General features: G+C 64.8%; 53 protein-coding genes and 3 pseudogenes (1 of these 56 running past the window's edge). 8 read left to right on the plus strand and 48 right to left on the minus strand.

The window, feature by feature from the left end; translation table 11 throughout:
* A partial coding sequence (locus tag JF66_RS24145) for a hypothetical protein (RefSeq protein WP_035875045.1) occupies positions 1–207 on the plus strand: 207 nt, incomplete at its 5' end.
* Positions 208–214: 7 nt separating this feature from the next.
* On the opposite strand, the gene pyk is transcribed toward JF66_RS24145, so the two are convergent.
* From pyk to JF66_RS03100, 16 genes and pseudogenes are all read right to left on the minus strand, one after another.
* Entirely contained in the window at positions 215–1,660 is a 1,446-nt protein-coding gene (gene pyk, locus JF66_RS03025) for a pyruvate kinase (protein WP_035875049.1), read from the minus strand.
* A gap of 73 nt (positions 1,661–1,733) precedes the next feature.
* Positions 1,734–3,191, minus strand: a complete 1,458-nt coding sequence (locus JF66_RS03030; protein ID WP_035875051.1) for a glutamate synthase subunit beta — start codon at positions 3,189–3,191, stop codon at positions 1,734–1,736.
* Positions 3,184–7,761 (minus strand): glutamate synthase large subunit, encoded by a 4,578-nt coding sequence (gene gltB / locus JF66_RS03035; RefSeq protein WP_051973053.1) that lies wholly within the window; start codon positions 7,759–7,761, stop codon positions 3,184–3,186. The genes JF66_RS03030 and gltB overlap by 8 nt, the downstream gene beginning before the upstream one ends.
* 139 nt (positions 7,762–7,900) lie before the next feature.
* Positions 7,901–8,851, minus strand: coding sequence for a prolipoprotein diacylglyceryl transferase (gene lgt / locus JF66_RS03040; RefSeq protein ID WP_081882106.1), 951 nt, complete (start codon positions 8,849–8,851; stop codon positions 7,901–7,903).
* A 76-nt stretch (positions 8,852–8,927) separates the two neighbouring features.
* Positions 8,928–9,758: a tryptophan synthase subunit alpha gene (gene trpA, locus JF66_RS03045; protein ID WP_035875055.1), complete on the minus strand. Its 831-nt coding sequence runs from the start codon at positions 9,756–9,758 to the stop codon at positions 8,928–8,930.
* Positions 9,755–10,966, minus strand: coding sequence for a tryptophan synthase subunit beta (gene trpB, locus JF66_RS03050; protein WP_035875058.1), 1,212 nt, complete (start codon positions 10,964–10,966; stop codon positions 9,755–9,757). Before trpB ends, trpA begins: the two co-directional genes overlap by 4 nt.
* Entirely contained in the window at positions 10,967–11,737 is a 771-nt protein-coding gene (gene trpC, locus JF66_RS03055; RefSeq protein ID WP_035875061.1) for an indole-3-glycerol phosphate synthase TrpC, read from the minus strand.
* 4 nt (positions 11,738–11,741) lie between these two features.
* On the minus strand, positions 11,742–11,972 hold the full coding sequence (locus JF66_RS03060; protein ID WP_035875064.1) for a DUF6704 family protein: 231 nt from the start codon (positions 11,970–11,972) through the stop codon (positions 11,742–11,744).
* A gap of 29 nt (positions 11,973–12,001) precedes the next feature.
* Positions 12,002–12,637 (minus strand): Trp biosynthesis-associated membrane protein, encoded by a 636-nt coding sequence (locus JF66_RS03065; RefSeq protein WP_035875181.1) that lies wholly within the window; start codon positions 12,635–12,637, stop codon positions 12,002–12,004.
* Positions 12,638–12,667: 30 nt separating this feature from the next.
* Entirely contained in the window at positions 12,668–14,206 is a 1,539-nt protein-coding gene (locus JF66_RS03070) for an anthranilate synthase component I (protein WP_035875067.1), read from the minus strand.
* A complete protein-coding gene (hisI, locus tag JF66_RS03075; protein WP_035875070.1) occupies positions 14,203–14,562 on the minus strand; it encodes a phosphoribosyl-AMP cyclohydrolase in 360 nt (119 codons plus the stop codon). The genes JF66_RS03070 and hisI overlap by 4 nt, the downstream gene beginning before the upstream one ends.
* Positions 14,559–15,323: an imidazole glycerol phosphate synthase subunit HisF gene (hisF, locus tag JF66_RS03080; protein WP_035875072.1), complete on the minus strand. Its 765-nt coding sequence runs from the start codon at positions 15,321–15,323 to the stop codon at positions 14,559–14,561. The genes hisI and hisF overlap by 4 nt, the downstream gene beginning before the upstream one ends.
* 15 nt (positions 15,324–15,338) lie before the next feature.
* Positions 15,339–16,177, minus strand: a pseudogene (hisG, locus tag JF66_RS03085) (ATP phosphoribosyltransferase).
* A 76-nt stretch (positions 16,178–16,253) separates the two neighbouring features.
* On the minus strand, positions 16,254–16,517 hold the full coding sequence (locus JF66_RS03090; protein ID WP_035836482.1) for a phosphoribosyl-ATP diphosphatase: 264 nt from the start codon (positions 16,515–16,517) through the stop codon (positions 16,254–16,256).
* Positions 16,518–16,526: 9 nt separating this feature from the next.
* Positions 16,527–17,198, minus strand: a complete 672-nt coding sequence (rpe, locus tag JF66_RS03095; protein WP_035875075.1) for a ribulose-phosphate 3-epimerase — start codon at positions 17,196–17,198, stop codon at positions 16,527–16,529.
* A 57-nt stretch (positions 17,199–17,255) separates the two neighbouring features.
* The gene (locus JF66_RS03100; RefSeq protein WP_156109628.1) at positions 17,256–17,702 is read right to left on the minus strand and encodes a hypothetical protein; all 447 of its coding nucleotides are present in this window, start codon (positions 17,700–17,702) and stop codon (positions 17,256–17,258) included.
* 359 nt (positions 17,703–18,061) lie between these two features.
* On the opposite strand from JF66_RS03100, the gene JF66_RS03105 reads away from it, so the two are divergent.
* On the plus strand, positions 18,062–18,472 hold the full coding sequence (locus tag JF66_RS03105) for a hypothetical protein (RefSeq protein WP_051973056.1): 411 nt from the start codon (positions 18,062–18,064) through the stop codon (positions 18,470–18,472).
* Positions 18,473–18,557: 85 nt separating this feature from the next.
* Here JF66_RS03105 and JF66_RS03110 read toward each other — a convergent pair whose 3' ends face one another.
* The 20 genes and pseudogenes from JF66_RS03110 to JF66_RS21550 form a co-directional block, all read right to left on the minus strand.
* The gene (locus JF66_RS03110) at positions 18,558–19,274 is read right to left on the minus strand and encodes a cyclopropane-fatty-acyl-phospholipid synthase family protein (RefSeq protein WP_081882108.1); all 717 of its coding nucleotides are present in this window, start codon (positions 19,272–19,274) and stop codon (positions 18,558–18,560) included.
* A gap of 114 nt (positions 19,275–19,388) precedes the next feature.
* Complete coding sequence (locus JF66_RS03115) at positions 19,389–20,813, minus strand: RsmB/NOP family class I SAM-dependent RNA methyltransferase (protein ID WP_051973057.1); 1,425 nt, start codon at positions 20,811–20,813, stop codon at positions 19,389–19,391.
* Complete coding sequence (gene fmt / locus JF66_RS03120) at positions 20,810–21,724, minus strand: methionyl-tRNA formyltransferase (protein WP_035875083.1); 915 nt, start codon at positions 21,722–21,724, stop codon at positions 20,810–20,812. The genes JF66_RS03115 and fmt overlap by 4 nt, the downstream gene beginning before the upstream one ends.
* Positions 21,725–23,785: a hypothetical protein gene (locus JF66_RS03125; RefSeq protein ID WP_035875086.1), complete on the minus strand. Its 2,061-nt coding sequence runs from the start codon at positions 23,783–23,785 to the stop codon at positions 21,725–21,727.
* Between the two features lie 114 nt (positions 23,786–23,899).
* A pseudogene (gene metK, locus JF66_RS03130) lies at positions 23,900–25,092 on the minus strand (methionine adenosyltransferase).
* A 51-nt stretch (positions 25,093–25,143) separates the two neighbouring features.
* Entirely contained in the window at positions 25,144–26,355 is a 1,212-nt protein-coding gene (coaBC, locus tag JF66_RS03135; protein ID WP_035875192.1) for a bifunctional phosphopantothenoylcysteine decarboxylase/phosphopantothenate--cysteine ligase CoaBC, read from the minus strand.
* 25 nt (positions 26,356–26,380) lie between these two features.
* Entirely contained in the window at positions 26,381–26,638 is a 258-nt protein-coding gene (gene rpoZ / locus JF66_RS03140; RefSeq protein ID WP_035835750.1) for a DNA-directed RNA polymerase subunit omega, read from the minus strand.
* A gap of 53 nt (positions 26,639–26,691) precedes the next feature.
* Positions 26,692–27,612: a guanylate kinase gene (gene gmk, locus JF66_RS03145; protein WP_035875089.1), complete on the minus strand. Its 921-nt coding sequence runs from the start codon at positions 27,610–27,612 to the stop codon at positions 26,692–26,694.
* Entirely contained in the window at positions 27,605–28,459 is an 855-nt protein-coding gene (gene pyrF, locus JF66_RS03150; protein WP_051973068.1) for an orotidine-5'-phosphate decarboxylase, read from the minus strand. Before pyrF ends, gmk begins: the two co-directional genes overlap by 8 nt.
* Positions 28,460–28,482: 23 nt before the next feature.
* The gene (gene carB, locus JF66_RS03155; RefSeq protein ID WP_035875092.1) at positions 28,483–31,770 is read right to left on the minus strand and encodes a carbamoyl-phosphate synthase large subunit; all 3,288 of its coding nucleotides are present in this window, start codon (positions 31,768–31,770) and stop codon (positions 28,483–28,485) included.
* A complete protein-coding gene (carA, locus tag JF66_RS03160) occupies positions 31,770–32,957 on the minus strand; it encodes a glutamine-hydrolyzing carbamoyl-phosphate synthase small subunit (protein WP_051973058.1) in 1,188 nt (395 codons plus the stop codon). Before carA ends, carB begins: the two co-directional genes overlap by 1 nt.
* A 1-nt stretch (position 32,958) precedes the next feature.
* Entirely contained in the window at positions 32,959–33,519 is a 561-nt protein-coding gene (locus JF66_RS03165) for a hypothetical protein (RefSeq protein ID WP_051973059.1), read from the minus strand.
* Positions 33,512–34,876 (minus strand): dihydroorotase, encoded by a 1,365-nt coding sequence (locus JF66_RS03170; RefSeq protein ID WP_035875096.1) that lies wholly within the window; start codon positions 34,874–34,876, stop codon positions 33,512–33,514. Before JF66_RS03170 ends, JF66_RS03165 begins: the two co-directional genes overlap by 8 nt.
* Positions 34,876–35,826, minus strand: coding sequence for an aspartate carbamoyltransferase catalytic subunit (locus tag JF66_RS03175; RefSeq protein ID WP_035875099.1), 951 nt, complete (start codon positions 35,824–35,826; stop codon positions 34,876–34,878). Before JF66_RS03175 ends, JF66_RS03170 begins: the two co-directional genes overlap by 1 nt.
* Positions 35,823–36,368, minus strand: coding sequence for a bifunctional pyr operon transcriptional regulator/uracil phosphoribosyltransferase PyrR (pyrR, locus tag JF66_RS03180; RefSeq protein ID WP_035875102.1), 546 nt, complete (start codon positions 36,366–36,368; stop codon positions 35,823–35,825). Before pyrR ends, JF66_RS03175 begins: the two co-directional genes overlap by 4 nt.
* Positions 36,369–36,540: 172 nt before the next feature.
* The gene (locus JF66_RS03185) at positions 36,541–37,482 is read right to left on the minus strand and encodes a DUF4190 domain-containing protein (protein WP_197059302.1); all 942 of its coding nucleotides are present in this window, start codon (positions 37,480–37,482) and stop codon (positions 36,541–36,543) included.
* A 21-nt stretch (positions 37,483–37,503) separates the two neighbouring features.
* Positions 37,504–37,923: a transcription antitermination factor NusB gene (nusB, locus tag JF66_RS03190; protein ID WP_035875104.1), complete on the minus strand. Its 420-nt coding sequence runs from the start codon at positions 37,921–37,923 to the stop codon at positions 37,504–37,506.
* A complete protein-coding gene (efp, locus tag JF66_RS03195; protein WP_035875108.1) occupies positions 37,923–38,483 on the minus strand; it encodes an elongation factor P in 561 nt (186 codons plus the stop codon). The genes nusB and efp overlap by 1 nt, the downstream gene beginning before the upstream one ends.
* 96 nt (positions 38,484–38,579) lie before the next feature.
* On the minus strand, positions 38,580–39,017 hold the full coding sequence (locus JF66_RS03200) for a type II 3-dehydroquinate dehydratase (RefSeq protein WP_035875112.1): 438 nt from the start codon (positions 39,015–39,017) through the stop codon (positions 38,580–38,582).
* Positions 39,018–39,046: 29 nt separating this feature from the next.
* Positions 39,047–39,463 carry a hypothetical protein gene (locus JF66_RS21550; protein WP_051973061.1) on the minus strand — a complete coding sequence of 139 codons (417 nt, stop codon included), beginning with the start codon at positions 39,461–39,463 and terminating at the stop codon, positions 39,047–39,049.
* 171 nt (positions 39,464–39,634) lie between these two features.
* On the opposite strand from JF66_RS21550, the gene JF66_RS03210 reads away from it, so the two are divergent.
* The 3 genes from JF66_RS03210 (at position 39,635) to JF66_RS03220 (ending at position 43,158) form a co-directional block, all read left to right on the plus strand.
* Entirely contained in the window at positions 39,635–40,984 is a 1,350-nt protein-coding gene (locus JF66_RS03210) for a GAF domain-containing protein (protein ID WP_081882109.1), read from the plus strand.
* A gap of 106 nt (positions 40,985–41,090) precedes the next feature.
* The gene (locus JF66_RS03215) at positions 41,091–42,614 is read left to right on the plus strand and encodes an aldehyde dehydrogenase family protein (protein WP_035875114.1); all 1,524 of its coding nucleotides are present in this window, start codon (positions 41,091–41,093) and stop codon (positions 42,612–42,614) included.
* A gap of 112 nt (positions 42,615–42,726) precedes the next feature.
* A complete protein-coding gene (locus JF66_RS03220; RefSeq protein ID WP_035875117.1) occupies positions 42,727–43,158 on the plus strand; it encodes a DUF779 domain-containing protein in 432 nt (143 codons plus the stop codon).
* Between the two features lie 71 nt (positions 43,159–43,229).
* Here the strand turns inward: JF66_RS03220 and aroB are convergent, their stop codons facing one another.
* From aroB to JF66_RS03275, 11 genes are all read right to left on the minus strand, one after another.
* The gene (gene aroB / locus JF66_RS03225) at positions 43,230–44,387 is read right to left on the minus strand and encodes a 3-dehydroquinate synthase (protein ID WP_081882110.1); all 1,158 of its coding nucleotides are present in this window, start codon (positions 44,385–44,387) and stop codon (positions 43,230–43,232) included.
* Positions 44,384–44,914, minus strand: coding sequence for a shikimate kinase (locus JF66_RS03230; RefSeq protein ID WP_051973063.1), 531 nt, complete (start codon positions 44,912–44,914; stop codon positions 44,384–44,386). Before JF66_RS03230 ends, aroB begins: the two co-directional genes overlap by 4 nt.
* Before the next feature lie 2 nt (positions 44,915–44,916).
* Entirely contained in the window at positions 44,917–46,134 is a 1,218-nt protein-coding gene (aroC, locus tag JF66_RS03235) for a chorismate synthase (RefSeq protein ID WP_035875119.1), read from the minus strand.
* Positions 46,135–46,139: 5 nt separating this feature from the next.
* Positions 46,140–47,015 carry a shikimate dehydrogenase gene (locus JF66_RS03240; RefSeq protein WP_035875122.1) on the minus strand — a complete coding sequence of 292 codons (876 nt, stop codon included), beginning with the start codon at positions 47,013–47,015 and terminating at the stop codon, positions 46,140–46,142.
* Positions 47,008–48,429: an endolytic transglycosylase MltG gene (gene mltG, locus JF66_RS03245; RefSeq protein ID WP_156109629.1), complete on the minus strand. Its 1,422-nt coding sequence runs from the start codon at positions 48,427–48,429 to the stop codon at positions 47,008–47,010. The genes JF66_RS03240 and mltG overlap by 8 nt, the downstream gene beginning before the upstream one ends.
* Before the next feature lie 2 nt (positions 48,430–48,431).
* Positions 48,432–48,902, minus strand: a complete 471-nt coding sequence (ruvX, locus tag JF66_RS03250) for a Holliday junction resolvase RuvX (protein ID WP_197059303.1) — start codon at positions 48,900–48,902, stop codon at positions 48,432–48,434.
* Positions 48,903–48,905: 3 nt separating this feature from the next.
* The gene (alaS, locus tag JF66_RS03255) at positions 48,906–51,560 is read right to left on the minus strand and encodes an alanine--tRNA ligase (protein WP_035875128.1); all 2,655 of its coding nucleotides are present in this window, start codon (positions 51,558–51,560) and stop codon (positions 48,906–48,908) included.
* Positions 51,561–51,627: 67 nt separating this feature from the next.
* Positions 51,628–51,849 carry a hypothetical protein gene (locus JF66_RS03260; protein ID WP_035875130.1) on the minus strand — a complete coding sequence of 74 codons (222 nt, stop codon included), beginning with the start codon at positions 51,847–51,849 and terminating at the stop codon, positions 51,628–51,630.
* A gap of 45 nt (positions 51,850–51,894) precedes the next feature.
* Positions 51,895–52,269 carry a DUF948 domain-containing protein gene (locus tag JF66_RS03265; RefSeq protein ID WP_035875134.1) on the minus strand — a complete coding sequence of 125 codons (375 nt, stop codon included), beginning with the start codon at positions 52,267–52,269 and terminating at the stop codon, positions 51,895–51,897.
* A gap of 109 nt (positions 52,270–52,378) precedes the next feature.
* On the minus strand, positions 52,379–53,008 hold the full coding sequence (gene rpsD / locus JF66_RS03270) for a 30S ribosomal protein S4 (RefSeq protein WP_035835773.1): 630 nt from the start codon (positions 53,006–53,008) through the stop codon (positions 52,379–52,381).
* A 223-nt stretch (positions 53,009–53,231) separates the two neighbouring features.
* The gene (locus JF66_RS03275; RefSeq protein WP_081882111.1) at positions 53,232–54,572 is read right to left on the minus strand and encodes a replication-associated recombination protein A; all 1,341 of its coding nucleotides are present in this window, start codon (positions 54,570–54,572) and stop codon (positions 53,232–53,234) included.
* Positions 54,573–54,658: 86 nt separating this feature from the next.
* Here JF66_RS03275 and JF66_RS03280 point away from each other — a divergent pair, with 86 nt between their 5' ends.
* From JF66_RS03280 to JF66_RS03290, 3 genes and pseudogenes are all read left to right on the plus strand, one after another.
* On the plus strand, positions 54,659–55,462 hold the full coding sequence (locus JF66_RS03280) for a peptidylprolyl isomerase (RefSeq protein ID WP_035875137.1): 804 nt from the start codon (positions 54,659–54,661) through the stop codon (positions 55,460–55,462).
* 94 nt (positions 55,463–55,556) lie between these two features.
* Positions 55,557–56,788, plus strand: a pseudogene (locus tag JF66_RS03285) (DUF349 domain-containing protein).
* 134 nt (positions 56,789–56,922) lie between these two features.
* Entirely contained in the window at positions 56,923–57,471 is a 549-nt protein-coding gene (locus JF66_RS03290) for a hypothetical protein (protein WP_051973064.1), read from the plus strand.
* On the opposite strand, the gene JF66_RS03295 is transcribed toward JF66_RS03290, so the two are convergent.
* Positions 57,468–57,671: the 3' end of a bifunctional (p)ppGpp synthetase/guanosine-3',5'-bis(diphosphate) 3'-pyrophosphohydrolase gene (locus tag JF66_RS03295; protein ID WP_035875143.1), read on the minus strand. It continues 2,049 nt past the right edge of the window; 204 of the gene's 2,253 nt are visible here — the last part of the coding sequence; its start codon lies off the right edge, out of view — the gene reads right to left on this strand; it ends in the stop codon at positions 57,468–57,470. The genes JF66_RS03290 and JF66_RS03295 overlap by 4 nt on opposite strands.

Below are 57,671 nucleotides of genomic sequence, written 5' to 3' on the forward strand. Positions count from 1 at the left end.
GATCAGCGGGAGAGCACAGCAGCATTCCTCGATCAGCGGGAGAGCACAGCAGCGTTCCACGATCAGCGGGGCAGCACAGCGGCGTTCCTCGATCAGCGGGAGAGCACAGCAGCGTTCCTCGAACCGCGGGACACGAGAGTACTGGCGCACGAGAAACGCCCCGCCCGCGTCGAATCGACACGGGGCGGGGCGTTCAGCCGTCGGTGACCGGCGGTTAGCTCTTCACGTAGGCCGGTGCGACCTCATTATGAGCGTCTCCCACGCGGTGCACGCGGATGTCGTTGGTGGAACCCACGATTCCGGGAGGGGAACCGGAGATGACGACGACCTTGTCACCGATTTCGGCGAGCCCCTGACCCAGCAGAAGGTCGTCGACCTGGCCGAACATGGCGTCCGTGTGTGTCACCGGGTCAACAAGGTACGTTTGCACGCCCCAGGTCAGGGCCAGGCGACGACGGATGCCCGGGTCGGGCGTGAAGGCGAGCATCGGAATCTTGGAACGCAGCCGCGACATGCGCCGGGCCGAATCGCCGGACTCGGTGAAGATACAGAGGAATTTCGCTTCGACGAACTCGGCGACCTCGATTGCGGCGAGCGTAATGGCCCCACCCTGCGTGCGGGGGCGGTTGGTGAGCTTGCCAATGCGTTCGAGCCCGTGGACCTCAGTCGATTCGACGATGCGAGCCATGGTCTGGACCGTGACGACGGGGTATTCCCCGACGCTCGTTTCACCGCTGAGCATCACGGCATCGGCCCCGTCAAGGACCGCGTTGGCGACGTCAGAGGTCTCGGCGCGCGTCGGCACCGGACTGAGGATCATCGATTCCAGCATCTGGGTGGCGACGATGACCGGCTTCGCCATGCGGCGAGCGATCTCGACGGCCTGCTTCTGCACGATCGGAACGGCCTCGAGCGGCAGCTCGACACCGAGGTCTCCGCGGGCCACCATGATGGCGTCGAACGCATCGACGATTCCTTCAAGGTTCTCGACGGCCTGCGGCTTCTCGATCTTGGCGATGACGGGCACGCGGCGCCCTTCCTCTGCCATGATCTCGTGAACGCGCACGATGTCCTCTGCGCTGCGCACGAAGGAGAGGGCGATGAGGTCCGTGCCGAGACGGAGGCCCCAACGCAGGTCTGCTTCGTCTTTTTCCGACAGGGCCGGCACGTTGACCGCGACACCCGGCAGGTTGATGCCCTTGTTGTTGGACACCGGGCCGGCGACGATCACCTTGGTGGTGACCACGACGCCATCCGACTCGACGACCTGAACCTTGACCTTGCCATCATCGATGAGCAGGAAGTCCCCGGGGCTCACGTCGTTCGGAAGGCCCTTGAACGTCGTTCCGGACAGTTCCTTCGTGCCGAGCACGTCTTCGGTGGTGATCTTGAAGATGTCACCGACGGCCAGGTCATACGGCCCGCCCTCAAACTTGCCGAGACGGATCTTCGGTCCCTGGAGGTCGACCATCACCGCGATGGCGCGCCCCGAGTCATTGGCTGCCTTGCGCACGTTGGCATACACGCTTTCGTGTACCTGATAGTTTCCGTGGCTCAGGTTCATACGACAGACGTCAACGCCCGCGTCGATGAGCGCCCTGATCTGCTCATAGCTGGCTGCTGCCGGCCCGAGGGTTGCGACGATTTTGGCGCGTCTCATGCTGGTGGATCTCCGGTTTCCGCGCCGTGTGAGCGCATTGTGAAGCGGTAGTGAAGTGCGGGATGAAAGGGTTTTAGAGCGAGAAGGATGTGTCGGTCGGCCTGACCGGTGAGGGGAGGTGGGTTTCGCCTTCGAGGAACGTGTCGACGGCTGCTGCCGCAGCGCGGCCCTCAGCTATTGCCCAGACGATGAGCGACTGCCCACGGCCTGCGTCTCCGGCCACGAAGACACCCTCCCGGCTGGTCTGGTAATCCCCGCCACGTTCGACAGTACCCCGGTCATTGAACGGAAGCTGCAGTTGGTGGCCAAGATCATCCGATTCCGGCCCGGTGAAGCCGAGGGCGAGCAACACGAGGTCCGCTGGTATCTCGCGTTCGGTACCCGCCTTGGGCACCCTCCGGCCGTCGATGTACTCGGTCTCCGCGATGCGAATAGCCCGTACCTCGCCCACGTCGTTGGCGAGAAACTCGACCGTCGACGCCAAATATTCGCGCGTGCCGCCCTCTTCGTGTGCGCTCGACACCTCGAACAGGGTGGGCGTGAGCGGCCACGGCTGGCTGTCCGTGCGGCTTGTGCCGGGCTGCTTACCGATGGCGAGGTTGGTGACGGATGCGGCGAGCTGGCGGTGCGCTGTGCCGATGCAGTCTGCGCCGGTGTCACCGCCGCCGAGAACGACGACATGCTTGCCCTCGGCCGTGATCTGGTCGGCCATGCTTCCGCCGGCCCCGACCTTGTTCTGCTGCACGAGGTACTCCATGGCGAAGTGCACACCGGGAAGGTCCCGGCCGGGGATGGGAAGATCGCGCGGCACCATGGCTCCCGTGGCGACCACGACGGCGTCGTACCGAGCGCGCAGGTCGTCCCAGGTGATGTCCACGCCGATATTCACGCCGGCACGGAACCGAGTGCCCTCCGCCGTCATCTGCCCGAGTCGGAGTTCAAGGTGCTTCTTCTCCATTTTGAAATCCGGAATGCCATAGCGCAGCAAGCCGCCGATACGGTCATCGCGCTCGAACACGGCCACGGTGTGCCCGGCTCGCGTGAGCTGCTGCGCCGCGGCGAGACCGGCCGGCCCGGAACCGACCACGGCAACGGTCTTGCCGGTGAGTCGGCCGGGGGGCTGAGGCTGCACCCAGCCCTTGGCAAAGGCCTGGTCGATGATAGAGACTTCGACCTGCTTGATCGTGACGGCAGGCTGGTTGATGGACAGCACACACGAGGACTCGCACGGTGCCGGGCACAAACGGCCGGTGAACTCGGGGAAGTTGTTCGTGGCGTGCAGACGTTCGATCGCCTGACGTCCCTCGTCGCGCCAGACCAGATCGTTCCACTCCGGGATGATATTGCCGAGAGGGCATCCCTGGGTGCAGAACGGCACTCCGCAGTCCATGCAGCGGCCGGCCTGACGCTTGAGCACGGCCGCATCACCCTGTTCGTAGACCTCTTTCCAGTCCATCAAGCGCAGCGCAACGGGCCGACGGGCCGGAAGCTCGCGTTCGGTCGTCTTCAGAAATCCCTTCGGATCAGCCATTGGTTACCTCCAAAATACGGTTCCAGACAACGTCGCCGTCGGGGTCGAGCCCCTCGTCGACGGCCGATTGCCGGGTTGCCAGCACGGCCGCGTAGTCACGCGGCAGCACCTTGACAAAAGTGTTCATTGTTTCTTCCAGGTTGGCAAGCATCCGCTCGGCCAGGGCCGACTGCGTCTGGGCGTAGTGCTGAGCCAGCAGATCACGGACGATCTCGCGGTCGGCACCTCCCAACGGAGACAGGGTGAGCTCGCCCGATTCGAGCGAGGACAGATTAACCTGCTCCCGGTTCAGGCCGTACACGTACGCGGTGCCACCGGACATGCCCGCCCCAAGGTTTCGACCCGTGCTGCCGAGGATCACGGCAAGGCCGCCGGTCATGTACTCCAGGGCGTGGTCTCCCACACCCTCGACCACGGCGGTCGCACCCGAGTTGCGCACCAGGAAACGTTCGCCGACCATTCCGCGGATGAACATGCTGCCCTGTGTGGCGCCGTAGCCGATGACGTTTCCGGCGATGACGTTCTCTTCGGCGGGGAAGACACTGTTTCGATCGGGGAGCACAACGATCTGGCCGCCGGAGAGTCCCTTTCCGACGTAGTCGTTGGAGTCGCCTTCGAGCCTGAGCGTGATGCCGCTGGGCAGGAACGCCCCGAAAGACTGCCCGGCGGAACCACGCAGTGTCACCTCGATCGATCCGTTCGGCAAACCGTTCTGACCGTGCCGCAGCGTGACCTCGTGGCCGAGCATGGTTCCCACCGCGCGCTCCGTGTTGCGGATCGGAAGCTCGATGGTCACCTTTCCGCCGTGCTCAAGCACGCTCGCGCTCCGGCGGATGAGTTCGTTGTCGAAGTGCAGGTCGAGTTCGTGTTCCTGGCCGCGCTGATGCTGCCGCGGCTCAGACTCGGAGAAGTCCGGGCCCACCAGGATCGGAGCCAGGTCGAGACCGGAGGCCTTCCAATGCTTCATCGCCCGGTTGACGTCGAGCAGTTCGCGGTGTCCGATGACCTCGTCGAGGCTGCGGTAGCCGAATTCCGCGAGGTACTCGCGCACCTCTTGCGCAATGAATTCGAAGAAGTTGATGACGTGCTCGGCCTTGCCCGTGAAGCGCTTGCGCAATTCCGGATTCTGCGTCGCCACGCCCACCGGGCAGGTGTCCAGGTGACAGACCCGCATCATGATGCAGCCTTCGACGACCAGCGGAGCGGATGCGAAACCGAACTCCTCTGCTCCCAGAAGCGCACCGATGATGACATCCCGGCCGGTTTTGAGCTGACCGTCAACCTGCACGACGACTCGGCTGCGCATTCCGTTGAGCATCAGCGTCTGCTGGGTCTCGGCGAGGCCGAGCTCCCACGGGGTCCCGGCGTGCTTGAGAGAGTTGAGCGGACTCGCGCCGGTGCCCCCATCGTGTCCGCTGATCAGGATCACGTCGGACAGGGCCTTCGCGACTCCGGCAGCGACCGCGCCGATACCGGACTGGCTCACCAGCTTGGTATGGATACGGGCCTTGGGGTTCGCGCGTTTGAGGTCGAAGATGAGCTGCTTGAGATCTTCGATCGAATAGATATCGTGGTGCGGGGGCGGTGAAATGAGCCCCACTCCCGCGGTCGCATTTCGGGTGCGCGCGATCCAGGGGTACACCTTGGTCGGGGGCAGCTGCCCGCCCTCGCCGGGCTTCGCACCCTGCGCAAGCTTGATCTGGATGTCGTCGGCGTGCGTCAGGTACATGCTCGTGACGCCGAAGCGCCCGGACGCGACCTGCTTCACGGCGCTGCGGCGTTCCGGATCGAGCAGGCGATCAAGGTCTTCGCCACCCTCTCCAGTGTTGGAGCGCCCACCGAGCTTGTTCATGGCGATCGCCAGCGTCTCGTGCGCTTCCTGGGAGATCGAACCGTAGCTCATGGCGCCGGTGGAGAAGCGCTTCACGATGGACGCGACCGACTCAACCTCGTCGAGCGGCACGGGACGACGCGAGCCCGTGTTGAACGTGAACATGCCACGCAGTGTCATCAGCGATTCGGACTGATCGTCGACGAGCTTGGTGTACTCGCGGAAGATGTCGTAGCGCCGTGTGCGGGTGGAGTGCTGCAGACGGAAGATCGTCTCCGGGTTGAAGAGATGGGGGGCTCCGTCGCGGCGCCACTGGTACTCGCCGCCGGTCAGGAGGCGTTCGTGCGCGGTGACAGCGGCATCCATCGGATATGCCACAGAATGGCGCTGCAGGTTCTCGGCAGCGATCACATCGATGCCCACACCGCCGAGCTTGCTCGTCGTGCCGGTGAAGTACTGGTCGACGAATGCCTGGCCGAGCCCGACCGCCTCAAAGGCCTGTGCGCCGGCGTACGAGGACACGGTGGAGATGCCCATCTTGGACATAATCTTCAGAACGCCCTTGCCGAGCGCCTTGATGACGTTACTCACGGCCTTTTCCGGCGTGACGTTGGTGATCATGCCGCTGCGCACGAGGTTCTCACACGTTTCCATCGCGAGGTACGGGTTCACAGCGGATGCTCCGTACCCGATGAGCGTCGCCACGTGATGCACCTCGCGAACGTCCCCCGCCTCAACGACGATGCCAACCTTCATGCGGTTTTCCGTGCGGATCAGGTGATGGTGCACGGCCGCGATCATCAGCAGCGACGGGATGGGCGCGAGGTCCTTGTTGGAGTCGCGATCTGAGAGCACGATGAACAGCGCGCCATCTTCGATGGCAGCATCCACTTCCAGGCACAGGGCGTCCAGGCGGTTTGCGAGGGCGTCGGGGCCCTCCTCGAAGCGGTACAGGCCGCGAATGGTGGTGGTCGTGCGGCTGCCGACGGCGGGATCAATGTGCTGGATCTTGGCCAGCTCGTCGTTGTCGATCACCGGAAAATCAAGAACGACCTGACGGGCGTGTTCGGGGCCGGCGAGCAGAAGATTGCGCTCCGGGCCGAGCCCGAGCTTCAGCGAGGTGACGACCTCTTCCCGGATCGAGTCGAGGGGCGGGTTCGTGACCTGCGCGAACTGCTGCGCAAAATAGTCGAACATGAGGCGCGGACGGTCGCTCAGCACGGCGATCGGAGTGTCCGATCCCATCGCTCCGAGAGGTTCTGCGCCCGTCCGTGCCATGGGCGCGAGCAGGATGCGCACTTCCTCCTCGGTGTACCCGAAGGTGCGCTGACGCCGCACGACGGACGCCGGCGGGTGCACGATGTGCTCTCGCTCTGGCAGGTCCTTGAGGTTGATGCGGCCGGCGTCGAGCCATTCGCCCCAGGGCTTGCTCGCGGACAGTTCGTCCTTAATCTCGTCGTCTTCGATGAGGCGCCCGGCGACAGTGTCGACGAGGAACATCTTGCCGGGACGCAGGCGTCCCTTACGCACCACACGTGCGGGATCGATGTCGAGAACACCGATCTCGCTGGCCAGCACAACGAGGCCGTCATCGGTGATGAGGTAGCGGCCGGGGCGGAGACCGTTTCTGTCAAGAGTCGCACCAACGAGGGCCCCGTCCGTGAAGACGATGGCGGCGGGGCCGTCCCACGGTTCCATCATCATGGAGTGGTACTCGTAGAAGTCCCGACGCTCGGGGTTGAGCTCCGGCTGATTTTCCCAAGCCTCCGGCATCATCATCATGACCGCGTGCGGGAGCGATCGTCCGGAGAGGCTGAGCAGCTCCACGACCTCGTCGAAGGAGGCGGAGTCGCTCGCCCCGGGAGTGACGATCGGCAGCAGGGGCGCGAGGTCACCGAGTTCCAGGGATTCGAGCTGCGACTGGCGTGCGCTCATCCAGTTTCGGTTGCCCTGCACCGTGTTGATCTCGCCGTTGTGCGCGATCATCCGGAACGGCTGAGCGAGCGGCCAGGACGGGAACGTGTTGGTGGAGTAGCGCGAGTGAACGAGCGCCAGGGTCGACGTGAAGCGCTCGTCGGAGAGATCGGGGTAGAACGGCTCAAGCTGCAGAGACGTGACCATGCCCTTGTAGACGAGAGTGCGGCACGACAACGACGGAAAATAGAGGTCCAATTCGCGCTCGGCACGTTTCCGCAGCCGGAAGGTCTGGCGGTCCAGTGCAATGCCGCCGAAATTCTCTCCCAGCTCAGTCATCAGGGAGCTCTTCACGAACAGCTGCTGGATAGCCGGCATGGCCACGCGCGCCAGATTACCGAGTTCATCCGGGCGGACGGGAACTTCACGCCATCCGATGACCTCGAGGTTCTCCTCCCCGGCCTTGAGGTTCAGCGCCCGCTTAATGCTTGTGCGCGCCGTCGGGTCGGTCGGCAGAAAGACATTTCCAACCGCATACTGCCCGGCGGGCGGCAGGTCAAAGTCCGTGACGGCGCGCAGAAAAGCGTCGGGAATCTGCGTGATGATGCCCGCACCGTCGCCCGTACCGGCATCGGACCCGACGGCGCCTCGGTGTTCGAGGTTACGAAGCGCATCGAGCGCCAACGTGATGATGTCATGGCCGGCGGTACCGCGAAGAGTCGCGACCATGGCCAAACCGCACGCATCGTGTTCCGCAGCAGGGTCGTACAGACCCTGCTTTTCGGGCACCATGCTGAACTTGGAAGAGAGAGCTTTCTGCGTCATTGAGACCGTCCTCACGAAATGACTTGCAGGGAGGGACGACGCTGGCCCGCTGGAGGGAAAAGACACGGTAACCCGGTCCGGGAACATACCGTGTACCGTCTGAGGCGGTTGCCTGGCTGGGTTACGTGGTAAAGAGGCGCTACCCGCGGGTGCTTGTGGCTGTGGGCGCGTTCAGAGCATCGGTCCCGTCGGCTTCAGCGCCGTGATCCTCGAGGTCCGAATCATTGTCCTGTGATTCTACCTCAGCGTGAGGAGCTTTCCATTCCCGACCAGGAACGTAGACGCTCAGTTCGAGTCCGGGATGGGCGCGTCGCTGCACGAGGAAGATGATGATCCCGAGGAGGATTGCGGCATAGGCTGCCCAAATGTTCGTACGAATTCCGAAGAGGTATTCGCTCGGGTCCACGCGGATGGCCTCGAAGAAGCTGCGGCCGACGCCGTACCAGATGAGGTAGATGGCGAATGCCTTGCCCCAGCGGAGGTTGATGCGGCGTTCGATCAGAATGATCACGATCACACCGATGACGTTCCAGATCATTTCGTACAGGAATGTGGGGTGGAAGAGCGTGCCAACGGGGAGCCCCACCGGGTAGGCGGGGTTGGTGGCGTCGATCTCAAGCCCCCACGGCAGCGTTGTCGGCAGGCCGAACAGTTCGTGATTGAACCAGTTTCCGAGGCGGCCCGTCGCCTGCGCGATGAGCATCGCGGGCGCTAGCGCGTCGGCGAATGACCAGAAGCGAACTCCCGACAGCCGGCAACCGATCCAGGCGCCCACGGCGCCACCGATCAGCGATCCGAAGATGGCGTTGCCGCCGTTCCAAATCGCGAATACCTCCCACGGGTTGGCACCGTCGTAGAAGTAGTCCCCGGGGTGAGTGAGCACGTGGTAGACGCGGGCTCCCACGATGCCGAGTGGAACGGCCCACAGGATGATGTCGAGAACGACGCCCGGCTCACCTCCGCGCTTGGTGAGACGGCGCGAGGTGATCGCCGTGGCAAGAATGATTCCAGCGAGGATGCAGAGGGCGTATGCGTGGATGCGGAGCGGTCCCAGATCGAAGAAACTCCACTCGGGACTTGGGATGCTCATAGGCATAGACAACTCAGTATTACCTTCCAGAAGGTGCGTCGATAGAGGAGCAGAGGCTGCTCTGCGTCAACTTATCTTAGATCGAGCGGATGTTTTGTGCGCCCTCGGAAAGGGCAAGGGCGAGTGCCCCTACGGCGGCGACGCCACCGTCCGCGAGAGCTTTAACGAGTGCGGAACCCACGATGGCACCATCGGCATACGCGAGGATCTCGCGAACGTGTTCAGGGGTGGAGATCCCCAGGCCCACGCAGGCGCTCGTGGATCCAGCAGCACGCAGCCGCTCGATGAGAATCTGCGCGGCAGAGTCCACACCGGCGCGGGCGCCGGTCGTACCCATTGTCGACACAGCGTAGACGAAACCACGGCTCGCTTCGATGGCCTGCACGAGTCGTGCATCGGAGGACGAGGGGGCCGCGAGAAAGACGCGATCCAGTCCCGTGCTCTCACTCGCGGCCATCCAGCTGTCAGCCTCATCGGGGATGAGGTCGGGCGTGATGAGTCCGGCGCCACCGGCGGCGATCAAGTCGTCGGCGAAGCGATCGACTCCGTACTGCACAACAGGGTTCCAGTAGGTCATCACGAGCACAGGGGCCGTCACCTGCGCAGTGATGGCCGCGACGGCTTCAAACCCGTTACGCAGCCGGAAGCCGCCGGCAAGGGCACGCTGGGTCGCAGCCTGAATGACAGGACCGTCCATGACGGGGTCAGAGTAAGGAAGACCAAGTTCGATGATGTCGACGCCGTTGGCCGCGAGGGCCACCGCAGCGTCGATGCTTTCGCTCAGGGTCGGAAATCCGACGGGCAGGTAGCCGATCAAGGCGCCGCTTCCCGCTTCACGGCGGAGGGCAATCGTCTTCTCGACGGCGCTCGTGATGCTGTTCGCGGCGGGGCTGGACGCGTTGCTCATGATTGCACCGCTCCTTCGTCGAATAGCTGAAAGTATTGGGCGGCAGTCTGCATGTCTTTGTCCCCGCGGCCGCTGAGATTGACGAGAATGGTTGCGTCCGGGCCCAGTTCGCGCCCGAGCGCGAGCGTGCCGGCGAGGGCGTGCGCGGACTCGATGGCCGGGATGATTCCCTCGGTTTGGCTGAGCAGGCGCAGGGCCTGCATGGCTTCGTCATCCGTGATCGGGAGGTAGCTGGCCCGCCCTATGGTGGAGAGCCAGGCATGTTCCGGACCGACGCCCGGGTAGTCGAGGCCTGCTGAGATGGAATACGACTCCACGGTCTGGCCGTCATCGTCCTGGAGCAGAAAACTCCGGGCGCCGTGCAGCACACCCGGACGTCCCTTGGTGATGGTGGCCGCATGACGCGGCGTCTCCGCGCCGTCACCGGCAGCTTCATAGCCGTACAGTGCCACGTCCGGGTCGTCGAGGAAGGCGTGGAAGATACCCATGGCGTTCGAGCCGCCGCCCACGCACGCCGTGACGGCATCGGGGAGCTTACCCGTGAGATCGAGGACCTGCTGGCGCGCCTCTTCACCGATGATCTTCTGGAAGTCCCGCACCATAGTGGGGAACGGGTGCGGGCCCGCGACGGTACCGAAGATGTAGTTGGTGTCTTCCACGTTGGTGACCCAGTCGCGCATGGCGTCATTGATCGCGTCTTTGAGCGTGCGGGAGCCGGTCTTGACCGGCACGACCTCGGCACCGAGCAAACGCATGCGGGCCACGTTCAGGGCCTGGCGTTCCGTGTCGACCTCGCCCATGTACACGACGCACTCGAGCCCGAAGAGGGCGGCAACTGTCGCGGTGGCCACACCGTGCTGACCGGCACCGGTTTCGGCAATGACGCGGTTCTTGCCAATGCGCTTGGTCAGGAGCGCCTGCCCGAGGGCATTGTTGATCTTGTGCGAACCGGTGTGGTTGAGGTCTTCCCGCTTCAGAATGATGCGCGCACCCCCGGCGTGCCGGGCGAAGCGAGGCACCTCGGTGATCACGGACGGCCGTCCGGTGTAGCTGCGATGCAGCTCCATCAGCTCGGCGGCGAACGCCGGATCCTTCTTGGCGACCTCGTACTCAGCGGTCAGCTCGTCGAGGGCCGCCACGAGTGATTCGGGAACGAATCGTCCTCCGAATTCACCGAAATACGGGCCGTTCTGCGTACTCAAAGACATTTAAACCGCCAAAAACTCAGAGAGGGTGCGGATGGGGTCGCTCGTGACGAGCGCTTCGCCGACAAGAACAACGTCGGCACCCGCGGCGCGGTAGTGCGCCACGTCGGTTGCTGTTTTGACCGCGGACTCGGCGACGCGCACGACGCCGGAGGGGATGCGGTCGGCCAGAGCCCCGAAGAGATTCTGGTCAAGGGTGAAGTCGGACAGGTTGCGCGCATTCACGCCCACCAGGCTCGCGCCGATATCCAGGGCGCGACCGACCTCGTCTGCGCTGTGCGTTTCGACCAGTGCGGTCATACCGAGGGCGCGGATCAGTTCCTGCAGCGAGAGCAGGGTCTTCTGATCGAGTGCGGCCACGATCAGCAGAACCATATCGGCGCCGGCGGCTCGCGCCTCCAGCACCTGGTAATCGGTACCAATGAAGTCTTTACGCAGCACCGGAATTGTCGCCGCCGCCCGTACCTGTTCGAGGTCGGCAAGGGTGCCCAGAAAACGTCGGCCTTCGGTGAGCACGCTGATAGCGCTGGCTCCGCCGGCTTCATAGGAGGCCGCCAGCGCGGCGGGGTCGACAATGTCGGCCAGCGCCCCGCGGGACGGGCTGGCACGCTTGATTTCGGCGATGATCTTGACACGATCGGCCGGCGCCAGCGCCGAGAGCGCATCGAGGGAAGCGGGACGGGCCAGAGCATCCGCTTCGACCGCGGCGAATGGACGACTGAGACGGCGTTGTTCGGCGTCGGAAACGGCGCCTGCCATAAGCTCGGAGAGCACTCGGCTAGTGACCGTGGGGAGCTGCGGTCATGTCTCCCACACCGTAGCCGGCCTTGGCCATGACCCAGCCGACAATGACTCCAACAATGAGCAACCCAAGCGAGGCCCAGACGAGCCATGCCATCGCGAAGAAGAACGCGGTTGTACCAACGATGAAGGCGACAAGCATGATGATCACTGCGGTCCACGCCGCCGGTGAGTGGCCGTGGCCGGGGTCTGACACGTCGATGCTCATGAATCTCCTTTGTGCGGTGACGAACATATCTACTCTAGCGGGCGGCCGCGCTTATTGCCTGCGGTGGGGTCCTCGCCGCGGCTGAGATCGTCCCAATCGACGACCGGGTCCGGAGCGTGGTCACGGTTACCCATTTCGCCGCCGGCCGGCGCCAGCCGAGTGGTCTGGTAGCGGCTTGTCGGGCCGGGCCATCGCCCGGCCGTGATGATGATGCCGACACCGGCGAGCAGCATGAGAAACGACGCGACGAGGGCCAGATAGGGCCACGGGGTGGCGGATGCGTCGGCAACGACCGCGAGAATCGACTCGGTACCGGCAATGCCCGTGGCCTTGGTCACGGCGGAGGAACTGGCCAGGGCGGGGGCGTTGATGACCTGGTACGTGGCAAGGAAGACGGACACCCCGATGAGGATCTCCAGCGCCCCCAAAACGAGGCGAATAATCCGACCGGCGATGGTGAGAGCACCGGCGAGGGCGAATCCCGCCAGGGCCAGGGCGGTGATCGCCGGAGAGGCCTCCGACCCGTCGACTGCCAGGGCAAGCGAATCGGTGCCGGATGTGCTGACGGTGGCGTTCACCCACACCTGGGTCCAGGCCAGGAGTGCGAGCATGCTCGCCCCGAGAACCGCGAGGATCAATGTCAGTTTGACTCGGCGTGGGGACATCCGGCTGCCGGAGGTTGTGGACGACACGGGCTAGAACACCCGCTTCATGGCGTTTGCCACGGCCACTGCACGCAGCGGCGCCGCCGCCTTGTTCTGGGATTCCTGGTACTCGGATGCGGGATCCGAATCCAGCACAAGCCCTCCCCCGGCCTGGACGTGCGCGACGCCGTCCTTGATGGTCGCGGTGCGGATGGCGATGGCGAGGTCGGCGTCCCCAGCGAAGCCGAAGTAACCGACAACTCCCCCATAGACGCCACGCTGAGCAGGCTCCAGGGCATCGATGATCTGCAGGGCACGCGGCTTCGGCGCGCCGGAGAGCGTCCCGGCGGGGAAGGCCGCCTTGAAGACATCGATTGCGGTCTTATCCGGGAGCAGATCGCCTTCAACCGACGACACGAGGTGCATGATGTGGCTGAACCGTTCGATGCGCTTGAATTCGGTCACCTCGACGGACCCGGCACGGCACACCTTCAAGAGGTCGTTGCGCGCGAGGTCGACCAACATCAAGTGCTCGGCGCCCTCCTTCGCATCCGCTGCCAGCTCGGCCGCGAAGTCGGCGTCGGCCTCCGGCGTTGTCCCTCGCGGCTTCGACCCCGCGATGGGGTGGGTGAAGACGCGGCCGTTTTGCACCTTGACAAGGGCCTCCGGCGAGGAGCCCACGATCGAGTACGGTTCACCGGTCGAGGACTCAAGGCTGAGCAAGTACATGTACGGACTCGGGTTCAGGCTGCGCAACACCCGGTACACGTCGATCGGGTCGGCGGTGCACTCCTGATCGAAACGCTGGGAAATGACAACCTGGAAGACGTCACCGGCCACGATGTGTTCCTTAGCCGTGCCCACGGAGGCCAGAAAGTCATCGCGGGTGGTGCGGGTCGTCGCATAAGACGGCGTCGTGAGGTCGACCTCGGCGAGCCAGGCTTCGCTCGGTGCTGCCAGACGAGTTTGCAGGGCGTCAAGTCGGGTGTGCGCCGCAGCCCAGAGCTCGTCGGGAGAATCCGTGCCGTCATTGAGGACGTTCGCGATGAGTTGAACGGTGCCGTACTTGTGATCGAGCACGACGAGGTCGGCGACGAAGCTGAACGATTGACCGGGAACATCGTAATCGGCCGGCGGCTGATGCGGCAGATTCTCGATCTGGCGGATTGCTTCCCACCCGATGAATCCGACAAGACCGCCGGTAAGCGGCGGGTGTTCGGGCAAGCGCGGCGTCTGCCAGCGTTCGAACAGGAAGTCCAGCGCGGCGAGGGGCTGAAGATTCAGGGCCGCGCCAAGTGCGCGCTCCGCCGATACGCCGTAGTCGATCCATCGGGTGTCGTCGCCCTCCTGGGTCAGCACTCCGAAAGACGACACACCGACAAAGGAGAACCGCGACCAGATCCCGCCCTGCTCGGCCGATTCCAGCAGGAAGCTGCCGGGCTGGCCCGCTGCGAGTTTGCGGTAGATGCCCACGGGCGTCTCACCGTCCGCGAACAGCTCACGGATGACCGGGATCACCCGGTGTGCGCCGATCAAAGCGCCGAACTGCTCGGGGGAGGTGGATCCGGCCGTGGGACGCTGTCCGCTCATCCCTCGGACCTCTCCATGGTCACGACGTCAAGTTCGCGTCCGTCGAAGCACGTACGGGTTCCCGTGTGGCAGGCGACTCCGACCTGATCGACCTTCACCAGGAGCGTGTCATTGTCGCAGTCCAGCGCCGCTGAGCGCACGTACTGCGCGTGGCCGGACGTATCGCCCTTGCGCCAGTACTCCTGACGGCTGCGGGACCAGAAGGTGACGCGCCCCTCGGTGAGGGTGCGCCGCAGGGCCTCTTTGTTCATCCAGGCGAGCATGAGTACCTCGCCGGTGTCCCACTGCTGGATCACAGCGGGGAGCAGGCCCTCGGAGTTGTACACCGCGGCGTCGAATCGGGGTTCCTCGGTCATGATCGCACCAGCATTCCGGCACTCGCCAGCTCGCGCTTGACGTCGCCTATCGTGAGTATCTCGTCGTGGAAAACGGATGCAGCCAGCACCGCGTCGGCTCCCGCGCGCACCGCAGGAGGGAAGTCTTCGACCCGGCCCGCACCGCCGGAGGCGATCACCGGAACGCGGCTGTTCGAACGCATCAGGGAAATCAGGTCAATGTCGAAGCCCTGCTTCGTGCCGTCGGCGTCGATGGAATTGATCAGCAACTCCCCCGCGCCAAGCTCGATGGCCTCACGGGCCCAGGCGACGGCGTCGATATCGGTTTCGGTGCGTCCTCCGTGCGTGGTCACGATGAAACCCGACTCGGTGCGATTGCTGCGCTTGACATCGAGTGAGAGCACGATGACCTGGGCGCCGAATCGATCGGCGATCTCGGCAATGAGCTCCGGGCGCGCGATGGCGGCGCTGTTGATGCTCACTTTGTCTGCTCCGCTTGCCTGCAGCCGGGACACGTCTTCGACGCCACGGATGCCCCCGCCGACCGTGAGTGGGATGAAGACCTGCTCGGCCGTGGCCCGCACCACATCGTAGGTCGTGGCGCGGTTGTCGACGGTTGCTGTCACGTCCAGAAAGCACAGCTCGTCGGCGCCCTGCTCGTAGTACAGTCGGGCGAGTTCGACCGGGTCACCCGCGTCGCGCAGGTTCTTGAAGTTGACACCCTTGACGACGCGGCCGTTGGCCACGTCGAGGCACGGGATGACACGAACGGAGAGGCTCATGCTGACTCCTCCGGGTTACAAGCGGGCGTTGTGAATGGTGGTGACGAGGATAGCGCGTGCCCCCAGGGCATAGAGCGAATCCATCACGTTGTTCATGTCGAGACGAGCGATCATCACCCGAACCGCGACCCACTCCGGGTCGTGCAGTGACGAGACCGTCGGCGACTCGATGCCCGGTGCCATCGCGCAGGCGGCGTCGAGCAGCGCCGACGGGATGTCGTAGTCGAGCAGCACGTACTGCCGGGCCACGAGTACGCCCTGCAGGCGGCGCAAGAGCGTCGCGATACCAGGCTTGTCGTTCTCAGAGCTGATCAGCACAGCCGTTGACTGCAGGATGACCGGTCCGAAGATCTCGAGGCCGGCCTTCTTCAGCGTGGTGCCGGTGGACACGACATCCGCTACGGCATCCGCTACGCCGAGCTGCACGGCGGATTCGACGGCTCCGTCGAGGGGCACGAGGGTGACCTTCACGTCGTAGCCGGCGAGGAAAGTCTCGACGAGTCCCGGGTAGCTCGTGGCGACACGGAGTCCGGTGAGGTCGGACAGGTCACGGAAACGACCGGCCGGCCCGGCGAAGCGGAACGTGGAGTCTCCGAAGTCGAGGCTTGCGATTTCGAGGGCACTCGAACCGGAATCGAGGAGCAGGTCACGTCCGGTGATGCCCACGTCGAGGGCTCCGGAGCCCACGTACGTGGCGATGTCACGGGGACGCAGGTAGAAGAACTCGACGCCGTTGTTCGGGTCGGCGGCCACGAGGTCGCGCGGGTCACGGCGACCCCGGTAGCCGGCCTCGGACAGCATCTGGGCGGCGGTTTCGGACAATGAGCCTTATTGGGCACGGCAATTCTCAGCATGGGGACACTCTCTGGTGGTCTGGCGACGGATACGGTTACTGGGCGGTGAACGGGCGGCTCACCGGGAGGAATCGGATCAGAGATGTCGGTAGACGTCGGCCGGGGTCAGGCCCTTCGCGATCAGGAGCACCTGAAGGTGGTACAGGAGCTGGGAGATCTCAGCCGCCGTTTCTTCGTCACTCTGGAATTCGGCGGCCATCCAAACCTCGGCGGCCTCTTCGACAATTTTCTTGCCGATGGCGTGCACGCCGGCATCGAGCTCGCGCACGGTACCGGACCCTTCCGGGCGGGTCAGGGCCTTGTCGCTCAGCTCAGCAAAAAGGTCATCAAAAGTCTTCACTGTTCTAGGTTACTCGTGCCCGTGGTCGTGGCGGGCCGCGGCGGCGCGCAGGAGTGCGATCTGTTCGGTCGGATCGTCGGCGCCGAAGACGCTCGACCCGGCCACGAAGGTGTCAGCTCCAGCGGCGGCGGCGATCTCAATGGTCTGCGCGGTGATGCCACCGTCGACCTGCAGCCACACGTCGAGCCCGCTCGATTTCACTGCGGCGGACAGGGCTTCGAGCTTGGGCATCGTCGATGCCATGAAGCTCTGGCCCCCAAATCCGGGCTCAACGGTCATCACGAGCACCTGATCGAATTCCGGAAGCAGGTCGAGATACTGCTTCACCGGGGTACCGGGATTCAGGGCAAGGCCCGCGCGCGCGCCGATCGAACGCAGCCTGCGGGCGAGCGCCACGGCATCCGTGGCCGCCTCCGCGTGAAAGGTAACCGAGTATGCGCCGACCTCGGCATAGCCGGGGGCCCACCGGTCGGGGTCATCGATCATCAGGTGAATATCGAGGGGCAGCGGCGACACCTGCTGCAGCCGGTCCACCATGGCGAGCCCGAAGGTGAGGTTGGGCACGAAGTGGTTGTCCATGATGTCGACGTGCACGAGATCAGCGGTGCGAATCCGCCCGAGCTCATGTTCGAAATTGGCGAAGTCGGCGGCCAGGATGCTCGGATTGATGCGTATGGGCATGCTGAAAGCCTAGACGAGCGGATGCGACAGGCACGCGTGCCCTATTCGTTACGGGAGCTAGGTGGCGGCCGGGTTCACGATGAGGAAGTCGCCGACCTTCTCCCAGCCCTTCGGGATCTCGTCGGTGGATTGGTAGACCATGGCATGCCCCGTGAGCGAAGTTCCGCCCGCCAGAGTGTTCGGGTTGTCGCCGCAGGACGAGCCAACCATGCCGGAACCGGTCACCATGACGATGCATGCGCCGGTGGTGTGATAGGCGGCGACGAAATACTCGACTCCGTCTACTGCACCCACGAGGCGGCTGGATTCCATGTCGAGGCCGTCCGTCGCTGCGCTGTCCGGGAGCGAGTCACCCGAGTCCCGCTCGGTGGCCAGGAAAGCGCGAATCTGCGTCACGGGCTCGTCGGCCACGCATCCGGTCAGCGCAAGTCCTGCCACGCACAGCAGCGCTCCGGCAGCCCAGGCTGAGCTGCGACGTGCGGCAGACCTGGTCAAGCGCGTCATCACGGATCCCCCCGTTCGCCGTTGATGGTCCCACCTTAGCGCCGAGTCCGTACCGCCCACAACGTGCTGGAAGCACCGCCCTAGGTCGCGGCGATGTGCGTAGCTCCGGTGAGCCGATCCGAGGAACAATGCCCCACCCAGCAACCACGCTCTCGGCGCCTCAGTTTCGCTACGGGTGAAAACCTTCAGGTCATCCATGCTTCATCAGTGTGCTCAGCGCCGGCACAAGTCCCGGTCACGGTCGAGTTTCGTGCGGACGAGGGGTAGCAGCAGAAACGATGTGGTAGTACTATGCGTCACTGCCCGGCTGAGCCACACCCGGATTCGGCCCGAGGGCGTGAGAAGCAAGGAGTGGTGAGATGACGACAACGCAGATGACACAGACAGACACCATGCGAGGTGTAGGCGGAGCGCTGTTCGCCGGAACTCTCATGATCATCGGCGGCTTTTTTTGGGCTCTCGAGGGTCTGGCCGGCATATTCAACGGCAACTTCTTCCGGCCGGTTGCCGACTACTACGACATCAGCGGGACGACGTGGGGCTGGGTGCACCTCTCGCTCGGCATTCTCGTTCTCCTTGCCGGCTTCGCGGTGATGGTCGGTCAGACCTGGGCCCGCGTCACCGGGATCATCCTCGTGTCCATCTCGGCGATCGTGAACTTCATGTTCATACCCTGGGCCCCGTTCTGGGCGATCACGATCATCGCAATCGACATTTGGATCATCCACGCGCTGGCGGTGTACCGGCCCTTGAGCCGGGTCACGGATTAGCGACCGGGCATTCGCGGTGCCACCCGCACCACGAATGCCCGGTGAGCCGCTCGACGGCGCCGGCTCTGGATTGATCACACCGCTCCTAGGCGGGTCGATTTCGGCGAACCCTCAGGATGCTGTCGGTGAGCGTGTCCGTCGTGCCATCGGGACCGGTGGCCTCGCGTTCGAACAGTTCCTTCGTGATCACCGTCCACTCGTCCGCCGATAGCGCGAGCGACGCCAGAACATGCTCGGGGCTGGGGGTGTCCTCGGGCTGAGCACGGTGGGTGGACCACTTCGGGAAGGCCGCATGTCCGACGATGAGCAGCTGACCACCCGGCGCGACGGCGGAGGCAGCCCGGCGCAGAATCTGCTCGCGCGGCAACTCGACCGGAGACTGGAGGAATTGAGCCGACACGAGGTCGAAGGTCGACTCGGGCTGCCACACAGCGAGGTCTGCCTGCACCCAGCGAATGCGATCGGCCAGGCCGGCCGACTCGGCTCGACCCTCCCCGCGTGACAGCGCTGTGGTGGAGATGTCGACCGCCGTGACCTGCCAGCCGCCGTGGGCCAGCCACAGGGCGTCGCCGCCTTCCCCGCTGCCCAAGTCGAGTGCCGTGCCCGGCTCCAATCCGGCCGCTTCACGTTCGAGGGCGGCGTTTGCGTGTCCGCTCCACATCTGCCCCTTGTCGCCGCCGCGTTCGATGTAACGGCGCTCCCAAAATGTCGTCGGGTCTTCCGCCTGGTCGACCTCGGGCTCGTGCACGGAGGAGTGGCTGTGTGGTTCGGTCTGGTTCGAACTGGTGGGTTCCGTAGTCATCTTCTTACACTGATGCCGACGCGGCCGAAGAGCAAGTTCTTCGGCCGGATTTGGTGCGAAGCAAACCGGGAATAGTGCACAGGCCTTGTCCCGCTGGCCATCGCGCGCCGCGATCTACTCGAGGTTGCGCTCCAAAAGCGTGATGAACATGGCATCGGTTCCGTGGCGGTGCGGCCAGAGCTGCACGCTGGACGGATCCCCGGCCAGGTCGAGTTCGGTGTTGCTCAGTGACTGCACGACCGCTGCGGTATCCAGGGCGCTCACCTTGCCCGCCCACTTCTTCAGCGCGGTAGCGACGATGCCGCGCGTCTCTGCGGTGTGTGGTGAGCACGTGACATAGGCAAGAATTCCGCCCGGCTTGAGCGCGCCGAGGGCCGCGTCGATCAGGCCGGACTGCAGTCCGGCGAGCTCGGCAACGTCCTTGGGTTGTTTGCGCCACCGCGCCTCAGGACGGCGGCGCAGGGCGCCGAGCCCGGTGCACGGGGCGTCGAGCAGAATCCGGTCGAACTCTTCGGGGTGCTTGTCAGCGATGCGGGTACCGTCGAGTTCCCACACCGTGATCGTCTCGGGGATGGCGGCGAGGGCGTTGCGCACGAGCGTGGCTCGGGCGGGCACCAGTTCGTTGGCAACCAGTTCCGCGCCGTGGCTCCGCGCCTCTGCGGCAAGCAGGGCGGCCTTGCCGCCCGGCCCGGCACACAGGTCGAGCCACCGTTCGCCCGGCTTCACGGCGCGAGCGCGGCTGAGGCTGAGGGCAGCGAGCTGGGAGCCCTCGTCCTGCACTCGCACTCGACCGCCGGCGGCGCTCATCAGGTGGTATGGGTCTCCCCCGGCAAGAACGTAGCCGGTGGGCGAGAAAGCGTCTGCTTCGCCGAGCTTGTCGGTGTCCTCCGTCGACGTGAGACCGGGCAGGGCAACCATGTTGACCTTGGCCGGCACGTTGTCGGCCGCGAGCAGGTCCACGAGTTCGCTTTCACGGCCCTCGGAGCGCAGGGACTGGCGAAAGGCACGCACGACCCAGGACGGATGTGAGTGCTCGGCCGCGAGGCGGTCGTCGTCGTTCACCGCATCAGCGAGAACACGTTCGAGCCATTCCTCGGAGCTCGAACGCGAGATCGTGCGGAGCACACCATTGGTGAAGCCGGTGGCCGAACGCGATCCGACCTGCTTCGCCAGGGACACGGACTCGTTCACCGCGGCATGGGTGGCCACGCGGGTGGCGAGCAGCTGGTGGGTGCCGAGCCGCAGTACATCGAGTATGGCCGGATCGATCGCGGTCACGGGGCGACCTGCCGCGAGGGCGATAACCCGGTCGTAGAGCCCCTGCATGCGGAGCGTGCCGTAGGTGAGTTCGGTCGCGAGGGCGGCATCGGCGGTGTTGAGTGCGGCGCGCTGGATCCGGGTCGGCAGGAGGAGGTTGGCGTACGCGTCGGATTCCCGTACGGCGGCGATGACCTCATAGGCCACCCGCCGAGCGGGCTGCACGAAGTCGGTCGGGGTACCGCGCGGCGCGCGCGGTTCTCGGCTCTGGGTGTCACTCATGAGGCGACCACCTCCGTCGCTGCAAGGCCACGCCACCAGTCAAGTGCATTCATTGCTTTCTTTCCAGCCGGTTGAACGGAGACGAGCTCAAGGGCATCGGTCTGCGTGCCAATCAGCACATGCTTGTCGCGCTGCAGGATCACGCCTGCGGGAATCTGTACACCGTAGGCCGGTGTCACCTCAAGAAGCTTAAGTCTCGCATCATCCACAACGGTGTATGCGCCGGGTTCGGGCGTCACCCCGCGTATCTGGTTGTAGATTTCGGCGGCCGGCCTGTTCCAGCCGACCCGGGCATCGTCGATCGTCAACTTCGGGGCCAGTGTCACCTCACCGCTTTGCTCCAGGCCCCGCGCGGTGCCGTTCGCGAGCTCGTTGACCACTCGAACCAGCAGGTCCGCCCCGCTGTGGCTGAGCGATTCGAGAAGCATTCCCGATGTGGCATGTGCTCCGAGGGGCTCCGAGAAGCTGCCGAAGACGGCCCCAGCATCGAGTTCCTTCACGAGCTGGAACACGGCGGCGCCCGTTTCGGCGTCGCCCGCCATGACAGCCCGCTGCACGGGTGAGGCTCCGCGCCAGCGCGGCAGCAGTGAGAAGTGCAGGTTGATCCAGCCCAGCCGAGGCACCGACAACAGGGGTTCACGCACGATTCCGCCGTACGCCACAATGACGCCAAGGTCCGGCTGCAGGGCTGATATTTCCGCGGTCACGTCCACGTCGAGCCGGTTCGTCCTGATCAGCGGAAGGCCCAGCTCCACGGCGGCCCGGGCCACCGGCGACGGCGTGAGCACGCGCTTGCGACCGAGTGGAGCATCCGCTCGGGTGATCACGGCGGCGATCGTGTGCTCGGTGTCCGCCAAAGCGGTAAGGCTCGGGATGGCTACGTCGGGTGTGCCCGCGAAGACAAGTTTCATTTACAGGAGCTCCGGGTCATCGAATCGAACTCTCAGTGTAGGCGCCGGCTGGAACGACCTGGACTTCGCCGGCCGCCGGCGCTTGGCCGCGTTGCGCACGACCGATGCTTTGAGCGCGTGCGAGACCTCTTCACCCGTGGCATACGCGAACCGGACTATCGCCCGAACCAAGGGCGCCTCGGTGCTCACCGGACCCAGTACGTCCAGACCGGCAGACTCCGCCAAATCCGCGAGGGCAGCCTCGACATCGGCAGCGGTGCCCGTCACCGAGGCCACCCGAACGGCCGGCGGAAAGCGAAGCTGGCGCCGGTCGGCGAGCTCCGAACTCGCGAATGCCTCGGGCTGCCACGCGTTCAAGGCCCGGGCCAGCGCACCGCCCACTCCCACGAGAACGACCGGAGCGCCCGGAGCCGCCAGCGCGGCCGCATTCGACCACCAGCGCAGGCAGTCTTCCCCTACCCGCAGCGATTCGCGGGCCAGCATGCGTTCCCCGTCGAGAATGAGAATGGCGCGGTATCCGCCAGCCGGAATCGGCTCCGCGCCGCGGGTGGCGATGACAAGTGCAGCGTCGCCACCGAGCGTCTGGATGGAGTGTTCGCCGTCCGCGATGATGATGCGCGCTCCGGGGAAAGCGCGGCCAAGCTCTTCCGCCGTGCGTCCCGTGCCCATCGTGACCACCCGGAGCTTGTGACCCTCACAGTGCGTGCAGGTCCACGCGGCGGCCAGCGCCCCGCACCAGCGGCAGGCGGGTACAGCGCGGGCCGAGGTCAGGCCGAGCGGCCCCTGGCAGGTGGTGCAGCGAGCGGCCTTCTTACAGGTCTGACAGGCGAGCATGGGCGCATAGCCGGGACTCGCGACCTGCACGAGCACGGGCCCGTCTCGCAGGGCTTCCCTGGCTGCGTTCCATGCCGCCGTCGGAATGCGCGCCGCGCGGGCCTGCTGGTCCGATTCGGACTGGAAGTCGGTGGGAATGATGCGCGGGTGCCGGTTGGTGGCGGGGTGAACCTCGCCCAGCCAACCGAGCTCGACAAGCCGCTGGGTTTCCACGCTGCGCGAGTGGCTGAGCAGCACGAGACTGCAGCCTGCTTCCTCCCGGCGGATGAGAGCGGCATCCCGCGCGTGCACATAGGGACTCAGGGGTTCCGCGTACAGGGGATCGCCGTCGTCCCACAGTGCGATCAGGCCGAGGGACGTTGCGGGGGCGTAGATCGCGGAGCGATTGCCGAGAATGATACGCGGCTCGGCTCCGAGACAGGCGAGGAATGCACGGTAGCGATCCGGGTTGCTTTGCCGAGCGTCGACTCGACTCACGGACCCCGCTGGCGCCAGCTGGTCGAGCGCTGCCTGCACCTGGTCCTGGTCACGGTAGTCGGGCACGCAGAGTATGGCGGACGTGCCGGTCGCGAGCGTAGCGATGCCGAGTTCGGCGAGCGTCTGCGCCCAACGACCGATTGTCGTGCCGTCGGCCAGCGCCACGAGCTCGGGGATGGCCGCGACCGCGACCCGCTGGCGTTCCATGATCACGGTGTCGAGGCGCCCCGTGGGGTAACCGACGAATGCGGGGGTGGTGAGAGACTGAAGCCGACTTGTCTCGACCGGGGTCTCGACAAGCTCGACCAGCGGGTTCGGCTCGACCAGCGGGTTCGGCTCGACCAGCGGATCGGGGTGAACCGGTTGCGCCGCCAGCCAGGCCTTCTCGACGCGCACCTGGCGGGGCGGCACTGCGAGGCGGAGGATGTCGCTTGCGTTGCCGGCGGCCCTGTCGGCCGCTCGCCGTGCAAGCATCCAGACCTCGGGAGTGAGCACGCGCGCCGCGGACACAACGGCGTCCAGAGGACTGAGCGTTCCCGTGAACTGATCACTCGGAGCGGTCGACGGGTCGATCACCTCGATGAGGTACCCGTCGATGATTCGCCCTCCCGAGCGAAACGGAACGCGAACCCGCACCCCGGGGAGAGCCACAGCGACGAGTTCCTCGGGGATGCGGTAATCGAACAGGTGGTCGAGCTGCGGGAGAGGTGAGTCAATCAGAACGCGGGCGACGAGGCCGGAACGCGTCACGATGCCTGCCTCACTCTTTCGGTTGCCACGTCCGACGATCGGCTCGCGGGGTCTCGATCGCTCCGTCGTCGCGCCTCGACCAGCGGAACTGGTCGCACCTTGCCCAGCGGGATTTTACAGTCCGGCGGCGCTGCGCAGGTCGTCGACGCGGTCAAGACGTTCCCAGGTGAAGTCCGGAAGCTCGCGACCGAAGTGACCGTATGTCGCCGTCTGCTGGTAGATCGGGCGCAGCAGGTCGAGGGAATTGATGATTGCGGCCGGACGCAGGTCAAAGACCGCACGGATGGCGGCGGTGATGTCATTGTCGGGCAGCACGCCGGTCCCGAAGGTCTCGACGTAGAGCCCAACCGGTGACGCCTTGCCGATCGCGTAGGCAACCTGCACCTCGAGGCGTTCGGCCAGTCCGGCGGCTACGGCGTTCTTGGCCACCCAGCGCATGGCATACGCGGCGGAACGGTCCACCTTCGACGGGTCTTTCCCGCTGAACGCGCCGCCGCCGTGGCGGCTCGATCCACCGTAGGTGTCGATGATGATCTTGCGTCCGGTCAGCCCCGCGTCGCCCTGCGGCCCGCCGATCTCGAAGCGACCGGTCGGGTTGATCAGGGTGTTCAGGCTCGAAGAATCAAGATCGATCAAATCGAGAACCGGTCGAATGACAAGTTCGTCGACCTCCACACGCAGTTGTTCCGTGGACACGGACGGTGCGTGCTGGGTGGACAACACGACTGTTTCGACGGTGCGCGGCACGATTCCGTCATAGCCGATAGTGACCTGGGTCTTGCCGTCCGGACGGAGGTAGTCGAGTTCACCGGATTTGCGCACGAGCGCGAGACGCTCGGCGAGGCGGTGGGCGATCCAGATCGGAATCGGCATCAGTTCGGGCGTCTCGCGGGTGGCGTACCCGAACATGATGCCCTGGTCACCGGCGCCTGGCGATCGTAATCGTCGAGGCTCGACTGCTCGCGGCTCTCGAAGGCGTTGTCGACGCCCTGGGCAATGTCGGGAGACTGCCCGCCGATAGAGATTTCAACGCCGCAGGAGCGACCATCGAACCACACGTCGGACGAGTCGTAGCCGATGTCGGTGATGCATTTTCGAACGATGGACGGGATTTCCACGTACGCTTCGGTGGTCACCTCGCCGGCCACGTGCACGAGGCCCGTGGTGACGAGGGTCTCGACGGCAACGCGGCTGTGGGGGTCTTCCGTGAGGAGCGCGTCGAGAATGCTGTCCGAGATCTGGTCACAGATCTTGTCGGGGTGCCCCTCGGTGACGGACTCGGAGGTGAAGAGGCGAAGATCGCTCATCTGGCCTGTCTCTGTAGGTATACGTGCATGGTGAGAAGTGTGGGTGGTGATCTACACGATCACGTCAAGAATGCTCTGGGCCACCGACATTTTGCTGCCCGAGGCCTCGTTCACTATAACTCCGAGGCGGTCCAGCATCAGAATTGCATTGCTGTCTGTTGCGAAACCCTGGGTCCATCCCACGCGGTTCACGACGAGGTAATCGCAGCCCTTACGCGCAACCTTTTCGCGTCCGAGGTCCAGCAGCCGACTGTCATCCGCTTCGGTTTCGGCGGCGAATCCCACGATGACCTGTCCGGGCGTCCGACCCAGCGCAAGCGCGGCGAGGATGTCGGGGTTTTTGATGAGCTCAAGAATCAGCGTGTCGCCCGTGTCCTGCTTCTTGATCTTGCCCTCGCGCACGGTCTGCGGCCGATAGTCCGCCACGGCCGCGGCCATGATGATCACGTCGGCGGTGGGAGCGGCAGCCTGCATGGCCTCGTTCAGTTCCACGGCACTTCCCACTCGACTCACCGAGATGCCCGACGGTTCGGCCACCTCGAGGTTCGCCGCAACGAGCGTCACGGTGGCGCCCCGGTCCCGGGCAGCCTCGGCGAGGGCCACGCCCTGCTTGCCGCTGGAACGATTGCCAAGAAAGCGCACCGGGTCGAGCGGTTCGCGAGTGCCGCCGGCGCTGATGAGAATTCGCCGACCCGTCAGGTCTTGGGCGGGTTTCTCAACGTATGTGCCGTCGAGCACGGCGAGTGCCGCGGCCACGATCGTGCCGGGTTCCTCCATGCGTCCGGCACCGACGTCCTGCCCGGTGAGCCGACCCACGCCCGGCCCGACCACGATGACGCCACGCTCGCGCAGGGTCTTCACGTTGGCGACCGTCGCAGGATTATTCCACATCTCGGTGTGCATCGCCGGGGCGATCACGAGCGGGGCCGTGCTCGCGAGGATCGTGTTTCCGAGCAGGTCATCGGCGAGGCCGGCGGCGAGCTTGGCAATGGTGTTCGCGGTTGCGGGTGCCACCACGATGAGGTCGGCGGACTGGCCGATCGCCACGTGCCGAACCTCAGCAACACCTTCGTAGAGCTCCGAGTGCACCGGATGGCGCGAGATGGCTTCGAGCGTGGGCTTGCCGATGAAACGCAGGGCGGCTGTCGTGGCCACGACATGCACAGAGTCCCCGTTCAACACAAAAGCGCGCACGATGTTGACGGCCTTATACGCCGCGATGCCGCCGGTGATACCGACGACAACGGTGCGGGCTGTCTTCATCGTGCGCGCTTCCGCGGGCACGCGACTACTCGACGATGGGACGAGAGGTGAGCTTGTCCTCGTTGATTTCGCGCAGGGCAACCGAGAGGGGCTTGTCATCGACCGTGGAGTCGACGAGCGGGCCGACGTTGTCGAACAGGCTGCCTTCGTGCAGGTCTGCGTAGTAGTCGTTGATCTGACGAGCGCGCTTGGAAGCGAAGATCACCAGTGCGTACTTGGAATCGACCTTGGACAGCAGGTCGTCGATGGGCGGGTCAATGATGCCAGTGGGCTTGTTGGCCATTGATGTCACACTCCTTTGAGAGCAATTTCAGCAGGGAAATAAGAAAACGGGCGCTACGAGATTGGAGTCGCAGGGCGAACCTTCATCAAGTCTACGACCTCGCGGGCCGCTTCGGATGCGTCGGCGTTGATGATGCGGTAATCAAACTCGCCCTGGGCGGCCAATTCCAGCTTCGCCGTTTCCAATCGGCGGGCCTGTTCTGCCGAATCCTCGGTACCCCGGCCGATGAGCCTGCGCACCAATTCCTCCCAGGTCGGAGGCAGCAGAAAGACCAGCCGAGCCTCCGGCATGGCCCGGCGAACGGCTCTGGCTCCCTGGATGTCGATTTCCAGCAACACGCTGTTGCCGGCCGCAATGGCGTCGTCGACGGGCCTGCGCGGCGTTCCATAGCGGTAAGCGTTGTGCACGGTCGCCCACTCAAGCAGATCCTGGGCTTCGATCATTCGGTCAAATTCGTCATCCGTCACGAAGAAGTAGCTGACGCCCTCCACCTCACCGGGTCGTGGCGCTCGCGTCGTGGCCGACACCGATAGGTGCACATCGGGGTAGTTATCGCGAATGTAGCCGGCGACGGTCCCTTTGCCTACGGCTGTCGGCCCCGCGAGCACAACGAGTTTGGAGTCCGGTTGACCGTGCCTCGCCGTGGGGCGTTCGGACAGAAAGTCACGCAGCCGGTCGCGCTGATGCCGACCGAGGCCGCCGAGCCGCTTGGACGGTGAGATCTCCAGGCGGTGAATGATGCGCTGCATCTTCGTGACGCCGATCGCCGGGATGCTCACGAGAAGTTCCGTGACGCGCAGGCGACCTTCGACTCCGACCGGATCTTTGATGGCCGCACCGAGCACCTCAAGCGCGGTGCGCTCCCCCGAGGCGACCTGCGCCTTCACCTTGGCACGGGCACGGCGCGCGGCTACGGCGGCGCGCGAGGCGGCGACCCGGTCGACTTCGGGCGGGGTGGGACGGTTTTCAGCCACGGACGGCTCCTACTTCAGTGACGCGGCGCTCAATTGCCTCCGCGAGCCGGACGGGACCGGCCGAAAGAACACTACGGGATTCACTCACGATAACGCCTCCGGCGTATTCACCATATATCGAGATCAGATCCATAATATCCCCTCCCTGGTGTCCAAAACCGGGTGCGAGCACGGGTGTCAGTGCCCGCTGTGGCGCGGTCGCTGTATCGATGCCGAAATCGGACAGGTCGAGGGTCGCTCCGAGCACGACGCCGATCGCCCCCAGCGCAGCTGTGGTCGACCTCGCGTTGCGCTCGGCCACATCGTCGAGAATCGCCCGGGTCACACTGCGTCCGGCGTATTCTCCGCGGGCGACCACCGCCTGCTGGATGACCGCGGCCTCCGGATTCGAGGTCGCCGCCAGCAGGAAAAGTCCTTTTCCATGCGCCGCTGCGACCGCGAACGACAGGTCGAGGGAGCCGACCCCCATAAAGGGGTTCACCGTGATCGCGTCAACTTCGAGGCTCGAGCCCGGCGTCAGCCAGGCATCCGCGTATGCCTCGACACTCGTGCCGAGGTCGCCCCGTTTGACGTCGGCGATCACGAGCAGGCCGGCGGCGCGGGCGTCCGCCAGGACGCGCTCGAGCGCGACGTACCCGGCGGACCCAAAACGCTCATAGAAGGCGATCTGGGGCTTGAGGATGCCCACGCGCCCGGCGGCGGCGGCGACGACCGTGCGGCCGAAAGACTCGGCACCCGCCGCAGAATCGGGCAGGCCCCACTCCGACAGCAACCAGGTGTGCGGGTCGATTCCCACACACAGCTGCCCTCGTGCGGTGAACGCCCGGTGCAGGCGTTCACCGAACATCGATGATTCGCCGGACTCCGGTGTCACAGCAGGGCCGACCGCTGATCGGCGTATTCCTGCAGCGACGTCACCTCGAACCCGCCGCGAATCGCGTCAATCGACGCGACGGCGGCGCTCAACTCGGCGATGGTCGTGAACAGTGGCAGGTCTCCCGCAACGGCGGCGGCACGGATCTCGTAACCGTCGGCGCGGGCGGTGCGGCCGCCCGGAGTGTTGATGACGATCTGCACCTCTTCACGGCGGATGAGCTCGACGATCGACACGTCTTCCTCACCCGACTTCTCGCTGAACTTGGTGACGACACGCGCGCGGATACCGTTACGCTGCAAGACCTCCGCCGTACCCTCGGTTGCGGCAATCTCGTAGCCCAGTTGTTGCAGACGCAGCATCGGCAGGATGATCGCGCGCTTGTCCCGGTCGGAGACCGACACGAAGACCGTTCCGCTGAGCGGGATTCCACCGTAGGCCGCAAGCTGGCTCTTGGCGAAGGCGCGGGGGAAGTCGCGGTCGATTCCCATCACCTCACCGGTGGAGCGCATCTCCGGGCCGAGGATCGAGTCGACGACGTTTCCCTCGGGTGTGCGGAACCGATTGAAGGGGAGCACGGCTTCCTTCACGGCGACCGGGGCCTCCATCGGGACGCGTGAGCCGTCGATCTCGGGCAGCTGCCCCGAGGCCTTGAGCTCAGCGATCGTCGTGCCCACCATGATGAGCGCGGCGGCCTTGGCGAGAGTGATACCGAGAGCCTTCGCCACGAAAGGAACCGTGCGGGAGGCGCGCGGGTTGGCCTCAAGCACGTAGAGCACTCCGGCACCGATGGCGAACTGCACGTTGAGTAGACCGCGAACACCGATGCCCTCCGCGATTCCACGAGTGGCCTCTCGTACCCGGTCGATTTCGGCGCGGCCAAGGGTGACCGGGGGCAGAGTGCAGCTGGAGTCACCGGAGTGGATTCCGGCCTCCTCAATGTGCTCCATCACGCCGCCGATGTAGAGTTCGTGTCCGTCGTAGATCGCGTCGACGTCGATTTCGATCGCATCGTCGAGAAAACGGTCGACGAGAAGCGGATGCGACGGGCCGATGATGCCCTGTCCTTCCATACGGGCGAAGTAGTCGGCAAGGGACGCGGAGTCGTAGACGATTTCCATGCCTCGTCCGCCCAGCACGTAGCTCGGGCGGACCAGAACGGGGTAACCGATTTCCTCGGCGGCTTTCACCGCTCCCGCGTAGTCAATCGCCACGCCGTTGCGCGGGGCCAGGAGACCGGCCGCGTCGAGGATTCCGGAGAAGAGTCCGCGTTCCTCAGCGAGGTCGATGGCATCCGGCGTCGTGCCGAGGATGGGGATTCCCTCGGCCTCCAGGCCCTTGGCAAGGCCCAGCGCCGTCTGTCCGCCGAGCTGAACGACGACACCGACCAGTTCACCGCTCTGGCTCTCCGCATGGATGACCTCAAGCACGTCTTCGAGCGTCAACGGCTCGAAGTACAGACGATCGGAGGTGTCATAGTCGGTCGAGACCGTCTCCGGATTGCAGTTGATCATGATGGTTTCGTACCCGGCATCGGACAGCGCGAAGGAGGCGTGCACGCACGAGTAGTCGAATTCGACGCCCTGACCGATGCGGTTCGGTCCGGAACCGAGGATGACGACCTTCTTACGGTCACTCGGAACGACCTCGGTCTCCTGGTCGTAACTCGAGTAGTGATAGGGCGTGAGCGCGGGGAACTCCCCCGCGCACGTGTCGACGGTCTTGAAGACCGGGCGCAGGCCGAGGATATGACGCACCTTACGGACATCCGCTTCACCGAAGCCACGGAGCTCACCGATCTGGGCATCGGAGAAACCGTGGTCCTTGGCGTGCAGCAGCACGTCCCGGTCGAGGCGCTCGGCACCGGCCACCTCGTCGGCGACCTCGTTGATGAGCACGATCTGGTCGAGGAACCACGGGTCGATCTTGGTGGCCTCAAAGACCTGCACAATCGTTGCGCCCTTGCGGAGCGCCTGCTGCACCGTGACGATGCGGCCGTCCGTCGGAATCTCGGCCTCGATCAGCAGCTCGTCCACACTGCGGGTCTCTGCGCCCCAGTGGAACGACGATCCACGCTTCTCCAGAGACCGCAGAGCCTTCTGCAGAGCGGAGGAGAAATTACGACCGATCGCCATGGCCTCACCGACGGACTTCATGGTGGTGGTCAGGCGCGGGTCGGCGGCCGGGAACTTCTCGAAGGCGAAGCGCGGAACCTTGACGACGACGTAGTCGAGCGTCGGTTCGAAGCTCGCCGGGGTTACGCCGGTGATGTCGTTCGGGATCTCGTCGAGGCGATAGCCGAGGGCGAGCTTTGCGGCAATCTTGGCGATCGGGAACCCGGTCGCCTTGCTGGCGAGGGCCGAAGATCGGGAGACGCGCGGGTTCATCTCGATCACGATGATTCGGCCGTCGGCCGGGTTGATCGCGAACTGGATGTTACAGCCGCCGGTGTCGACGCCGACCGCACGGATGATATCGATGCTGATGTCGCGGAGGTTCTGGTACTCGCGGTCGGTCAAGGTGAGCGCCGGAGCGACCGTGATCGAGTCGCCAGTGTGCACGCCGACCGGGTCGACGTTCTCGATGGAGCAGACGACGACCGTGTTGTCGGCCGTGTCGCGCATCATCTCGAGCTCGTATTCCTTCCAGCCCAGAATGGACTCTTCGAGGAGAACTTCGCTCGTGGGGCTGTGGTGCAGTCCGTCGCCGACGATACGGCGCAGTTCCACCTCCGTGTAGGCGAATCCACTCCCCAGCCCGCCCATGGTGAATGACGGACGAACGACGAGTGGGTACCCGAGGTCATCGGCGAAGCCGACGGCCTCGTCAACGGTGCGGGCGATGTGCGAGCGGGCCACGTCGGCGCCGGCATCGAGCACGAGCTGCTTGAAGATCTGGCGGTCTTCGCCCTTCTGGATGGCCTCGAAGCTCGCGCCGATGAGTTCGACGTTGTACTTCTCAAGGATGCCGCGCTCGTGCAGCTGAATGGCCGCGTTGAGTGCCGTCTGTCCGCCGAGGGTGGGCAGGATCGCGTCGGGACGTTCCTTGGCGATGATGGTTTCGAGGATCTCCGGAGTGATCGGCTCGATGTACGTTGCGTCGGCAAAGTCCGGATCGGTCATGATCGTCGCGGGGTTGGAGTTGACCAGGATCACCCGCACGCCTTCGGCACGCAGCACACGGCAGGCCTGCGTTCCGGAGTAGTCGAACTCGCACGCCTGGCCGATCACAATCGGGCCTGACCCGATGACGAGAACGCTGTTGATATCGTCGCGCTTGGGCATTACTTGCCGTCTCCTGCTCCGGCGGCCGCGTTTCGTTCGACCACCACATCCCTGAACCGATCAAAAAGATAGTTTGCGTCGTGCGGGCCGGCGGCGGCCTCCGGGTGGTACTGAACGGAGAATGCGGCGATGTCGAGGCAGCGGATGCCTTCGACCACCTGATCATTCAGGCTGTAGTGGCTCACCTCTACTCGCCCGAACCCGGTGCGGGACTCGCTCACGCCCTCAATCGGCATGTCCACGGCGAAGCCATGGTTCTGCGAGGTGATTTCCACCCGACCGGTGGCTTTATCCAGCACCGGCTGATTGATCCCGCGGTGACCGAACGGAAGCTTGTAGGTGCGGAACCCGAGGGCGCGGCCGAGGAGCTGGTTGCCGAAGCAGATGCCGAAGTACGGCACCCCCGCGCGCAGCACCTCCTGCAGCAGCGTGACATGCGCGTCCGACGCAGCCGGGTCGCCGGGCCCGTTGGAAAAGAAGACGGCTGAGGGCTTCAGGGACAGCACATGTTCGGCCGTCACGGACTGTGGGAGCACGAGAACCTCGAACCCGCGCCGGGCCAAGTGTTCCAGCGTGGATTTCTTCACACCGAGGTCGAGCACGGCAACGGAGCCAATGCGCTCCCCGACTGCAGGAACGGAGAACGGCTCGACGGTCGAGACCTCGTCCGAGAGGTTGCGGCCGGTCATCTGCGCACCGGAGCGCACGCGGTCCAGCTGCTCACCGTCGGAGAGCTCCAGCGTGTCCCCGGAGAAGATGCCCGAGCGCATGGCGCCGGCGGAGCGGATGTGCCGGGTGATCGCCCGGGTGTCGATGCCGGAGATGCCCACAATCCCTCCGCCTTCAAGGTCCTCGTCAAGCGTGCGCGTGGCGCGATGATTAGAGCTGATGCGGGCGGGGTCGCGCACAACGAATCCTGCGACCCAGATTCGGCGGGACTCCATGTCCTCGTCGTTGACTCCCGTGTTGCCGATGTGCGGTGCCGTCATGAGCACGATCTGCCCGGCGTACGACGGGTCGGTCAGCGTCTCCTGGTATCCGGTCATCCCCGTCGCAAAGACGATCTCGCCGAGCGTCTGACCCTCGCTGCCATAGGCGCGGCCTTCGAATCGCGTGCCGTCTTCGAGTACGAGAACGGCCGGGGCCGTTCGTTTGCTTGCCTTGTAGTCGACATCTGAGAACGCCAAGCTACACCTCACTTTCGTCGCGGTCAGCGGAGCCGATGGCCCCTGCTGCAATGGATCGGATCGCGTCGACCAGGCGGACGCGTTCACTGGGGTCAATAATTCTGAAGTAGCTGTCCACGGACCGCCCCGGTTCGGCCGGCGACGTCAGAGTCGCTGCTGCCGGCGGCAACTGCCAGCCGAGAAGCATGAGTCCGTCCGTTTCCACGACACGGTCGATGGCCCAGGTGGCTGGGGTCAAAATATCAATGGCTGCGTACGGCACGAAGACCGAATTCGAGCCGGTCAGGTCGAGGGTGACACCGGCATCCGTCGCCGTGATCTCGGCTCGCGCCCGAAAGCCGAGGCCGGGGATGAACAGTCGTTCGAGCGGGGTGTCCCGCGGCGTCGTCGCCACGTAGTACCCGCGGGCAACGGCCACCACCTTGTCCGAGCCGCTCGGCACGGGGTAGCCCGCCACGATCCCGGAATCCCGCTTGCTTCGTTTACGCCAGCTGCGGTACATGAGCGTGAAGATGCCCAGCAGAACCACGATGACGATGACGGTCGGAAGAAGCCTATCCATGGTTGTGCTCCAACTTCGAGGAATGGGCGTGCTCCGCGACCTCGGCGGCGTCCCGAAGAACCCCGTCCAGGAGCGTGGCATACCCGCGGTGGAAGGTCGTCCGAACCAGACCGGGAAGGGTCATCGACAGGTATGGCGAGTTCACGCTCATGCCCGACAGGTCGGCCCGGTCGAAAACTCGGCTCGCGGCGGGATCGTAGAGCGTCAGCTCGGCGCTCGCGCCTTCGACGATGCCCTGCCCCTGATTCGTGACCCGTCCGATGCGGGCGGGCGTGTGGGAGAGCACCCGTGCGATGTCGGTCCAGCCGAGCAGCCCGTTCGACACGACGGATGCGTGCACGACCGACAGCGCGGACTCAAGTCCGACCATGCCGTTAGCGGCCGCGTCCCACTCGCAGTCCTTGGACTCGATCGGGTGGGGGGCGTGGTCGGTGGCCACGATGTCGATTGTTCCGTCAGCGAGTCCGGCACGCAGTGCCTCCACGTCTTCGCGGCGACGCAGCGGCGGATTCACCTTGAAACGGGCGTCGTAGCCCACGACAAGATCCTCGGTGAGCAGGAGGTGGTGGGGGGTGACTTCGGCCGTCACGTTGATGCCACGGGCCTTGGCCCAGCGGATGACGTCCACCGAGCCTGCCGTGGACACGTGGCACACGTGCAGGCGTGAACCCACGTGCTCGGCGAGCAGCACGTCGCGGGCGATGATGGATTCCTCGGCGACCGCTGGCCAGCCGACCAGGCCGAGCTGGCCGGACAGCGCGCCCTCGTTCATCTGCGCTTTCTCGGTCAGTCGCGGCTCCTGCGAATGCTGGGCGACCACCCCGTCGAAGGCCTTGACGTATTCCAGCGCGCGCCGCATGAGCAGCGGATCCGACACGCAGAAGCCGTCATCGGAGAAGACACGCACCCGGGCGCGGCTCGTGGCCATCGCTCCGATCTCGGCGAGCTGCTGGCCCGCGAGGCCGACAGTGACGGCGCCGATGGGCTGTACGTCAACGTATCCGGCACGCTCGCCGAGGGCGAGAACCTGCTCGACGACACCAGCGGTGTCCTGGGCCGGAGAAGTATTGGCCATGGCGAACACGCTTGTGAACCCGCCACGAGCGGCCGCCTGGCTGCCCGTGAGCACGGTTTCGCTGTGCTCGGAGCCGGGCTCACGCAGGTGCGCGTGCAGGTCGACGAGGCCGGGGAGGACCAAGAGCCCGTCGGCATCGATCGTTGTCGCGCCGGCACTGGAGAGGCCGGTTCCGAGTTGTTGGATACGCCCCTTCGCCAGCACAATGTCGGTGCGCGCGCCGTCGGGCAGCGAAGCACCCCGAATCAGGTAGGTCTGGGTCGTCTGAGACTCAGCGGGCATTATGCATCCTCTCGGTCACCGGACAACAGCAGGTAGAGCGCGGCCATCCGGACAGAAACGCCATTGGCGACCTGTTCCAACACGGTCGAGTTGATCGAGTCGGCTGCCGCTGACGATATTTCCAGCCCGCGATTCATCGGCCCGGGGTGCATAACAATGCTATCCGGGCGAAGACGATTAAATCTCGCGTCGTCAAGCCCCCATGCGCGGGAATACTCCCGGCTATTGGGGAAGAACGCGGCGCTCATGCGCTCAGCCTGAATCCTGAGCATCATCACCACATCCGGGCCGGCATCGATCGCGTCGTCGAGGTCGAACCCGAAGCTCGCCGGCCAGCCGGTCGTATCGACCGGCAGCAGGGTCGGCGGCGCTACGAACGTCACGTCGGCGCCCAACGTCGGCAGAAGCCAGAGGTTTGACCGCGCCACGCGCGAGTGCAGCACATCGCCCACGATCGTCACGCGCACCCCGTCGAGCCCTTTACCTCGGGACGCGGCCCCGTGGATCCGGCGCCGAATGGTGAAGGCATCGAGCAGGGCCTGGGTGGGGTGCTCGTGGGTGCCGTCCCCGGCGTTGATGATTCCCGCGTCAATCCAGCCGCTCGCGGCCAACACCTGCGGAGCTCCCGACGCAGGATGCCGGATGACGACACCGTCGGCCCCAATGGCGGCCAGGGTCTGCGCGGTGTCCTTGAGGCTCTCCCCCTTGGACACGCTTGACCCTTTCGCGCTGAAGTTGATCACATCAGCGCTCAGGCGCTTCGCCGCCGCTTCAAAGGAGATGCGCGTTCTGGTCGAGTCTTCGAAGAAAAGGTTGACCACGGTCTTGCCGCGCAGGGTCGGGAGCTTCTTCACCTCGCGCTGCGAGACATCGGCCATGTCTTCAGCGATGTCGAGCAGCTCGATGGTGCGGTCACGGCTGAGCTCCCGGGTGGACAGCAGATGCCTCACTGGTCGCGCCCTCCGTCGATCGACACGAATTCGTCACCGTCGGTCTCCTCGAGGTGAACGTTGATGCGCTCCTCGGTCGAACTCGGCAGGTTTCGTCCCACGAAGTCGGCCCGGATAGGCAGCTCGCGGTGCCCGCGATCCACGAGAACCGCCAGACGAACGATTGTGGGGCGGCCGTGATCTCCGAGCGCATCGAGTGCCGAGCGGATCGTGCGCCCCGAGTACAGCACGTCGTCAACGAGCACCACCGTGGCGCCGTCGATGCTGCCGGGAATCTGGGTGCGCGAAGGCGTTCGGGTGCGCGTGTGCGCAAGGTCGTCGCGGTACAGGGTCACATCGAGGGAGCCCACCCGCACGGCCGACGCCGTCGGTTCGATGCGGGCGATCGTTTGTGCGATGCGACGAGCAAGCACGACGCCCCTCGTGGGGATGCCGAGAATGACCAGGTTGTCCGGGCCTCGATTGGACTCCAGGATCTCGTGGGAGATTCGAGTCAACGCGCGGGTGATGTCAGCCTGAGTGAGCACAATGTGTTCCAACAGCCGACCTCCTTCCCCGTCTCACAGGACGGCTGTTAAAGGATGTCTAGTGAGTTCAGCGTAGCGGAACCGCCGGGTGCCAACCGACCGCGGCACGCCACGCGAGGGCGGTGGACCGTGGCTCCTCGGAGAAACACGGCGCGCGCTGTGGATCCGCAGACCCGGAGCTTCCGATCTACTGACCGAAGGCGGCCGAGACGAACTGGGCGAACTCCACCGGATCGGTGAGGCTGCCCTGGTACTGCGCGCCATCCACGAGCACGGTGGGAGTTCCCGGTATCGACGGAAGTTCCGAGCCCGGAATCGGCCCGGCCAATGCCCGCTCCGTGTTTGCCTGAGACCAGGCGGCATACTCGGCGCCGGCAACGCAGTCGGCGATACTGGCGGTTCCCGGTGCCAACGACACCAGTTCGTCATCGGAGAGACCCGCGGTGTTTTCGGCGGGCTGGTTGGCAAACAAAACGGCCACGTAGTCCAGGGTGGATTTCGGGTTGAGCGTGGCCTCACAGGTCAATGCAGACGATGCCCGGGTGGAGTAGTCGGTTCCCGCTGAGACGCGGTCCAGGAAGGTGAGGGAGTGCAGGCGAAGGGTAATCGCGTCGTTCGTCGCGGCAAGCGCGAGGCTCGCTCCGTTAGCTTCCTCAAACTGCGCGCAGTACGGGCACATGGGATCGAAATAGACGTCGATCGTGACCGGGCCGCTGCCGACGATCAGGTATCCGGAATCGAAGTCGGCTGCCCCGATCTGACCGGTCGGCATGGGGTCCGCCGTCTGCACGTCCGTGGCCGTTCCGTTCTGAGTCACGAAAGCGGCTCCCGTGGCCGCGAGGAGCACCACCAGCCCGACTGCCAGCGCGACCACGGCGCTTTGCACCCAACCGATGATGACTCCGGCCAGTGCCATACCCCGGCCGGTCTCGCCGGTCTTCTTGATCTGTCCCAGCGCGATATAGCCGGTGATGATTCCGACGACACCGATGAAGAACGACGACGCGAAGGCGACGATGGCCAGGCTGTTCGTCTTCGGCGCCTGAGCGAACGCCGTGCCCACTCCCGGCTCCGCCGACGATGCAGGTACCACGGGCTGATCGGGCTGTTCTGGTCCGGTACTGGTCATGAGCATCCCCTGCGTGAGTGGTTAGGCGGACGGCGCCGTCTGCGCGATCTTGCCGAGCAGTCCGTTGACAAAGCCCGCGGAGTCATCCGTTGACAGAATCTTGGCCGCTTCGACGGCCTCATCGATTGCCACGGCGTGCGGCACGGCGTCGTTGTAGAGAATCTCCCAGATGCCGATGCGCAGGATCGCGCGGTCGATGTTCGGCATGCGTGCCAGTGACCACCCCTGGGAGTAGGTCTCGATCAGTTCATCGATCTCTTCGCGGTGGTCGACGACACCATCCACCAGCTCACGAGCGTAGAGCCAGGACGCTACGCGGGCAGGCTCGCTCGCCGCACGTTGGGCCTCGGTCGCGAGCGACTCAGGGATGCTGATCTGACGCACATCGGCGGCATAGAGGATGTCGATGGCGCGCTTGCGGGCCTTCGTACGAGCGCTCACTAGTTGACGCGACTCAGGTAGTCGCCGGTGCGGGTGTCAACCTTGACCTTGGTGCCGATGTCAAGGAACAGGGGAACCTGAATCTGGAAGCCGGTTTCGACAGTGGCCGGCTTGGTACCGCCGGTGGAGCGGTCGCCCTGGAGCCCGGGCTCCGTGTACGTGATCTCGAGCACAACCGACGCCGGAAGCTCGACGTAGAGCGGGTTTCCGTTGTGCAGGGCCACCGTGACGGCCTGGCTCTCAAGCATGAAGTTGCGCGCGTCACCGACGACGGCCGCGGAGACGTGCAGCTGGTCGAAATCGGCCACGTCCATAAAGACATAGGAATCGCCGTCGGCGTAGAGGTACGTGAAGTCGCGGCGGTCGACGTTTTCGGTCTCGATCCGCGCGCCGGCGTTGAACGTGCGGTCGACGGTCTTGCCCGACACGACGTTCTTCAACTTGGTACGAACGAACGCACCGCCCTTGCCCGGCTTCACGTGCTGGAACTCGATGACTGCCCAGAGCTGGCCGTCGATGTTGAGGACAACGCCGTTCTTGATATCAGCGGTAGATGCCATGGGGGTTTCAATCCGTTCAATTGTTAAAGTGCACGGCCGATTCGGCCTCAGGAGAGTCTACGCGACCTGGACTCAGGCGCCAAAGCAGTCGTGGATTCAGCCCTGCCGGGTGACGTAATCGAGCGCAAGGCGGTAGGAATCAAAACCCAGACCGGCGATGACACCGGTGGCGATGGCACTGACGACGCTGGTGTGCCGGAACGTCTCTCGAGCGTGCGGATTTGAAATATGCACCTCGATGAGCATCAACCCGGCCTTTGTCACGAGGGCAGCGGCATCCCTGAGCGCGTAGCTGTAGTGCGTGAACGCGGCCGGATTGATAATGACGGGCACGCCCGTGTCGACGGCTTCGTACAGCCAGTGGATGAGTTCGGCCTCGTCGTCGGTCTGGCGCAGATCGACGGAGACACCCTTCGGCGCAGCTTCGCTGAGGTAGACGTACAGGTCGTCGAGATTCGCTGAGCCGTACACATCGGGTTCGCGACTGCCGAGGCGACCGAGATTGGGGCCGTTCAAAACCAGAACTGTGCTCATGGTCTCAGCCTAGGTGCGCAATGCCGACGTCAGGTGCGAGCGCCGCCGTCGAGCAGGCACACGCCGTCGTCGTGTGCCACGAATATACCCATAATGGCCATGACCGGGCCGAAGGTCGATTCGAGCTCCCGCGCCCATGCCTCGTCGGGCGCCGTCATCTCCGCCGACCCCGGACGTTCCAAGGCGAGGATCACGCTGCCGCCCGTCCCGCTCGTCGCGAGGATGGCGCCGATACCCGCAGCGACCTGTGTCATCACCCCCGGTTCCGGTCGGAGTGGGATGTCCTCGATCGGAATGAGGAGGGGAAGCTGATGCCCGTGGGAATCGAGCAGCATGAGCCAGAGCTGATAGCGAATAGCCCGGCCGACGAGATCGAAGACACGTTCCCGCGCCTGTTCGACGGTGCGAATCGGTGGAGCGTCCTCAAAGGCGAGTGGTGACGTCATGCCACCAGAGTGGCGTGATTTCGCACGTCAACTGAGTTATCCACAGAATTCGTGTCCTGATTTGCTGTGAAAGGCCCGCAGTCCGGTCCGGGACATGCCCGGGGCCCTAGACTTTGGCTCTGGTGGCTGCATGCGGTCGCCGCCGACGACCAGTGCAGATCGGAGGACTCGATGACCGGCCCATGGATGACGTCCGCTTCCAAAGCGAACGCCGAGGAACGCGTGCTGGAGAAAGCCCACGAATCCGCAGTGTCGGACAAGATCATCGGTGCCGGCGTTCGCAAACTGGTGAAGGATTCCTGGCAGCGTTCCCTGTCTCTCAGCCTCGATCCCACGAGTGTCGCTCCCGAACGAGACCTCACCGACGTGGAATTGCGAGAGCTGCGCAATCAGCATCCACTGTCTGTCGTTTTGCCTGTCGTGCACAACCTACTGATCAGGCACGCCTTCGATTCCAAGCTCATCGTCGCGATCGGCGACGAATCGGGCCGACTGCTCTGGATAGATGGGGACCGCGTGCTGCGCGCCAAGGTTGAGGAGATGCTGTTCGTGGAAGGAGCGGACTGGTCGGAGCGTCGGGTGGGCACGAGCGCCCCGGGCACGGCCCTGGCCCTGAACCGCGGGATTCAGATTCGCCGGGCCGAACACTTCAACCTGCTCGCGCATCCCTGGAGCTGCACGGCCGTTCCGATTCATGACCCGGACACCGGCAAGATTCTCGGCGTCATTGACATCACCGGCGGGGACGAGGCGGTCGCCCCGCAGACTCTGCCTCTCGTCGAAGCTGCCGTGGCAGCGATGGAAGCGGAACTGAGGATTCAGCGCCTCGGCCGTGATGCCCGGCGGCCCCCGGCCGCCCCGTCAAGCCCGGTAGCCGTCGCCTCACCTCGCCGGTTGAATGCGCCCGTCAGCCTCAGCATTCTCGGGACTGACAATGGACACCTTGAGTCAGGCAGCCTGTCCGCCGACTTCAGCCCGCGCCATGCCGAGATCCTGGTTCTCTTGGCGTGGCATCGCGAGGGACTCTCAGCGGATCGGCTCGCGCTTTTGCTGAGCGATCAGGACAATGGCGTTGATACGCTCCGTGCCGAAATGGTGAGGGTGCGAAAGGCACTCGAACTCTTCTCCCCCCGGGTCGTGATCAGCTCCCGACCGTACCGCCTCGAAACCCCCCTGGAACTCGACGCTCAGCGCGTGCTGGCCTTTCTGGAGAGGGGCGCGCACCGCGTCGCCATGGGCGCCTACCGCGGCCCGGTCCTGCCCAATTCGGTCGCCCCCGGAATCATCGACATCCGCTCCGAGGTCAGCGCGCGCCTCCGCGAGGCGATGCTGACGGATGCCGCAGTCGACGTGCTGCTCGATTACGCCCGTTCGGAGGAGGCCACGTGGGACACCGAGGTGTGGCGCGCCTGTCTGGAACTCCTCCCCGCCCGATCGCCCAAGCGCGCCGCCGTCGTCGCCCGTCTTCAGCGCATCGACGATGACCTGGCGCCGCGTGGCGTCCCAGTGCGGGCACGGTGATACGCCTACCAAGCCCTCGCAACTTACTGCAACGTTTGCATTCCTAGACTCACACCATGGCCGCGGAATTGCGGCCTCCCGACATCGTCGTCGAACTAGGAGTGTCATGACCGTTTACGCAGCCCCCGGAACACCGGACGCCAAGGTTAGCTTCAAGCCCCGCTATGAGAACTGGATCGGCGGAGAGTGGGTGGCACCCGTCAAGGGTGAATATTTCGAAGATGTCACCCCCGTCACCGGCCGTCCGTTCACCGAGGTGGCTCGGGGAACCGCCGAAGACATCGACCTGGCGTTGGATGCCGCACACAAGGCCGCTCCGGCCTGGGGCAAGACCAGTGCCACCGAGCGCGCAGCCGTTTTGAACCGTATCGCCGACAAGATCGATGCCAACCTCGAGCTGCTCGCCGTGGCCGAGTCCTGGGACAACGGCAAGCCGATCCGCGAAACCCTCAACGCTGACATCCCCCTCGCGGCAGACCACTTCCGTTACTTCGCAGCGGCCATCCGTGCTCAGGACGGCGACCACGCGCAGCTCGACGGAGACACCGTCTCCTACCAGTTCCACGAGCCACTCGGCGTCGTCGGTCAGATCATCCCCTGGAACTTCCCCATCCTCATGGCCGTATGGAAGCTCGCACCAGCCCTGGCCGCCGGAAACACCGTCGTGCTCAAGCCGGCCGAGCAGACGCCAGCCTCGATCCTGGTGCTCATCGAACTCCTCGGGGACATCCTTCCTCCGGGAGTGGTCAACATCGTCAACGGCTTCGGTCTCGAGGCCGGCAAGCCCCTCGCGTCCTCGCCGCGCATCCGAAAGATCGCGTTCACCGGCGAGACCACCACCGGCCGACTGATCCTCCAGTACGCCAGTGCAAACATCATTCCCTCGACCGTTGAGCTCGGCGGCAAGAGCCCCAACATCTTCTTCAGTGACGTGGCCCAGGAGAATGACGCGTTCTACAACAAGGCTCAGGAGGGCTTCACCCTCTTCGCCTTCAACCAGGGCGAGGTCTGCACGGCCCCGAGCCGCGCACTGCTTCAGAAGCCCATCTACGACAGCTTCTTGAGCGACGCCCTCGCGCGCACCGCACTGGCGATCCAGGGCAACCCCCTCGACACCAACACTCAGGTCGGCGCCCAGGCCAGTAATGACCAGCTCGAGAAGATCCTGTCCTACATCGACATCGGCAAGAAGGAAGGCGCCAAGCTCGCCCTCGGTGGCGAACGCGCCGACCTCGGCGGCGACCTCAGCGGAGGTTACTACGTGCAGCCGACGGTCTTCGAAGGCAACAACAAGATGCGCATCTTCCAGGAAGAGATCTTCGGCCCGGTCCTCGCCGTCACGAGCTTCGAAGACTATGACGACGCGATCTCCATTGCCAACGACACGATCTACGGACTCGGTGCGGGCGTCTGGTCACGCAACGGCAACGTCGCCTACCGCGCCGGCCGTGACATTCAGGCCGGGCGCGTGTGGGTCAACAACTACCACGCGTACCCCGCCGGTGCCGCCTTCGGAGGCTACAAGAGCTCCGGAATCGGTCGTGAGAACAACAAGCTCGCACTCGATCACTACCAGCAGACCAAGAACCTGCTCGTGTCCTACTCCGAGAACGCGCTCGGTTTCTTCTAAACGACACACCCGATTCACCCGAATAGGCTGCTTCCCAGCAGTTCGGGCTAGTTTGGGGCTGTCAACGACGACCGGTCGTTGGCAGCCCCATTTCTTATCTGAAGGGCCTGCAATGTCACTCGCACCAGCCACCGAATCCGTCATGGCTCAGGTCACTATCGCCGGAGAAAGTATTCCCCGCGTGGAGCTCGCCCCGGTCGCAGTCGATCTGCTCCGCAGCCTGTGGGATGAGCACGGCCCACTGATGTTTCACCAGTCCGGCGGTTGCTGCGATGGCAGCTCACCCATGTGCTTCATGGCCGGCGAGTTCATCACATCGGACCAGGACGTGCTGCTCGGCCGCCTCGACATCGCTCCCTCCGGCGCACCGGAACAGGTGATCGATTTCTGGATGTCGGCCGAACAATTCGCCTACTGGAGCCACACGTTCCTCACCGTAGACGTCGTTCCCGGACGAGGCAGCGGCTTCTCCGCCGAGGCGCCACGCGGGGTACGCTTCCTCATCCGGTCACGGCTCATGGAGACCGAAGTCCCCTTCGCCTAGCAGGTCTGAGCATCGGAGACAGCGGTCTCGCTCGCTCGTCACGCCTCGACCGACGCGAGCCGGACGACCAGCTACGAGCCGATGGCCTGATAGGCCGAGAAAAGCAGCGACGCGTCCGGCCCCTCCATGATCGTCGGCTTGCCGATGTCATCCAGCACGACGAACCGCAGCATTCCGCTCCGGGTCTTCTTGTCGCGCTGCATCGTGGCCAGCAGGGTAGGCCAGCGTCCCACGGGGTACGTCGTCGGCAGGGTGAGCGATTCGAGGATGCGTCGGTGGCGGTCGACCGCCTCGACGGACAGCCGGCCGCTCAGGCCGGCGAGTTCGGCGGCGAACATCATCCCCACTGCGACGGCCGCGCCATGTCGCCAGCCGTAACGTTCGGCGTGCTCGACAGCGTGACCGAGGGTGTGTCCGTAGTTGAGGATCTCCCGGAGTCCGGACTCCTTGAAGTCCTGCCCGACAATGCGCGCCTTCATCTCAATGGACAGTTCGATCAAACGCCGAAATTCGGGCGTGGTCGGGTCCGTGGCCAGATCGACATCGGTCTCGATGATGTCAAGGATTTCGGGGACCTGGATGAAACCGGCCTTCACGATCTCGGCGAACCCTGCGAGGATTTCATTGCGGGGCAGCTGTTGCAGCAGATCAAGATCGCAGATCACGGCGTTGGGCGCCCAGAAGGTGCCCACGAGGTTCTTACCTTCTGCCGTATTGATTCCGTTCTTTCCACCGACGGCCGCATCGACCATTCCGAGCACACTGGTGGGGATCTGCACGAGCTTGACGCCGCGCAGCCACGTGGCCGCGACGAATCCTGCGAGATCGGTCACCGCTCCCCCGCCCAGGCCGATCACGGCATCCGTGCGACTGAAGTCCGCCTGTCCCATGACCTGCCAGCAGAAGGCGGCAACCTCGACGCGTTTGGCCGGCTCGGCATCGGGAACTTCGGCGATCATCACTTCGTAGTGCTCAAGCAGACTTTCGCGCAGCGCGACGGCACGGGCACCAAGCGTGGATGTGTGCACGATGAGCACCTTGCGCACCTGCGTGCCGAGCTGCTCTGCGACGGAATTCACCAGGCCCCGCCCGACGTACACGGGGTAGCTGTCGTCCCCGGAAACCGTGATCACGGTCGTTCCCGGTACGGTCGCCAGCGGTGCGGCGACTCCGGGTTCGGGGACAGCCTGCTCGGAGGCGGGTAGGGCGGATGTCGTTGATTCAGTCATGATCTCTTTCTAACCCAGGTCACGATGTCATCGGCGATGCTGCTGATGGGTCGGCGTGACGTGTCGAAGTGGATGCTGGAGAGCGCCTCATAGATTGGCCGACGCTCGGTGAAAATTCGTTCCCAGTCGGCGATTCCGCCGCTGAGGAGTGGGCGTTTCTTGCCCCCGATGCGTTTGCTCGCGGCGCGGGCGTTGACACTGAGATACACAACGGTGTGATCGGCGAGATCCGCTTGCGTGTCTGGATCGAGGACTGCACCGCCGCCGAGCGACACGACGCCCTGTCCGCCCAACGCATCCGCGACGATTCCGCGCTCGATCACTCGGAAATAGTCTTCGCCTTCCCGCGCGAAGATTTCGCTGATCGGCCCGTATTGCGCCACGATGAGTCTGTCCGTGTCGACGAACGGCACGCCGAGGCCGCGGGCCGCTCTGCGGCCGATCTTGCTCTTTCCCGCCGCCATCGGCCCGATGAAAACGAGCGGATACAGGGGATGGTCGCTTCTGTCGATGGGCTCAGCAGGCATGGCTAGAGGGATGCGTCGCTCGACGCACCCGTCTTCAGATTGACCGGGATGTGGGCCAGGTACGACTCGAGGTTCCGACGCGTCTCATCAATGGAGTCCCCACCGAATTTTTCGAGAACGGAGTTGGCCAAAACCAGCGCGACCATCGCCTCCGCCACAACTCCCGCGGCGGGGACCGCGCACACGTCGGATCGCTGGTGGTGCGCGGGTGCCGCCTCGCTCGTGGCAACGTCCACGGTGCGCAGTGCGCGCGGAATCGTCGCGATCGGCTTCATGCCCGCGCGAACCCGCAGCACGGTGCCCGTGCTCATGCCGCCTTCGGTGCCACCTGCTCTGTCGCTCGCGCGCTGGATGGCACCGTCGGATTGCACGAGCTCATCGTGCGCTTCCGAGCCACGGCGAGTGGTCGTAACGAAGCCATCCCCGACCTCGACTCCCTTGATGGCCTGAATCCCCATCAGAGCCGCTGCGAGCTGAGAGTCGAGGCGCCTGTCCCAGTGCACGAAGGAACCGAGACCGGGCGGAAGGTTGTAGGCGAGCACCTCGACGACGCCGCCCAGGGTGTCCCCTTCGCGGTGAGCAGCATCGACTTCCGCCACCATCCGAGCGGATGTCTCGGCGTCGAAACAGCGCAACAGGTCGGCGTCCAGGGCGTCCACATCGCTGGCCCGGGGAAGCGGTGCGTCGTCCGGCACGCGGACCGGTCCGATGGACAGGGTGTGGCTGACCAGCGTGATGCCGAGTTCGGAGAGGAACGACCGGGCGACGGCACCGAGCGCCACCCGCGCAGCTGTCTCGCGGGCACTTGCCCGTTCGAGCACCGGGCGGGCCTCGTCGAAGCCGTATTTTTGCATTCCCACCAGGTCAGCATGGCCCGGGCGAGGTCGGGTCAGCGCTGCTCCCCGGCCGCGCATCGGGGCACCGGTCGGCTCGTCCGCAGGCACATCGGCGCTCATCACGTCCACCCACTTGGGCCATTCGGAGTTGCCGATACGGACAGCGACCGGTCCTCCCAGAGTCAGTCCGTGACGGACTCCGCCGGATATGGTGAGTTCGTCCTGTTCGAATTTCATGCGAGCACCCCGACCATAGCCGAGTTTGCGGCGCGCAAGATCGAGGCGGATCGCATCTAGTGTGACCGGTATTCCAGCGGGCAAACCCTCGACAATAGCGATGAGTTCGGGGCCGTGGGATTCTCCGGCAGTGAGCCAACGAAGCATAGTTCCTATCCTTCCACAGGGTCGCGGCTCAGGACGCCGCGCATGGCCGCCAGTACATCGTCTTCGCCGTCCAGAGGGATGAGCGGGTCGCCGGAAACGAAGATCCTGTCCTGGATCAGGGCCTGATGTAACAGCATGCCCAGACCGGACAACACCGTGCCGCCGCCTTCCTGCCACGAGGTCGCCAAGGCGCTGGGCCAGGGCGAATAGGCCACGTCGAAGAGCGGCACGTTTCGGCGCAGCTGCGGCGGAAACTCACCGGACAGCACGCTCCCTCCGGGAAGAGTGCTGATCACCAGGTCGCTGGTCGGCCGTGCCCGCGCCAGATCGTCGAATGCTGACACGGTGACCGTGAGCCCGAGCGTGCGTCCGAGCTCTGCCAGTGACGAGGCTCGAATCGGATCCCGCACGAGGATATCCACGCCCTCGGCGCCCAAGTCAGCTGCGGCGACCAGTGCCGAACTTGCCGTGGCGCCGGCGCCGAGCAGCGTTACGTGTATCGCGCGAGTGAGGCCGTGGTCGGCAAGGGCGCGCACAAGCCCCGCCACATCCGTGTTGAAGCCACCCAGGCTCCGGCCGCCGTCGGTGGGGGTGATGAGCACGGTATTGACCGAACCCGTGAGGGTCGCGACGCGATCAAGGTCATCAATGAGCGGCAGCACCTCGTGCTTGAGCGGCATTGTCAAGGACAAACCCAACCATTCCGCGCCGAGAACGTCAATGAAACTCGCCAGCTCACCCGCGCGAACCTCGTGCGCCTCGTAGCGCCAGTCCAGACCCAGCGCACGATAGGCGGCTCTGTGCAGGGCCGGGGACCGCGAATGCAGGATCGGTGAGCCGAGCACCGCGAGCCGGCGAGGCCGGCGTACCGCGTCAACCATATTCGGGGTGGTCGGCCATCCAGGCGAGCCACGTGTTCACCGCGGCCTGGTGTTCCTCACCCGTCGTGGAGAAGACCGTCTCCCCGGTGTCGAGATTCACGGTCACGAAGAAGAGCCAGGGGCCGTCGGCGGGGTGCAGGGCCGCATCAATGGCGAGGTCGCCGGGATTTGAGATGGGGCCGACCGGCAGCCCCGGGTGCAGGTAGGTGTTGTACACGTTCGACGGGTCGCTGCGTTCCGCGTCCGTCGTCGTGACCAGATGGGTGTTTCCCGTGCCGTAGGCCACGGTCGCGTCGGACTGCATCAACCCGCTCGGCCACTGGAGCGGATCACTGCGATTGAGGAAGACGCGGGACACCTTGTAGTAGTCGTCACGAAGCCCCGCCTCGCGCTGGATCAGGGAGGCCAGCACGATCGTGGACCACCGCTGATCTACCGGCACCGCGGCGGCGTCAAGGGCTTGGAATTGGCGGCTGACGAGGGTCTGGATGGCATCGTGGGCGGAGATACCCGGTACAAACGTGTACGTCGCCGGAAACAGAAAACCTTCCACCGTGGTGGCCTCGGGCGGCAGGCCGAACGAGGCCACGTCAGCCGCCGCCGCCTGAAGGTCGGCAATGGGAAGGTCGGTGCCCTCCGAGAGCAGCTGCAGGACATCCACGGCCGCGGTTCCTTCGGGTATCGCAACGGTCTGCTCGAGCTTGTTGGCGGAGTCCAGCAGGGCGTCAAGGGCAGACCGGGCGCTCATCTGCGTCTTCAGCTGATACGCACCCGGTTGGAAGACCGGTTCGGGAGATTCCTTCAACAGGGTGGCGTAGAACGCATCAAAGCTCTGCACCACGTCCTGGCTCACGAGCGTCTTCGCGACGTCGCCCCCGGTGTCGCCGTCATGGATCATGACGACGACGTCTTTTTCTCCCGTGCCGGGGTAATCGTCGGGACCCTGCACCGCATTGATCACCTGGGTGATCGGGCCACGCAAGGCCCACGCGCCGGCGGCCAGCAGGGCGAGAATCACGACGAAGGCGATCAGGCAGCCCCACGCTCCCTTGCGGCTCTTCCTCTTCTCCCGTTTCGGTTCTGCCGCCAGCTGGGCGCGACGTCGTGCGCGTCCTGCTGCCCGCTGATCACTCCGATTGTTCTGCGCACCGGGGCCAGCGGACTCCAGCCCGTCGGGATCGATGAGCGCCGCGATGCCGACGCGATCGGGAACACTGTCAGGTACCGGCTCCGGCGCCGCTATCGGAACCGGATCCCGGTCAGGCTGCTGCACGGGCTCGACCCGAGGAGGCTGCGGTGGAAGCGGCACCTCTCCGCTGGCGGCGGCCCGTTTTTCGGCCTCTTCCTTGGCTTGCTGCGCAGCTCGAAGGGACTTGCGTGACGGCAACGGCTGGTCGCCGGGTGGGATCGGCACAGCTACGGCCTTCCGTTCAGGTCAAGGGGTGAGCCGGCTGGCCTGCCCGATGAACGCTCGCTGTCGAGCGCATGTTGCAAAATGATTGTAGCGGCCACCTGGTCGACGACCGGGCGCTGGGTTTTCGCCGGACGCCCGGATGCCCGTAAAGCGGACTGTGCCGACACGGTCGACAGCCTCTCGTCGACGAGCCGCACCGGAATGTCCAGCGCACGCCCGAGCATCTCCGCGAAGCCCGTGGCGTCATCCGTCGATGCGGTGCGGTTACCCGACAAAGCCAAGGGAAGCCCCACCACAACCTCGACGGCGTCGTATTCGCTCACGATGGCCACGAGACGCGCCACGTCGGACACACCGGCCGGGTCGCGGCTCACGGTCTCCACCGGCATGGCGAGCATGCCGTGGTTGTCGCTCCGGGCTACCCCGATTCGAACCTTGCCGACGTCAACCCCGACGCGCACTCCGGACCTCATGAATCAGCGCGAGACAGTCGCGATGACCGCGGCCAGGGCCGCCGGGATGGCGTCGACATTGGTTCCGCCGCCCTGCGCAAGATCGTCTTTGCCACCGCCTCCGCCGCCGAGAATGCCCGCCACCTGCTTGGCCAGTGCGCCGGCCTTCTGCCCGGCATCGCGTGCGGCCTGATTGGTTGCCACGATCACCACGGGCTTGTCACCGACGACGGCGGCGAGAGCCACCACCGCCGGATCCGCGCCCAGACGTTCCCTGGTCGACAACACGAGCATGCGCGCGTCGTCGGCCGAATTCAACACACCCAGGTTCTCAGCGACGACCGTCACGTTCCCGGACCGAGACTGGGTGGCGACGAGCGCCGGCACCCGCTCGGTCAGCGCACGTGATTCGAATGCCGCGATCTTCTTCTCCGCCGCCTTCAGGTTCTGCACGAGGTCGCTGATCCGCTCGGGCAGCTGTTCCCGAGGGGTCTTCAGACTCGACGTCAGCTGCGATACCAGGGCACGTTCTGTCGCGAGGTCTCTGAACGCCTCCAGGCCGACGAGCGCTTCCACGCGGCGGTTTGTTGATCCGACGGATGCCTCACTGGTGAGGTTGATCATGCCGATTTCGGCGCTGCTCGACACATGCGTTCCTGCGCAGAGCTCGCGCGACCAGGGGCCGCCGATGTCCACGACGCGCACGCGGTCGCCGTACTTCTCGCCGAACAGTGCCATGGCGCCGAGCGCCTTGGCCTCGGCCAGGGGCAGTTCTCTGGTCGTCACGGGAAGGTTGTCCCGAATGGCATTGTTGGAGATCTCTTCGATCTCGCTGCGTGTCGCCGGTGAAAGTGCCTGGTTCCAGGAGAAGTCGAGTCTGAAGAATCCGGCCTTGTTGTACGAACCGGACTGGTGCGCGTTCGGGCCGAGGACCTGGCGCAGGGCAGCATGCAGCACGTGCGTGCCGGAATGCGCCTGTCGTGCACCGCGTCGCCAGTCCGAGTCGACGATGCTGGTGGCGCGGTCCCCCACGCCGACCTCGCCGGACCGCACCGTGACGGTGTGGCTGATCAGTCCCTTGACCGGCTTCTGCACATCGAGAACTTCAAGCTCGTACCCTGCGCCCACGATGAGGCCCTGATCGGCGTCTTGCCCGCCCGACTCGGCCCACAGCGCCGTCTCCGCGAGGATGATTTCTGCGGTTTCGCCCGCGACGGCACTCGTGACGGACACCCCATCGACGATGAGCCCCAGCACGCTTGACTCGTGCTGCAGGGCGTCATAGCCCGTGAAAAGCGTCTCACCCTGCGCACGAAAAGCACTGTACACACCGAGGTCGGCGAGATGAGTCTTCTTCGACTTCGCATCAGCCTTCGCCATGGTGCGCTGCTTCGTCATCAGGGCGTCGAAGGCCTCGCGATTGACGCTGAGCCCGGCTTCCTGCGCGATCTCGAGGGTGATCTCGATCGGGAAGCCATAGGTGTCGTGCAGCAGGAAGGCCGTCGGGCCCGCGAGTTCCGTCTGGTTCGACGTCTTCGTCTTGGCCACGGCGAGGTCCAGCACGGCACTGCCGCTCGCCAGCGTGCGGAGGAAGGTCTCCTCTTCGGCATAGGCCGCCTGGCTGATGCGGCTGAAGTCGGTATACACCTCGGGGTACGACGAGCTCATGGCATCACGGGATGCGGGCAGCAGCTCCGGCAGGCTGGTGGAGTCGACGCCGAGCAGCCGCATGGCTCGTACGCTGCGTCGAAGCAGTCGGCGCAGGATGTAGCCGCGCCCTTCGTTCGAGGGCATCACGCCGTCGCTCATGAGCATCAGGGAGGATCGGACGTGGTCTGCCACGATGCGCATGCGCACGTCGTCGTCGTGGTTGGCGCCGTAGCGACGACCGGATAGCGCGGATGCACGGTCAAGGACCGGACGAACCTGATCGATTTCGTACATGTTCTCGACGCCCTGCTTCAGGAAGGCAACGCGCTCCAGACCCATGCCGGTATCGATATTCTTCTTCGGCAGGTCGCCGAGAATCTGGAAATCACTTTTACCCGTGCTTTCGCCGCGGAGGTACTGCATGAAGACAAGGTTCCAGATCTCGACATAGCGATCGTCGTCGGTGGCCGGTCCCCCGTCGGCGCCGTACGCGGGTCCACGGTCAAAAAAGATCTCGGAACACGGCCCGGCGGGTCCGGGCTGACCGGTCGACCAGTAGTTGGACTCCATGCCGAGGCGCTGAATGCGGTTTTCCGGCACGCCGATTGCGCGCCAGTAACGGAATGCCGCATCGTCGTCGAGGTAGATGGTGACCCAGAGGTCGGACTCGCGAAAGCCGTAGCCGCCCTGGTTCTCCGGGGTGGTCAGCAACTCCCATGCGAAACCGATGGCCTCTTCCTTGAAGTAGTCGCCGAAGGAAAAATTACCGTTCATCTGGAAGAACGTTCCGTGCCGTGGAGTCTTACCCACTTCTTCGATGTCGTTGGTGCGGATGCACTTCTGCACGCTGGTCGCCCGCGTGTACGGCGCGGGGACGAGTCCGGTGAGGTAGGGGACGAACGGCACCATACCTGCAACGGTGAAAAGGAGGGTTGGATCGTCGCTCACGAGGGAGGCGGACGGCACAACCGTGTGTCCGCGATCGGCGAAAAAGTCGAGCCAGCGCCCGCGAATGTCGGCAGTCTGCATGGTGTCCGTAGCCTTGGTGGTTCGTGAATAGCGAAATGTGCGGGGAGCGGGTGCTCCCGGTAATGGGCTAGCCCCTGGCGTCTCGGGCGGAATCGCCGTCGGCGTCACCCAGAGCGGCATGAAGCTCGGCTTCCCGCTGGCGGTACCCGTCGGAGATGGCTTCTCCGAACTCGCGTGCCTTGGCATCGAGATCGGTGAAGAATTGCTTGCCCTGCTGCGATTTGTTGACCTCGTGGGCGACAACGAAACCGGCGGCGACACCTACGACCAACCAGACGAAATTCTTCATTGTCATGCTCCCTCAACTTGGATGTACAACCTTAATCGTACCGGTCTACGCGGCGTTGCGTCGGGACCCGGGCGGCCTGCCCGCCCGAAAGGCGGCACGCACGGCGGCTGAGAAACCGGCGAGTTTGATGAGCGGTCCACCGACGGTCGCCGCGAACAAGGCGACGAGGGCTGAGATATTACCCGTTGCGTCGGCAACATTGCTCGTGATGGTGTCGACCCTGGCCAGTTGTTTATTCGTCTGGGCGAGCGTCTCGGTGGTTTCCGAGAGCAGCGGAGTCACGTTCCGACTCAGCTCGCCGATCGCACGCGTGGTCTCATCGAACACGCGGCCGAGCTTCACGAGGGGCAGGGCAATGACACCCACGAGGATCGCAAACACCCCGGCGGCGATGAGCCCGGCTATATCTCCACCCGACATACGTGTACCAACCGTTTCCAGATCACAAAGAAAAAAGGGCGAACCACCCGGAGGTGGTCCGCCCTTCAGCGTAGTTCAGTTGACGAACTACTGATCGAGCCGCACTCTGCTATCGAGCTGCGTAGTACTCAACGACGAGCTGAACTTCACACGTCACCGGGATCTCGATGCGCTTCGGGCTGCGCACGAGGCGCGCCTGCAGCTTGTCGAGCTCAACCTCGAGATACGGGGGAAGCTTGGGGAGCAGGTCCACGTGTCCGCCTGCGGCGGCAACCTGGAAGGGCTCCATGCCCTCGCTGCGAGCCTTGACGTGCATGAGCTGACCCGGCTTCACGCGGAAGGAGGGCCGGTCGACGAGCTCTCCGTCGACGAGGATGTGACGGTGCACGATCATCTGGCGAGCCTGAGCCGTGGTGCGGGCGATGGCGGAGCGAACGAGGAGTGCATCGAGACGGGTCTCGAGGATCTCAACTAGGTTCTCACCGGTCAGTCCCTGACGACGACGAGCCTGCTCGAAGGCGATCTTGAGCTGGGCTTCGCGAATGCCGTACTGGGCGCGTAAGCGCTGCTTCTCGCGCAGGCGGACGGCATAGTCCGAGTCCGTCTTGCGCTTGGTGCGGCCGTGCTCACCCGGTGCATAGGGGCGCTTCTCAAGGAAGCGGGCTGCCTTCGGCGTGAGGGCAATGCCCAGCGCGCGCGACAGGCGGGTCTTACTGCGGGTACGTGACTTTGTAGACACGGTTTCCTTTCAATCGGACTCAACAAGGGAATACCAGGGCGCTGCGCACACCACGGTGGCAGACGTCATGGGAGATCAGAGGATTGTGTGCCACGGGGAGCTCGGCTACAGAGCAAACCCATCCAAACCGGAATCGGACGCAGCCGCATGCCGAAACCAGTTGTAGGCAGGGATCAGACTAACACAGTCGAGTGCTGCATTCAGGGCGATCAGTCTGCTGCGGCTACTGGTTGCGCACGATGCGTCGAATTTTCAGCAGCCGTGCGGAAATTTCACGTTCGTGCCCATGCTCGGTGGGTTCGTAATATTGGGTCGACGCTAGTTCCGTCGGTGGGTATTGCTGGGCGACGACACCGAGTGCGTCATCATGCGGGTACCGGTAGCCCTTGCCGTGCCCGAGCCGCTTCGCTCCGGGATAGTGCGCATCCCGCATGCCCTTGGGCACTCGGCCCATCTTGCCCGCCCGCACATCGGCGATCGCGGCGTCGAGCGCCATGTACGCAGCATTGGACTTGGGCGCGGTCGCGAGGTGCACCACGGCCTGCGCCAGCGGTATCCGGCCCTCGGGCATGCCGATGAGCTGCACGGCATCCGCCGCGGCAACGGCGATCAGGAGTGATTGAGGGTCGGCCATGCCGATGTCCTCTGAAGCCAGAATGATGACGCGACGGCAAATGTACCGCGGGTCTTCCCCGGCCTCGATCATGCGGGCGAGATAGTGCAACGACGCGTCGACGTCACTCCCGCGCACCGACTTGATGAAGGCACTGATCACGTCGTAGTGCTCGTCACCGTTGCGGTCATAGCGCAGCAGGGCGCGGTCAACGGCGAGCGAAACGATGTCGGTCGTTATCACGGGTTTGCCCGCAGCTCCGGGTTCACGGGTTGATTCCGCCGAGACGGATGCCGCCTCCAGCGCGGTCAAAGCCCGCCGAGCATCGCCCGACGCGAGTCGAATGATGGCGCCCCGAGCCTCGGGATCAAGCTCGAACCGGTCAGCGAGGCCACGTGGGTCGGTGACGGCCCGGTCCACCACAATGCCGAGGTCGTCGTCGCTGAGCACCTCCAGCGTCAGCAACAGAGACCGGGACAGAAGCGGGGAGATAATCGAGAACGACGGATTTTCCGTCGTCGCCGCGACCAGAATGATCACACCGTTCTCGACGCCCGGCAGGAGGGCATCTTGCTGGGCCTTGGAGAAGCGGTGAATCTCGTCGAGGAAAAGCACCGTCGACAGGCCATACAGGTCGCGGTTCGTGCGGGCGTCTTCCATCACCTGGCGCACGTCGCGCACCCCCGCAGTCACGGCGGACAGCTCCACGAATCGGCGGCCCGAACTGTGCGCAATAGCCTGCGCAAGGGTGGTTTTACCGGTGCCGGGCGGGCCCCACAGGATCACGGATACGCTCCCGCGCTCCCCCGTCTTGTCGCTAGCCAGACTGACCAAGGGCGAACCCGGCGTCAGCAGATGGCGCTGTCCGGCGACCTCGTCGAGGGTTTTGGGGCGCATTCGCACCGCGAGGGGGGTAGCGCCACTGCGCAGACCCGGTTGAGCATCCGACATTCTTCCAGCGTAGTTTGTGCGTAGAGTTCTACGAGGCTCGCGCAGACGCGTGCGCGGAGTTTTCCCTGTCTCCCCGGAGGATACCTGTGGCACAGAATTACAAGCACGAGCGTGAGGCACGTGAAGGTCGTGCGCGCACACGGGCCTACCAGGCCCGGCGCGAAGTCAACTCACACCAGCAGGAACGACGCCGGAGGGACAACATCATCGGCGGTGCAAGTCTCGTCCTGACGCTGGCCGTGCTCATCGCCGCCCAGGTCTTGTTCTTCAACGGCGGGCCGGGAACTCCCCCGCCAACGGACTCCGCGGCATCCGCCACACCGACGCCGACACCGACACCGCCCACCGTCGCAAACAGTGGCGACGTGCCCCCAAGCACGATCGCGGAAGACCGAACCTGGACGGGCACCCTGACGCTCAACGATGTCGCACTGGGAATAGAACTCGATGGCTCCGCCGCGCCCCAGGCCGTCTCCTCCACGATCTCCCTCGCCCAAAGCGGTTTCTACACAGGCACGTCCTGCCACCGCCTCACCAACGGTGGATTCTTCGTGCTGCAGTGCGGCGATCCGGCCGGCGACGGCTCCGGCGGCCCCGGCTATGCCTACGGACCGGTCGAGAACGCACCGACGGACAATGTCTACCCTGCCGGCACAATCGCGATGGCCCGTCAGGGTGACAGCGCGTTCAGCATGGGCAGCCAGTTCTTCATTGTTTACGAGGACACCACCATCGGCGCAGACACTGCCGGCGGGTATTCGGTGATCGGGACGGTGACGAGCGGACTCGACCAGCTGACCTCCGCGATAACGGATGCCGGCGTCGTCGGTGGCGCCACCGATGGCGCCCCCGTTGTCCCCACAACCATCAGCGGGATAACAGTTCAGTAGGAACACGCAAACCGGGCTCAAGCTTGCAATAGGCTTAGAGCAGTATGTATTGGTCCCTCCCGGGACACACGACGAAAGCAGCAAGGTGAGCCTCTTGACTACGACAGATCAGCAACCATGGGGTCGCGTAGACGAAACCGGCACGGTTTACGTGCGTGAAGCGTCCGGCGAGCGTGCGGTCGGCCAGTACCCCGACGCGACTCCCGAAGAGGCACTCGCCTACTTTGAGCGTAAGTACGTCGAACTCAACGGACAGGTGACGCTGCTCGAACAGCGCGCCAAGGGGGGCGCCCCTGCCGCCGACATCGCCAAGTCAGTGGCAAACCTCACCACGCGCTGGCCAACGCCAACGCCGTGGGCAACCTCGCTGCTCTGGTCGAGCGCCTCTCCGCCCTCGGCGGCGCGGTGACAGAGCTCACCGAGCAGCAGGGTGTCGAGACGAAGGCCGCCGCCGCGGCGGCCGTTGCCGAGCGCGCAGCCATTGTCGACGAAGCAGAGCGCCTGGCCGCGGAAGACCCGGCCAAGACTCAGTGGAAGCAGACCAGCGCTGCCCTCGATGCCCTTTTCGCGAAGTGGCAGGCGCACCAGCATGATGCCCCGCGCATTCCGAAGGGCGAGGCAAACGACCTGTGGAAGCGATTCCGGGCTGCTCGTACGACCATCGAGCAGAACCGCAAGGCGTTCTTCGCCGAACTCGACAGCGCACACAAGGACGTGCGCACACGCAAGCAGAGCCTGATCGAACAGGCCGAATCACTTTCCGACAAGGGCGCTGACGGTGTATCCGCATACCGCAACCTTCTGGAAGAGTGGAAGAAGGCCGGACGGTCGGGCAAGAAGCAGGACGACGCCATGTGGGCGAAGTTCAAGGCCGCCGGCGACGTACTGTACTCGGCCAAGTCTGAAGTCGATGCACTCGACAACGAGGAGTACGATGCCAACCTCGCGCTCAAGCTGGAATTGGTCACCGAGGCCGAGAAGCTGCTCACCGCGACGGACCGAACCACGGCCCGCGAGGCCCTCATCACGATCCAGCGTAAATGGGATGCCATCGGCAAGGTCCCCCGCGATCAGGTCAAGCCCATCGAGGATCGCCTCCGCAAGGTTGAGGCCGTCGTTCGCAAGCTCGATGAAGACCACTGGACGCGTAACAACCCCGAGACGAAGGCTCGCACTGAGGGTCTGGCCGGGCAGCTGAACGACGCAATCGCGAAGCTTGAGGGCGAGCTCGAAACCGCGAAGGCCGGCAACAACGCCGCCGCCATCGCGGAGGCGTCCGAAGCCCTTGAGGCACGCAAGGCGTGGCTCAAGGCGATCGGCCAGTAGCAGGCAGCCCACGTCAGGTGCCTCTCCACGGATAGATCTCCACAGGAACACCGGCATGCCGCCGCTCCACAGATTCCGTTGCTCGACAACCGGAAACCATGGGGCGGCGGCATTCTGTATCTATGACGACGCGAATGTCTGCCACACTCTCCACAGACGACCTGCCTCTGGCGGAGCTCATGTGCGCACGCCTCGACGGCGAGGTCTATCCACTCGGCGCGTGCTGGTGTCCGATCGATGAAATCGACGGGACCGCGGTGCGCGCCGCTTCTCTCGCTCCGCTCTTGCCGCGGCACGCCGTCATCGAACGCTTCAGCGCCGCCTGGGTCTACACGCTCGTGCCTGAGCCCACTCCGCACGAATTCTGCGTCGATCTGGGAGCTCGCACACACCTCTCACCGTCGCCCCGCATGCGCCTCCGCGAGGTCGTTTGTCCCGAATCCGACACAGTCGCCATCGGCGATGTGCGCGTGACGACTCCACTACGAACCGTCATCGATCTGGCCCGCTGGGCTCCGCCGGAGTGCAGCGACATCGTGCCCGTGCTCCTCGCATTGCTGCGTTTCGGCGGCCACACCGACACAGATCTTGCACGACGCCGGTGCGAAGCGAAATCAGTGCCGCATCGTAATCTCGCCCTGCACCGATTGGCTGCCGTTCAGGCCCTCTTGCACAGCTCCTAGCCGTCACTCACGCGGTAGACGTCATAGACGGCGTCAATGCGACGAACGGCGTTGAGTACGCGATCCAGATGAGTGGTATCACCCATCTCGAATACAAAGCGGCTCAGCGCCAACCGGTCGCTGGAGGTGTTCACCGTGGCAGACAGGATATTGACATGGTGTTCCGACAGCACGCGCGTGACATCGGACAGCAAGCCCGA

The organism is Cryobacterium sp. MLB-32 (assembly GCF_000738085.1).
Classification (GTDB): domain Bacteria; phylum Actinomycetota; class Actinomycetes; order Actinomycetales; family Microbacteriaceae; genus Cryobacterium.

What these genes read in the sequence shown, in the direction of transcription:
- aroB (WP_081882110.1), bottom strand. Translation starts at nt 44,387, where the DNA reads ATGACTGAATCAACGACATCCGCCCTACCCGCCTCCGAGCAGGCTGTC.
- JF66_RS03030 (WP_035875051.1), bottom strand. Translation starts at nt 3,191, where the DNA reads ATGGCTGATCCGAAGGGATTTCTGAAGACGACCGAACGCGAGCTTCCG.
- ruvX (WP_197059303.1), bottom strand. Translation starts at nt 48,902, where the DNA reads ATGAGGTCCGGAGTGCGCGTCGGGGTTGACGTCGGCAAGGTTCGAATC.
- JF66_RS03230 (WP_051973063.1), bottom strand. Translation starts at nt 44,914, where the DNA reads ATGCCTGCTGAGCCCATCGACAGAAGCGACCATCCCCTGTATCCGCTC.
- trpB (WP_035875058.1), bottom strand. Translation starts at nt 10,966, where the DNA reads ATGTCTTTGAGTACGCAGAACGGCCCGTATTTCGGTGAATTCGGAGGA.
- hisI (WP_035875070.1), bottom strand. Translation starts at nt 14,562, where the DNA reads ATGACCGAGGAACCCCGATTCGACGCCGCGGTGTACAACTCCGAGGGC.
- efp (WP_035875108.1), bottom strand. Translation starts at nt 38,483, where the DNA reads ATGGCATCTACCGCTGATATCAAGAACGGCGTTGTCCTCAACATCGAC.
- JF66_RS03215 (WP_035875114.1), top strand. Translation starts at nt 41,091, where the DNA reads ATGACCGTTTACGCAGCCCCCGGAACACCGGACGCCAAGGTTAGCTTC.
- hisF (WP_035875072.1), bottom strand. Translation starts at nt 15,323, where the DNA reads ATGAGCCTCTCCGTTCGTGTCATCCCGTGCCTCGACGTGGCCAACGGC.
- JF66_RS03165 (WP_051973059.1), bottom strand. Translation starts at nt 33,519, where the DNA reads ATGGATAGGCTTCTTCCGACCGTCATCGTCATCGTGGTTCTGCTGGGC.
- fmt (WP_035875083.1), bottom strand. Translation starts at nt 21,724, where the DNA reads ATGAAACTTGTCTTCGCGGGCACACCCGACGTAGCCATCCCGAGCCTT.
- JF66_RS03200 (WP_035875112.1), bottom strand. Translation starts at nt 39,017, where the DNA reads ATGAGCACAGTTCTGGTTTTGAACGGCCCCAATCTCGGTCGCCTCGGC.
- JF66_RS03170 (WP_035875096.1), bottom strand. Translation starts at nt 34,876, where the DNA reads ATGCCCGCTGAGTCTCAGACGACCCAGACCTACCTGATTCGGGGTGCT.
- JF66_RS03115 (WP_051973057.1), bottom strand. Translation starts at nt 20,813, where the DNA reads ATGAGTGACACCCAGAGCCGAGAACCGCGCGCGCCGCGCGGTACCCCG.
- JF66_RS21550 (WP_051973061.1), bottom strand. Translation starts at nt 39,463, where the DNA reads ATGACGTCACCACTCGCCTTTGAGGACGCTCCACCGATTCGCACCGTC.
- alaS (WP_035875128.1), bottom strand. Translation starts at nt 51,560, where the DNA reads ATGCAGACTGCCGACATTCGCGGGCGCTGGCTCGACTTTTTCGCCGAT.
- JF66_RS03070 (WP_035875067.1), bottom strand. Translation starts at nt 14,206, where the DNA reads ATGAGCGGACAGCGTCCCACGGCCGGATCCACCTCCCCCGAGCAGTTC.
- JF66_RS03210 (WP_081882109.1), top strand. Translation starts at nt 39,635, where the DNA reads ATGACCGGCCCATGGATGACGTCCGCTTCCAAAGCGAACGCCGAGGAA.
- JF66_RS03260 (WP_035875130.1), bottom strand. Translation starts at nt 51,849, where the DNA reads ATGAAGAATTTCGTCTGGTTGGTCGTAGGTGTCGCCGCCGGTTTCGTT.
- gltB (WP_051973053.1), bottom strand. Translation starts at nt 7,761, where the DNA reads ATGACGCAGAAAGCTCTCTCTTCCAAGTTCAGCATGGTGCCCGAAAAG.
- JF66_RS03105 (WP_051973056.1), top strand. Translation starts at nt 18,062, where the DNA reads ATGACGACAACGCAGATGACACAGACAGACACCATGCGAGGTGTAGGC.
- trpA (WP_035875055.1), bottom strand. Translation starts at nt 9,758, where the DNA reads ATGAGCAACGCGTCCAGCCCCGCCGCGAACAGCATCACGAGCGCCGTC.
- JF66_RS03220 (WP_035875117.1), top strand. Translation starts at nt 42,727, where the DNA reads ATGTCACTCGCACCAGCCACCGAATCCGTCATGGCTCAGGTCACTATC.
- JF66_RS03185 (WP_197059302.1), bottom strand. Translation starts at nt 37,482, where the DNA reads ATGACCAGTACCGGACCAGAACAGCCCGATCAGCCCGTGGTACCTGCA.
- JF66_RS03275 (WP_081882111.1), bottom strand. Translation starts at nt 54,572, where the DNA reads ATGTCGGATGCTCAACCGGGTCTGCGCAGTGGCGCTACCCCCCTCGCG.
- lgt (WP_081882106.1), bottom strand. Translation starts at nt 8,851, where the DNA reads ATGAGCATCCCAAGTCCCGAGTGGAGTTTCTTCGATCTGGGACCGCTC.
- JF66_RS03060 (WP_035875064.1), bottom strand. Translation starts at nt 11,972, where the DNA reads ATGAGCATCGACGTGTCAGACCCCGGCCACGGCCACTCACCGGCGGCG.
- JF66_RS03110 (WP_081882108.1), bottom strand. Translation starts at nt 19,274, where the DNA reads ATGACTACGGAACCCACCAGTTCGAACCAGACCGAACCACACAGCCAC.
- carB (WP_035875092.1), bottom strand. Translation starts at nt 31,770, where the DNA reads ATGCCCAAGCGCGACGATATCAACAGCGTTCTCGTCATCGGGTCAGGC.
- coaBC (WP_035875192.1), bottom strand. Translation starts at nt 26,355, where the DNA reads ATGAAGACAGCCCGCACCGTTGTCGTCGGTATCACCGGCGGCATCGCG.
- aroC (WP_035875119.1), bottom strand. Translation starts at nt 46,134, where the DNA reads ATGCTTCGTTGGCTCACTGCCGGAGAATCCCACGGCCCCGAACTCATC.
- JF66_RS03265 (WP_035875134.1), bottom strand. Translation starts at nt 52,269, where the DNA reads ATGTCGGGTGGAGATATAGCCGGGCTCATCGCCGCCGGGGTGTTTGCG.
- JF66_RS03290 (WP_051973064.1), top strand. Translation starts at nt 56,923, where the DNA reads ATGTCTGCCACACTCTCCACAGACGACCTGCCTCTGGCGGAGCTCATG.
- JF66_RS03065 (WP_035875181.1), bottom strand. Translation starts at nt 12,637, where the DNA reads ATGTCCCCACGCCGAGTCAAACTGACATTGATCCTCGCGGTTCTCGGG.
- pyrF (WP_051973068.1), bottom strand. Translation starts at nt 28,459, where the DNA reads ATGTTCGGTGAACGCCTGCACCGGGCGTTCACCGCACGAGGGCAGCTG.
- JF66_RS03100 (WP_156109628.1), bottom strand. Translation starts at nt 17,702, where the DNA reads ATGACGCGCTTGACCAGGTCTGCCGCACGTCGCAGCTCAGCCTGGGCT.
- rpoZ (WP_035835750.1), bottom strand. Translation starts at nt 26,638, where the DNA reads ATGGCCAACAAGCCCACTGGCATCATTGACCCGCCCATCGACGACCTG.
- JF66_RS03240 (WP_035875122.1), bottom strand. Translation starts at nt 47,015, where the DNA reads ATGGTTGACGCGGTACGCCGGCCTCGCCGGCTCGCGGTGCTCGGCTCA.
- rpe (WP_035875075.1), bottom strand. Translation starts at nt 17,198, where the DNA reads ATGCCCATACGCATCAATCCGAGCATCCTGGCCGCCGACTTCGCCAAT.
- pyk (WP_035875049.1), bottom strand. Translation starts at nt 1,660, where the DNA reads ATGAGACGCGCCAAAATCGTCGCAACCCTCGGGCCGGCAGCAGCCAGC.